This window comes from Halomonas sp. DP4Y7-1 (genome assembly GCF_019800705.1).
GTDB classification, from domain to species: domain Bacteria; phylum Pseudomonadota; class Gammaproteobacteria; order Pseudomonadales; family Halomonadaceae; genus Halomonas; species Halomonas litopenaei_A.
This window is the reverse complement of the sequence record NZ_JAHVKS010000005.1, coordinates 172,271-228,276: the sequence shown is the minus strand read 5'-3', so window position 1 is coordinate 228,276 and position 56,006 is coordinate 172,271. Positions and strand designations below refer to the sequence as shown.

Sequence of the window (56,006 nt, the reverse complement as noted above, 5' to 3'; positions counted from 1 at the left end):
TTGCAGCCGGCCACAATGGCACTGTGGTACGCCTTGTGGCGCTTGTCCCACAGATCCAGCAGCTCATCAGAGGAGCTGACGCTTTCCACCTTGGCCAGGGTATGGGCGGTGGCAATGATATTGGCTTCCCAGCGATCATCGCCACGCTGAATGGCCAGTTCGAGCATCAGTCCCTCAAGCTGGGCACGGGCGTCGTAGAGATCTGCCAGCTCCGCCAGGGACATGGGGGCTACGCGATAGCCGCGCTGGCTGATCGCCACCACCAGGCGATCAGCGACCAATTGGGAGAGCGCTTCCCGCAAGGGACCGACGCCCAGCTCATAACGCTCCTTGAGTCCCGCCATGAGGAGTTTTTCCCCGGGCGCGAAGGTGCCCCGAATAATGTCTTGCTTCAGCCAGCGGTAGGCGCTGATGGCGAGGTTCTGCTTGGGTGAGTCTTCCATCTCGTGGCCCGTCCATGTATCACGCCGCCATCTTACCTGAATGGCGCAGTGCTCGACATTCGCCTAAGGCCTTGGGTGTGCCGACGGGTTAGCCATCGGCGCGGGTGTCGTTCAGGGGGGGCTGGTTAAGAGTGTCTCAGTCTCGCGGGCGCCGCAGTTCGGACCAGGCCGCAAAGGTGCTGAGAAACACTCGCCCGGTCAGGGCATCGAGGAAGTCGGAATGCTTCAGACGGTCCATGACCGGCCCCTTGACCTCGGCCAGATGCAGCGTGACCCGTGAGTCCTTGAGCCTGGCGTTGATGGCGTCAAGGCTCTCCAGCGCGGAAGCGTCGATCAGGTTGACGGCGGAACAGATCAGCACGACATCGCTGAGCTCCGGGCGTTGGGTCACCAGCGAGTAGAGCGTGTCCTCCAGATAACGTGCGTTAGCGAAGTACAGGCTCTCATCGACGCGAAACAGCGCCAGGTGACTGACAGTCTCGACCTCGTGACGGGTGACCGAGCGGAAATGCTCGCTGCCGGGGATGCGCCCCACGATAGCGCTATGGGGCTTGCTGGTGCGATACAGGAACAAGGCGATGGACAGGCTGACCCCCGCGATGATGCCGGCCTCGACACCTTCCACCAGGGTCAGCAGCATGGTCACCGCCAACGCTGAAAAGTCGCTGCGTGAGTAGCGCCAGGTCTGTCGCAGCAGAGGGATATCTACCAAAGTGAGAATCGCCACGGTGATGGTCGCGGCAAGCGTTGCAATCGGCAGGTGCTCGAGCAGGGGGGTCAATGCCAGGGTCACCGTGCCAATGCCAAGCGCCGCAAACAGGCCAGCCATGGGCGTGCGGGCACCGGACTCCTGGTTGATGACCGTGCGTGACAGACCTCCCGTGACCGGCATGCCCGCACTGAAGGCAGCGGCCAGATTGGCTGCCCCCAGGCCGATCAATTCCTGGTTGGGTGCGATACGCTCACGGCGCTTGGCGGCCAGCATCTGGGCCATGGAGATCGATTCGACGAAGCCCACCACGCTGATCAGCATGGCGGGTACCAGCAACGCGTGCCATAGCGGCAGATCAATGTTCGGCATGGCGAGGGAGGGTAGACCAGCGGGGATCTGACCTACGGTGGCGACCCCGTAGCGGGCCAGGTCAAGCTGCCAGCTGAGGAGCGTCGTCACTACCACCGCCACCACCGGACCCGCCTTGACCAGCAACCTGGCCAGGCCTTCAGGTAGCCGCAGCGCGGTCAGGGCGGCCACGCCGTATCCGCGCATCAGCCATAGCGACAGCAGGGTCGAGGCGCCTACCCCCAGGGTCGGCCAGTTGATGTGATCCAACTGCTGTACCTGATGGGTGATCAGCGCCAATGCGGTGTAGCCGCCGGCATCAATGCCGAGCAAGTGCGACAGCTGGCTGATCGCGATCAGCAGGCCTGACGCCGACAGAAACCCTCCGATGACCGGGTGGCTCAGGAAATTGGCGAAGAAGCCAAGACGCAGAAAGCCCATCAGCGTGAGCATGAGGCCGGACAGCAGGGCCAGGACCAAGGCGGCTTCGACATACGCAGATGTCCCCTGGGTTGCCACATTGGACAGCGCCGCCCCCGTCATCAGAGCGATGATGGCGACCGGGCCAACTGCGAGAGAGCGACTGGTGCCGAGCACGGCGTAGGCCACCGCCGGCAGCAGGCTGGCGTAGAGTCCGACGACCGCGGGAAGTCCAGCCAAGATGGCATAGGCGAGTGACTGGGGAATCACCATGACAGTGACGATGATCCCTGCCAGGAGGTCGCTCCCACACAGTCGCGGCGTATAGTGTGGCAGCCAGGCCAGGATAGGAATGTAGCGCTTGAGCATGGGCAGATTGACGTCCTGGTCTTGGTGAAGTGGCGGCGTAGCGACTTGTCTGATCGGCCCTCATCGTCCATGGATGTAGGTTACGCCGGAACCCTGGTCCGCCGCATGAACCCCATGTCCAGATGCCGCTTCCAGCGACTGGCGAGTCGTCCGCCCCACCAGTATGACCCGTAGAGAGCCAAGGCCTCGCCATGGCACAGGTTGATGATCGATAGTGCCCGCTTTGGGGGATGGTAACGCTTGAGTGGCTCCTCGGCGAGGCTGGCCAGCAGGTTGTGCGCGAGAATGGGCCCTTGTCGCACGCCGTGCACCCCAAGACGTGGCAGCGGCTGGTCGATGATGGCGGCGCAGTCGCCCGCGGCGAACTGGGTGGTGCTGCCGTCGATCCTCAGGTCAGCCGCTACCGCGATGCCGCGTCCCGCTAGAGTGGGGAGGCCCAGATGGGCCAGGTTCTGGGGCGGAGCGAGGCCCCTGGCATCGATGATATCGCTGGCCTCGTCATCGACCAGCGGGGGCAGTGAGGTCGTCTCTGCGCGGGGATGGACCCGCAGCGTGATGGCGCGCCGATCGAGACAGTCACGGACATAGCGCTGTGCGCCCGCGGACGCCTGTGCCAGGGGGCCTTTACCGCGATGGTGCAGGTGAATGGGCAGCGCCATGTCGGCTACCCCGTGCCGGCGGGCTAGCGCCCTGGTCGCGCAGGCGACTTCAATGCCGCTGGCGCCAGCGCCGAGCACGTGAAGGCTCAGAGGCAGATGATGAAAGCGCCGCTCCAGGCTGCGCCGACACTGCAACAGGCGCGGTATCGGCTTGACTGGCCAATAGTGAGGTGAACCTTTCGTCGTCGAATGCAGTGGCAGAGGAGCGAGAGGGGCCGAGCCCAGGTTAAGGCTGAGGTAGTCAAAGGATAGCCAGGAGCCATTGCTCAGCATTCCTCGCTGTTGCTCATGGTCAAGTGCCACGAGCCTGGCACGTATGAAGTCCACGCCGTTCTGGCGGCAAAGCAGCGCGGGGTCGATACGGTCTTCCGAAGGCCGATGGTCGCCGGCCAGCACCCCACTGGCGAGACCTGAATACCAAAACCCACCTGGGTCCACCAAGGTGATTCGAAAACGCTTCAGCAGCGCGTTCTGTCTCAGCAGGTAAAGGTGCGCGTGGCCGGCACCGACCAGCAGTAAATGGGGTAGGGGCATGGTAGGCAAGACTCCTGAGTGAGCTCAGATGGTGCGCAGTTGTGGGTACGACGTCAAAGTCTGATGCGAATGACGGCGTTACCCTTGGCCTTTCGGCTGACGGCTATCCCCTTTGATGATCAGCGTTACCTCGGATGAGAGTGCGAGATTGGTGGTCGTGGGCCCTAAGCTCATGACAGGGCACCACGAGCCGTCTTGTATGGATAGGTCTTGTGTGGCTAGCCCCTCTCTCGCTGATCCTGTCGATGGACCGGCTCTAAGCAGGCCGCTCTGCTGCTTGCAGTGGACTAACGGAGTTTGTCTCCATGTCAGTCACCTCAGCAATGACACGACCAGGGCGACGTCGGATCATGCTGCTGGTCGTCCTGTGGGCGGCCGGGTTGCTGCTGGCGGTAAGTCCTGCCCCGTCACGCGCCAATGAGGCCGCGGGTGACGCCTCGCTGCTGCTGTTGACGTCCTATCATCAGGGGTATCGCTGGAACGACGATATCGTGGCCAGCGTGGAAGCACGCTTTGCTCACGAGACGGCGACGGCCGGCCGGTTCCAGGTGGAGTATCTTGATGCGCTGCGTCTGCCCGGGCACCTGGCCGATGAAGCGCTGTTGGCGAGGCTGCAGCAGGCCAGTCTGGATCCCAGGGGGAGTCTGATTCTCACCGACGACCCGGCCATGGCCTTCTATCTTCGCTATAGAGACGCTCTACCATGGCCCGAAAAGGTGGTGGCATTGGGTTTGAACGATGACCTGCTCAGGGTCGAAGCCGAAGCTGCAGGCGTCAAGTCCTTGAAGTCCTATCCCGTCATGGCCCAGTCCCTGAACATGTTGGTGGATACCTTTGGCGCGCCATTGCACCTGATCTTGCTGGGGGAAAATACGGAGCACGGCTACAACGTTATTGATGACATGACCGAGGTGGTCGGCAGTGTGCGCGATGTTCAGCTGTTGGATGTCATCTATGGTTGGACGCCCGAGGTCGTCCTTGAGCGGCTTGCGCGCAGTCCGCCTGGGACACGGCTTTACATGCAGGGTGGGCGTGACTCCGGTTGGAATGAAGGGCCAGGCAGCACGGCGGAGCGGCTTGAGGCGCTGGCCCGACAGAAGGTACCCGTGTTCTGCCATTTTGCCTTTCAGATGGCGGTGGGGTGCGCCGGTGGCGCCATCCTTGATATCGAGTTCCTGGCCCACGCAGCGGTGGAAGTAGCGCTGACGCCAGCGTTTGAGCTGGTGCCTGCCAGCTCCTCGATAATGGCACAGCGCTATCTTATCCACGCACGCTGGTATCAGCTGTTCGATGGTAAGGAACATGTCGCCTTTCAATGGGTCGGTGTCAGGGGGCGTCTGGAACAGCTGACCCGCGGCTATCAGCAGGCGGTCGTGGGAATGGTGGCGGTCACCCTAGTGGGCCTGCTGGTGGCGGTCATGCTGCTGCTGTCTCGCTTTTCATCGCTCAGGCGACGTCGCCGCCTGATGGTGGATGATCGTTTCCAGCTGCCCACGCGTATTGCCCTCGAATCAGACTATCAAGGCCCTCGCTGTGCAGAGATCGAATGGCTATTCCTGCTCGCTGCGCCAGAAGTGATCCGCTATCGGCGGCGCCTGGGCAACATGTGTCTCGAGGCACTGTTACGTTCCAGTCTGGATGCGCTCTCTGCGCACCTGCCCAAGGGCTGGCGCCTGTATATCGGAAAGGATGAGCGCATCATCGGCGCCATACCTGCACACGTTCACGGTCCGGACGTTGAGTCACAGCTGGATAGCTATCTGGCGCTGGTGTGCAAGCGACAGCAGGCGGCGAATGAAAAGGTGCTGCATTGGTATGCCTGTGTGACCCTGGTGCCTGCGCATACCAATAACCTGAACGCCTGCCTGAGCGCCCTCGATGAGGGCATGCAGCGGTTGGAGGGAGAAGGCTGGGTGCGCCCGATACTGCGGGTGGTGGCCGCTGGTCCCTACCAGGAAACCCACCTACGCTGGCTGTGCCGCCAGGTCGGTGTCTTGATCGAAGAACCCGACACCCAGTGGCGGCTGGTGGCGCAACCCAAACTGGCTCCGCCCAACCGCTCCCTGGTGGGGGTCGAGATGCTAATTCGTTGGCGACACCCCGAGGCCGGAGACATACCACCAGCGGACTTCTTGCCGGTCATTTTGATGCTTGGCTTGGCCGAGCGATTCGACCGCTGGGTGATCAAGCAAGCGCTGGACTGGCTCGCTTCATTGGTGGCCCCGACGGAGTGGTTGCACTGCGTCTCCGTCAACGTGCATCTCAGCAGCCTGCTGGCTGAAGACTTCCCGGACTACGTGTCACAGCAGCTGGCGCTGCGCGGGGTTGCACCCGAATGTCTGGAGCTTGAGTTGGTGGAACATGAAAATGTCGACGATGTCGAGCAGGTGCAGCGACAGATGCTGGCGCTGCGGGAACGGGGCATTGGTATCGCCTTGGACGACTTCGGCTCAGGCTACACCGCGTTCAACTTGTTGCAGCGACTTCCGTTGACGTCGATCAAGCTGGACTACTCCTTGCTGCATGCTGCGCGTCGCTTCGATCAAGCCCGTCAGGCCTATGCGGCCCTGGTCGGGCTTTGCCACCGCATGGAATTGTGCGTGGTGGCCGAGGGTGTCGAGACTATTGAAGATGCTAGTTGGCTGGTGATGCTAGGCGTCCAGGAAGGTCAGGGATACTTCTTTGCTCCGCCAATGGAATTGGGGGAAGTGGCAGACGTGTACGGCACCTGCCTGCAGCGTCCTTCGTCGCTGAACAGGCTAGCCTACCTGGTGGATCGACGGGGCTGAAACAGGCTTGAGCACGAGTAGAGCAATAGTGCGATCCAGATTAACGCGAAGGTCGTCAGCTGCGCTGGCACGATGGGTTCATGGAACACCCATAGCGCAATCAGAAACTGAAGGGTTGGGTTCAGGTACATCAAGAAGCCCAGGGTGCTCAGGGTCAGCCGTCTCGCCGCCCCGGCAAACGCCAGCAAGGGTAGGGCGGTCAACACACCGGAGGCGACCAGCAAGGCAGTCGTGTAGGGGGGAGCCGCAATGAGCTCAGGGGTGAAGTGGCTTGGCTGCAGCGGCAGCAGCAGTAGCGCCAGCGGCAGCAGCAGCAGGGTCTCGAGAAACAGCCCTGATAGGCCATCAAAGGCCAGCTGCTTGCGCAGCAAGCCATAGGTGCCAAACGAGGCGGCAAGACTCAGGCTCAGCCAGGGCAACGACCCCAACTGGAACAGCTGGAGTGAGATGGCGGCCACGGCCAGGGCGATGGCGACGCCCTGGACCAGCGTGATCCGCTCTTTCAGGACCAGTACCCCGAGCATCACATTGACCAGCGGCGTCATGAAATAGCCCAGGCTGGCCTGGAGGACCCGATGCGTCTCGACCGAGTAGATGTAAAGCCCCCAGTTAAGCCCGATCAACAGCGCGCAGGCCATCGCTGGCAGCCACTGGCGCGGCGCGTGGCGCAGTCGGGCGATGGCGCCCCAGCGCTTTAGCAGGGTAATGACCAGGGCCAGGAACAGGCACGACCAGATCACGCGATGGGCCAGGATCTCCAGCGCGCTGACCCCATCGAACAAGGCGAAGAACAGGGGGAAGGTGCCCCACATGCCGTAGGCGAGAAGCGCAAAACCGACACCCTGGAGTGATCCGGTCGCGGGGGAGAGTCCTTTCATCGAAAGAGCGTCCATAACACAGGATAGGGATCGATGCAGGGCGTGCATCGGCCAGCCACATTAGCACACTCTTGTCGGCGGCATGGTGGCTTTGGTCTCGGCGGCGATGTCGTTTAGTCTAGGTAGACGAACTTCACTGACGAGATCACCATGTCACAGCTGCGTACCACTCTGGTTCAGTGCGACCTGCGCTGGGAAGACCCCTCCAGCAACTGCCGGATGCTCGAAGACACCTTGGGCGATCTGGGTGGCCGGGAAACCGACATGATTGTGCTTCCCGAGATGTTCGCCACCGGGTTTACCATGAATTCCCGCGACATGGCTCAGCCCATGGCAACCAGCGAGGTGGTCCAGTGGCTGCGTGAACAGGCCAAGCAGCGTGACTGTGTGATGACCGGCAGCGTCGCCGTAGTGGATGAAGGACGCTATCTCAATCGCCTGATATGGGCGCAACCCGATGGTGGCCTGCACTGGTATGACAAGCGGCATCTGTTCCGTATGGCGGGCGAACATGAGCGCTATGATATGGGCCGTGAGCGGGTCATCGTTGAGCTCAACGGATTTCGTATCTTGCTGAGCGTCTGCTACGACCTGCGCTTCCCGGTCTGGTTGCGGCAGCAGGCAACCCAAGGTGCACCTTTCGAATATGATGCCCTGCTGTGTGTGGCCAACTGGCCAGCACCGCGGCGCCACCCATGGCGCGTACTGCTGCAGGCGCGGGCGGTGGAAAACCTGGCCGCGGTGATCGGCGTCAATCGTGTGGGCGAGGACGCCAAGGGGTTAAGCTATGCCGGAGATTCGATGCTGATCGATGCCAAGGGAGATGCGCTGATCGATGAGCCCCGTGATCGAGCCTTCGTGCGGACCGGTGTGCTCGACAGGGAAGCGCTGTCGGCCTTTCGCGAGAAGTTCCCGGCATGGCAAGATGCCGACGATTTTACCCTTGACCATGAGACCTACTGATGCGCCTTGACCGTTTTCTCAGCGAAACCACCGATCTCACTCGCAGCCTTGCCAAGCGTGCGCTGATGCGCGAGGAGGTCACGGTGAACGGGGAAGTAGAGAAGAAGGCCGCGCGCCAGTTAGCGCAGGATGACAGCGTCAGTTGGCAAGGCCAGCCGCTGGCGCTAGTGGGGTTGCGCTACATCATGATGCACAAGCCTGTTGGGGTAGAGTGTACGGGCAGGAGAGGCCTGTACCCGCGAGCGGTGGACGCCATTGATCTACCCAAGGCAGAACGGCTCCAGCCGGTGGGGCGACTGGATGTCGACACCACCGGGCTATTGTTATTGAGCGATGACGGCCAGTGGTCCCACCGCATTACCTCCCCGCGTCACCGCAGTGGCAAGCGCTACCAGGTGACCTTGGCACGAGACTTGGAAGATCCCGAGCAAGCGATCGAGCAGTTTGCCGAAGGGGTGCTGCTGGATGGGGAGGAGCTTCCCACGCGTCCTGCCACTCTGGTGTGCCATGGCCCGCGCCAGGTCGAACTGACCATTGTCGAAGGACGCTACCACCAGGTCCGCCGTATGTTCGCCGCGATCGGCAACCACGTCGAAGCGTTACATCGTCACGCTATTGGAGCACTGACGCTGGATCCTGAGCTCGCTCCGGGTGAATGGCGTGAGTTGACTGACGCGGAACGAGCCCTGTTCTAAGGGCTGTTAGCTGGGAGCGCTCTTACTGAGGGGTGGCCAGAGTGATTCTGGCTCGCCCCGCATTCTTCGCCTGGTACAGCGCCTTGTCGGCGAGTTCCAGTAGCTCATGGGGATCCTGGGTGGTGGCTGGAAAGCTGGCAATGCCACAGGAGACGGACACCGTGCCCAGGCTGCTTCCTTCATGACGGAAGCTGGCGCTGGCCAGTGCCTCACACATTCGGCGCATGCGGTGTTGAGCATCTTCCGCGGCCGCCCCGGGCAGCAGTACCACGAATTCTTCCCCGCCAAACCGGCACACCACGTCAATGTCACGGAAGCTGTTGGCGAGCATCCTGCCGACTCCTTCCAGCACGCTATCGCCCGCGGCATGGCCATGCTGGTCGTTAAACTTCTTGAAGTGGTCGATATCCAGGATGACCACGGCCAGCGGACTTTGCTTACGTAGTGATATGGCGCTCTCGTGGGCGAATAGCTCCTCGAAGTAGCGCCGGTTATTGAGCCCGGTCAGGTCATCCCGGTAGGACAGGGCCGACAGCTCCTCCTGCAAGGCGATGCTCGACAGCACCAGCGCCAGTCGGCTCACCCCAAGCTCGATAAAGTGATAGGTGCGATCCCAGTATTGTGGTCGACGCACGAGAGGGCCCTGGGGTATCACACAGATCACGCCGAGGCGACGGGGCTGTCGTCCCGGACCGGTGACATCCAAGGGAAAGGTCCAGCGTGGCAGCTCATCAGCGGATGTCCCGTTCACGGACACGGTGCGCTCGCTGCGCATTTGCTGAAGCAGGTCCTCGAAGTCCGGCAGATCGTCGTCCCCACGTGCCTCCAGCGGTGGAATATTCGAGCCATCCAGACACGCAGGAGGGCAGTGGCTGGTGGGCCAGAACAGCTCGAGGTGCATGGTGTCGGGTTCGTCCTGGGGCCGATAGAAAGCCCCGCTCATTGGGGCAAGGATGTCCGGCATGGCCCGTTGGGTAAGGTCGAGCGCCTGCTCAAGAGACGCGCAGGCTTGCAGCGAGTCGATCAAGTTGGCGAGGCGATGCGTCTTGCTGTGCTCGTTGGCGAGCAACCTGGCTCGCTGACGCTCACGCTCGGCGTAGGTCTCGAGCTGCTGGGTGCGTGCCGTGACCTCTTGCTCCAGCTGGTTGTTGAGGTGCTCCAGCTTGCGCTGCGAGCGTGCGTAGTGGCGTGCCGCGATGACCACCATGGCGAAGATGAAGGCCAGCGCACCGAGGTGCACAGGAACGCTGACCCAGGAGACAAAACCGTGGGCCACGACCATATCGATAACGGTGACCATGCTGAAGATGGCATAGCTGGCGACGATCAGGCGCTGGTTGCCATCGAAGGTCCTGCGGTACCTGAACAGCCAGCGTGACATGTAGGCGAGGGCGGCCAGCAGGAGGATATCGAAGACCGGAAACGTGGTGGGCAGGGTGACGATGTCCAGCATGGCCAGTGCGGGTGCTCCGGCTGCATAGCCGACGAGACACAGCCACAGTCGGCGAAGGCCCCTGCGCGGGATCTGCGGGAACCAGTGCTCCAGGATCAGCGCCATGGCGATTGGCAACGAGAAGTAGGCCAAGGCGGCCACATAATCCCACGCCAGCGGCGCAAATAGCAGTAGCTGGCTGGCATCACTTTCCGCCAGCACCATGGAGCCCGCCGCTAGCGAGAATAGCCCGATACTGCCAAGGCGCCAGCGCTCGGGTTGCGTCAGGATCAGGATCAGCGCGAGCAGAGCAAGGATCAGACAGCTGAGGGCGATGATGATCTCCCCACGTGTCTCCGACAGGATGGTAGGGAGAACATCGGCCCTCTCCATCACCACCACCTTGCCCCACAGGCCGATATCCTTGTAGGTCGACTTGATTCTGAGATACAGCATCTTGTCAGCGACGGGAGTCGGCAGGTCGATGACGTGCCAGGTCCAGCCGGCGAATTTCCCGGCGGCTCCGCCCTCCAGTGAGCCATGGCGATAGATCTGCAAGCCGTCGACGTAGGCTTCCCCCACCAGGTTCAAGCTGGAGATGAACAGGACCGGCTGATGCCAGGCCCCGTCAGGTAACTGATGGCGAATCCAGAGGCTGTTGTTGTGGCCGCGCCCCGGCGGATTACCGACACCCGACAGCGGTTGCCAGGAGGTGTCGGCTTCATCTAGCCAGACGAGGCGTCCGCTGCTGTCTCGAGGAGAGTCGCCCCAACGGTATTCCCATTGGCTATTGAGCGCCAACGCGTCGCTGAGTGCCTGCCCACTGGCGAGCCACCCGACGGCGAAGAGGAGAACAAGACAAAGGCGGCGCATGGCAGGACCTGTAACGGCTGATCCGGCCAGTATAGAACGAGGTATCCTCTGGTTCACTTGATGAGGCTGACATTCCCATTAACGCTTTTTTACGCTTCTAGCTTTTTATACCGTTATCTTGCTTCGTGGCAGCAAACGTAACGTAGCTTTTTGCCTTCAAATGTCACCAAGTAGACCATTACAGCAAGCGATGATGCTGCGGTCTATCCCAGGATGAAGCAGGGCACTCCGCTATCACCGTTGAACGCCCCCCGAGGGGTGGTACGGCGACATCATGGTAGGCGAGTGCCGGCCGTCACTGTCGATCGTTACTGACGCTCGTAGCTGACGCTCGTTACCGTCGGCCGTTCCTGACGCTCGTTACTTAGGGTCGTCACCCGTTGAGAGTCCGGCGGCGTCCACCAGGGCACGAGTATAGGCACTGCTTGGGCGGGAGAGGATGTCGGCACAAGGGCCTTCTTCGACCACCTTTCCCTCCTTGAGTACCATGACGCGATGCGCCATGGCTCGCACTACTGACAGGTCATGACTGATGAACAGGTAGCTCAAGCCATGTCGCTCCTGAAGTTGTCGCAACAGATCAATCAATTGCTTCTGAACGGTTCGGTCCAGCGCCGACGTGGGTTCATCCAGCACGATGAGACGAGGCTCAAGGATGATGGCTCTGGCCACGGCGATGCGCTGGCGCTGGCCTCCCGAGAATTCATGGGGGTAACGTCGCGCTACGTCTTGTGGCAGTTCGACCTCCCGTAGCGTTCGGCGAACCCGCTCGGCAACTTCTGTCGGGGAAAGCTCGGGGTGATGGTAGCGCAGCCCCTCACTGACGATGTCGGCCACCGGCATGCGGGGTGACAGGGAACCATAGGGGTCCTGAAACACCATCTGCAGCTGGCGACGCTGCTTGCGCAGGGCGTTGCCGCTCAGCTGATCAAGCCGCTGGTCATCGAACTGGATGGACCCGCTACTGCGGGTAAGCCTTAGCAGGGCGCTCGCCAGAGTGGTCTTGCCCGAACCCGACTCGCCAACGATGCCCAGGGTTTCACCCTCGGCAATTTCGAGGTCCATCGGCGCTACCGCCTGAAATCCTGGCCGCGCCCGTTGCAGCAGCCGCCGCGGGCGCTCGAAGGTAACGCTGAGCCCTTCTGCACGCATCAGCAGGCTGGCATCTGCTGCGGTGGGGGCAGGCTGTCCCTCGGGCTCTGCCTCCAGCAGTTCTCTTGCATGTTGGCTACGGGGAGCGCTGAAGACCTCGTCGACATCACCGGTTTCCTGGGCCACGCCTCGGTGCATGACACAGACGCGATCGGCGTGGCGTTTCACCAGATTCAAGTCATGGGTAATGAACAGCATGCCCATGCCATGGCGATCGCGAAGCTCAGCCAACAGTGCAAGGACATCCTGCTGCACGGTGACATCCAGCGCCGTGGTAGGCTCATCGGCAATCAACAGCTGTGGCTCGTTAGCGATGGCCATGGCGATCATCACCCGTTGGCGCTGCCCCCCGGAGAGTTGATGGGGCCAGGCGTCGAGTAGCTCTTCCGCACGGGGAAGCTGTACCTGTTCGAGTAGTTGATGACAGCGAGCACGTGCCGCACGTCCCTTGATGCCCTGGTGCAATCTCAAGGTTTCGGCCAGCTGGCGACCAATCGTGTGCAGCGGATTGAGTGACGTCATCGGCTCCTGAAAGACGAAGCCGACTTTGTTACCTAGCAGGCCTTGCCATTGCGCCCGTGTCAGCCTGCTGAGATCGGTCTGCTCGAGGAAGCGCCCCCCAGAGACGCTGGCATTGTTGGAGAGCAGATTGAAGGCGCCGAGTGCGCTGACCGACTTGCCCGAGCCAGACTCCCCGACCAGCGCCAGGGTTTCCCCGCGCCTGACCTCCAGGGACAGCTCATTGACGACATTATGTCCGTCGAAGTCGATGCTGAGGCGATCTAGGGTCAGTAGCGTATCGCTGCTCATGTCTCGCTTCCTTGGGCTGATCCGCTGCTCGTCGAGGAGGGCACATGGCGGGGATCGAAGGCATCACGGATGCCCTCACCGATAAACACCAGCAATGACAGCATGATGGCGAGCGTCAGAAAGGCGGTAATGCCAAGCCAGGGAGCCTGGAGATTGTTCTTACCTTGGGCGACCAGCTCGCCCAGGGAAGGGGAGCCCGGTGGTAAGCCAAAGCCCAGGAAATCCAGTGCTGTCAGGGTGGTGATGGCACCGGTGAACAGGAACGGGATGAAGGTCAGGGTGGCGACCATGGCATTGGGCAGGACATGCCGCCACATGATCAGATGCGACGGTAGCCCCATGGCCTTTGCCGCCCGGACATATTCGAGATTGCGCGCACGCAGGAATTCCGCTCGCACGATATCCACCAGGCCGAGCCACGAGAACAGCAGCATGATCCCCAGCAGCCACCACAGGTTCGGTTCGACCAGGCTCGCCAGGATGATCAACAGGAACAGCACGGGCAGCCCGGACCAGATTTCGGTCAGGCGCTGGCCTACCAGGTCGACCTTGCCTCCAAAGTAGCCCTGCACCCCGCCTGCCAGCACCCCCAGCACCAGGGAGCCCAGGGTAAGCACCAGGGCAAAGATGACCGACAGGCGGAAGCCATAGATGACGCGAGCCAGCACGTCCCGCCCCTGGTCATCGGTGCCTAGCCAGTGGCGGGCATCGGGCGGCGAGGGGGCAGGGTGGGTCAGCGCCATATCCAGGGTGTCATAGGAGTAGGGGATGGGGGCCCACAGGATCCAGCCGTCTGCCTCGATGGCGTCCCGGGTAAACGCATCGCGATAGTCGGCGGGGGTCGGCAGGAAGCCACCAAAGGCGGTGTCGGGGTAATCCACGGCCAGCGGGAAATACCATTCCTGCTGGTACTTCACCAGCAACGGCTTGTCATTGGCTACCAGCTCCGCGCCAAGGCTCAGGACGAATAGTAGTCCAAAGACCCACAGCGACCACCAGGCGCGGCGCTGGTGACGAAATACGCTGAGTCGGCGTCGGGTGATGGGGGATAGCGTCGGCACGGTCAGGACTCCCGAGTGTCGAAGTCGATGCGAGGGTCCACCCAGACATAGGTCAGGTCGGACACCAGCTTTAACAGGAGGCCTATCAGGGTATACAGATACAAGGTGCCGAAGATGACCGGGTAGTCACGTTGCATCACGGCCTCGAAGCCGAGCAGCCCCAGGCCGTTCAACGAAAAGATCACCTCGATCAGCAGCGAGCCGGTGAAGAAGATGCCAATCAGGGCGGCAGGCATGCCGGCGATGATGATCAGCATGGCGTTACGAAAGACGTGACCGTACAGCACCCTGCGGTCACCGGCGCCCTTGGCTCTGGCCGTCAGCACGTACTGGCGATGAATCTCATCAAGAAAGCTGTTCTTGGTAAGCATGGTCAGGGTGGCAAAGCTGCCGATGGCCGAGGCGCTGACCGGCAGGATAATGTGCCAGAGATAGTCCTTTACTTTGCCCCAGGTTCCCAGCTCCGCGAAATCCGGTGAGGTCAGCCCACGCAGCGGGAAGACATCGAAGTAGCTGCCTCCCGCGAACAGCACGATCAACAGAATGGCGAACAGGAACCCCGGAATGGCATATCCCACGATGACCAGTCCCGATGTCCAGACATCGAAGGCGGAGCCATGTTTTAGCGCCTTGCGTACCCCCAGGGGGATGGAAATGAGATAGACCAGCAGCGTCGTCCACAGGCCGAGCGATATCGACACCGGCAGACGCTCCAGCATCAGTGTGGTGACCGCTTCACCGCGGAAGAAGCTCTCGCCGAAGTCAAAGGTGGCGTAGTCCACCATCATGTCGAAGAAGCGCTCATGGGCGGGCTTGTCGAAGCCGAACTGCTGTTCGAGTTGAGCAATGAACTGCTCGGGCACCCCGCGGCTACCGCGTGACTCACCGCTGGTGAGTGTCTCGCCACCTCCGCCTTGCAGACGTGTGCTGGCCTCACTGGAGAAGCCCTCGAAACGGGCCAGAATTTGATCGATGGGGCCGCCGGGGGCGGCCTGAACGATCATGAAATTGAGCAGCATGATCCCCAGCAGGGTGGGAATCATCAACAACAGTCGGCGCAGTATGTAGGCACCCACGGCACTTCCTTGCAGAACAGGTTCTCGTCATGCTGCCACGGTGATGCGTTGAGCGTCACTCAGCAACTCGCCCGAATCAACGTCGGCGCCCCTTGTATGCCGCCTTCATGCTGGGCTTCCAGCGGACGGTATCTCGCCAGCCCTTCAGCGGCTGCGCTGGCGGGCCTCGACGGCCTCTTCGCGCTCGCCATCGACCCACCAGGCGCTGAGATCGAGCGTGTACTCGGGAAAGGGCTCCTGCCAGGCGAACTTGTCCCACAGCGCGATACGGTGTGCGGCCAGGTGAAACTGCGGAACCACATAGAACCCCCAGCGCAACACGCGGTCGAGGGCATGCGCGGCCGTATCCAGTGCCTCGCGCGATTCCGCGGCGATAAGACGATCCACGAGGGCATCGATGACCGGGTCCTTCAATCCGATGAGGTTGCGGCTCTGGGGGCGATCTGCGTACTCACTTCCCCAGAACTCGCGCTGTTCGTTGCCGGGACTCAGGGATTGTGGATAGCTGCCCACCACCATGTCGAAATCGAAGTTGCGCAGGCGGTTGAGGTACTGATTGACATCCACCGTGCGAATGTTGCCCTGGATGCCCAGCCTCGCAAGATTGCGCAGCAACGGCTGAGCTATGCGCTCGAATTGGGTGCTGTAGAGCAGTATTTCGATGTTGAGCGGTTCCCCGGTCTGCGCATTGACCATCGTGCCATCTCGGGCTTCGAAGCCGGCTTCGGTCAACAGCTGAAGGGCATGAGCGAGACGTGGGCGTAAGGCCTCGGGTTGCTCCATGGGCAATGGCTGGGTGAAGACCCGCTCGGGTAGCTGGTCACGAAAGGGCTCCAGCAAGTCAAGCTCCTGGGCGGAAGGCAGGCCACTGGCTTCCATCTCGGAATTCTCGAAGTAGCTGTCGGTGCGCTCGTATGCCCCATAGAACAGATTCTGATTCAGCCATGGAAAGTCGAAGCCCATGGTGATGGCCTCGCGTACGCGCACGTCCTGAAACTTGTCCTTGCGCAGATTCATCACGTAGGCCTGCATGCCCGCTGGCTGGCCATCGTGCACCTGCAGCTGTTTGACAAACCCTTCCTTGAGCGCAGGAAACTCGTAGGCGGTCGCCCAGTTGCTGGCGGAGTTCTCCAGTCGAAAGTCGAGGTTGCCTGCCTTGAAGGCTTCCAGCGCCACCGTCTGGTCGCGATAGTAGTCAAACACCAGTCGCTGGATATTGTGGCGGCCCACGTTGACCGGAACCTGCCACCCCCAGTAGTCATCGACCCGCTCGTAGACGATTCGGCGGCCAGGATCTACCTCGGCGATACGATAGGGCCCCGATCCCAGCAAGGCGTCGCGGGTGACGGCCTCGAAATCACGGTCTTGCCAGAAGTGCTCAGGCAGGATCGGCATCTGCCCCAGGATCAGCGGCAGCTCTCGGCTCTCGCTGTCTCCAAGTTCAAAGCGGATGGTATCGCGATCAACCGCGGTCACGCTGGTAACGTCGCTGTAGTAGGCGCGATAGAACGGCTGTCCCTGGGTGGTCAGCGTCTGGAAACTGAAGACAACATCGTCGGCATCAACCGGTTCACCGTCATGAAAACGCGCTTCCGGGCGCAAGTCGAATTCGACCCAGCGCCGATCCGGATCGAGCCTGATGCCTTCGGCCAGCAGCCCATACATGGTAAACGGTTCACCCGGATTCGACTCCAGCAGGGTGTCATAGATCTGGGTAAGCCCCGAGGCGGGAGTGCCGCGCACGATAAAGGGATTGGTCGAGTCGAAGCTGCCCTGGGCAGCACGAACGAGGCTGCCTCCATGGGGAGCATCGGGGTTGGCATGGGGCAGGTGGTCAAAGTCAGCCGGCAGCGCCGGCTCACCGAACAGAGGTAGGGCATGCACCGTGGGAACGGTAGACACGTCTGCGGCCGCACAATGTCCGGCCAGCAGCACGCTCGCGAGGCTCACGCCAATCGCCACCTGTCGCATCGCGCTGAAATCCTTGTCCTGAGGGACGCCAGAATGGCGTCCGCTTTATCTTCCGGAAAGTGTCAGTTGCTGGCCCGGTTGTAAAGCCTGCGGATTATCGATGCCATTCCATTGGGCAAGATCACGAGGTGACACAGAGTAGAGCATGGCGATGCGCGTGAGGGTCTCGCCGCTCTCGACCACATGAGTGTCTGCCGGGTCTGCGCTGGCCACCTGAACATCGTTGATGTTGGTGAGGGCGCTGCGCAGGGTCGCTGCGCTCTCGGCAGGGACCAGAATTTGACGGGTGTGGCGAGGATTGACGTTGCGTGACTTCAGCCCAGGGTTCAGCTCGGCCAGCTCGCTGGTGGTCACGCCGGCGAGGGCGGCGGCCTTGCTGAGCGAGATGGGAGCTGTCACCGAGACCTTGGCGAAGGCCGCGGAGCCGCTGATGTCAGGTAACGTCACGCCGTAGCGCTCGGGGTTATCGATGATACGAGAAATCGCAATCAGCTTGGGAACGTAGGCCATCGTTTCGGCGGGAAGATTGAGGTCCCAGTAGTCTCCGGCCAGGCCTCTTGCCTGCGCGGCCCGGCGGGCATTGTTGACCGTACCAGCGCCAGCGTTGTAGGCGGCCAGAGACAGCATCAGATCGCCTTCGTACCACTGATCGGCCTGCATCTCGATGTAGTCCAGGGCGGCGCGAGTCGATGCCACGACGTCGTTGCGGCCATCCCAGGCACCGTTGCGCTTCAGCCCCAGCGCGTCGCCGGTACGCGGCATGATTTGCCACAGTCCAGCGGCGCCAAAGTGGCTGCGTGCCTTGGGATCAAAGGAGCTTTCCACGAACGGGATCAAGGCGATCTCGCCGGGGAGACCGCGGGATTCCACCTGTTGGGTGATCCAGGCTAGCCACGGACGGGCGCGTTCGGTGATCTCAGCAACGTTGTGGGGACTTTTCTGGTAGTAGTCGATCCACTCCTGCACACGCGCATTGACGGCCACATCGTTCCACTGAAAATCTCCGCGCAGGCTGGTCCAGGCATCCTGCGGTTCCAGTTCCAGCGCGTCCCAGAAGTGGGTGGTCAAATGCTGGTGCGCCGCAGCGCCGCCCTGGGCGGCCGCAGTGCTGCCGGGGTCGCTGTTATAGGGCAGTGCTCCACCAGGTGGGAGCGGTGAGGCTTGCGAGGTATAGGCACCGGCCATCAACGAGCCAAGGAGCGCCAGACTACTGGCAGCACCAAGAAGTCGTCTACGGGTCGTGTGAAATGTCATGCGTAAGAGTTCTCCCGGTTCATGAAAGGGTTCACGAACCTGTCATGGGGCGATGTACATGGAACGCCTAGTTGATGGCGACCTTAGAAGTCATCCTTCCAGGCTCTCAACGTGGCAAAGGTGGCGTCCGTGCTGTCGGTCGACCCATGAGCTGATGCAGCGCGCTTGACATCCTCATCATCGCAACGAAGGAAAGGATTGATACGGCGCTCACGTTCCATCGTTGTTGGCAGCGTGGGTCGGTCCAGTTCACGTGCTTTCTGACAGTCGGTCAGGGCACGGGCAACCTCGGGGTTGCCTGGATTGGCCGCCTGCGCAAAGGCAAGGTTGGCCAGGGTATATTCGTGGGCCGAGAATACCAGGGTTTCGGCTGGTAGCGTATTCAGCCGCTCGAGGGAGCGCAGCATCTGTTCGGGGGATCCTTCGAACAATCTGCCACAGCCACCGCTGAACAAGGTGTCTCCACAAAACAGTAGAGAGGGGATGCCAGCGGTGAAGAAAGCGATGTGGTCGAGGGTGTGCCCTGGAACCGCCATCACCTCGAACAGGCGCCCCATCACGCGTAGTTCATCACCATCACCGACGATCTCGGTAATGCCCTCGACCGTGGGAGCGTCTGAGCCCGACGCTCTGGGTCCGACCACGCGCGGTGAGTAGCGCTCGACCAGTTCGGCGATGCCGCCCGTATGGTCGTGGTGGTGATGGGTCACCAGGATGCATCCCAGCGTCAGGTTTTCCCGTTCGAGCAGCTGAATGACGGGCTCGGCGTCGCCTGGATCGACCACGCAGACCTCTTGACTCGAATCCTGGCGCAGTAGCCAGATATAGTTGTCGCTAAAGGCAGGAATCGGTGTCACGCTTAGCATGGTCGTCAGGTTCCTTCAAAAGCCGCAGAGTCGATAGCCACTGGATACAATGCCGCAGGCGCGCACGTCTTGGTTAGCATGCAGGCGCTCTGCTAGTGGCGACAGGCGGCAGCTGATGTCTTCAGTAAACTTCGCTTTTCGCCCTGCAAAATCAGACACTTTGGAGGCACGAGTCCACTATGTCAAATGCGTCGGAGCCGATGGAGCTCGCGCGCCTGATACGGCACGCTCGACGCTACTGGTCCAGTGACAGTGGTCAAGCTGTCCGCCGCTGCGAGAGGGCCTGTCTGGGTCCTCTGGCGGAGCGCTGGTGCGGCCAGCATGGCCTCGAGCTATCTCTGGCCGAACCTTTGGTCGACATGACCGCCGTGCGTCACTGGATACGATGGTCTCCGACCAGGGAGTTGGCGGAAAGTTCCAGCACGCTGGTATGCCTGCCCGAGCGCCTCCCGCTACCCGATGGGGCGGTTGATCTAGTAGTGCTCAATCATCTGCTTGAGGTCGTGGCCCATCCTCATCAATTGTTGCAGGAGGCCGTGCGTGTATTGGCGCCGCAGGGCAGGCTGGTGCTGCTCGGGTGGTCTCCCTTGTCGGTGTCCGGGCTGATGAGGCTCAGCCCACGGCAGCGACGCCATCTGCCAGGTCAGGGCCACTGGCGAACTCCGGGTACGCTCAGGGACTGGCTGGAGTTTGTCGATGTCGAGATCGACCGGTTAGACTACTGCCGCTTTCGTCTGCCGGGGTTGTCCGGGCGCAACACCATGCTGGAAACCCTGGGTCGGCGCTATAACCTGCCGATGGGCGACTGCTACATCATTCAGGCGCGCTGTCGCTCTCAGTTGGCGTGCACACAAGGACGGCGGCCGCTGTTTGGCCTGCAGGTTGGTGGTGCTCACCTGGGTACCACCTGTCTGGAGCCTAGCGTCCGACAACATCAGAAGCAGAAAAAAGGGTGAAATGCGTTGACCACACCGGACTCACTCCCTGTCGTCACTATTTATACGGACGGAGGGTGTCGAGGTAACCCAGGGCCAGGAGGGTGGGGCGCGCTGCTCGAGAGTGGCGACCATCGCAAGGAGCTCAAGGGCGCCGAGCATGACACCACCAATAATCGAATGGAGCTGACCGCCGCGATACGCGCCCTCGGCGTGTTGAAGCGGGAATGCCGAGTCGCACTGTGGACAGACTCAGAATACCTGCGCAAGGGCATTACCGAGTGGATTCACGGGTGGATCAAGCGTGGCTGGAAGACAGCTGCCAAGCAACCGGTCAAGAATGCTGATCTCTGGCGCGAGCTCTACGCCCAGACCCAGCGTCATCAGATCGAGTGGCACTGGGTCAAGGGGCACAGCGGCCACCCAGGCAATGAAGCTGCCGACAGGCTGGTCAACGAAGCCATCGACGACTTGTTGAGCGGCGCCTGACCCCGCAGGCGCTGGCGTTACCACATTCAGGAAATCCCCATGCGACAGATAGTGCTGGATACTGAGACCACCGGTATCGAGACCCGCGATGGTCACCGAATGATTGAGATCGGTGCGGTGGAGATGATCAATCGTCGCCTCACCGGTAACACCTATCATCAGTACATCAATCCAGAACGTGATATCGATGCTGAAGCCATCGGGATTCACGGTATCACCAATGAGCGAGTCGCCAACGAGCCGGTCTTCGCCGACGTGGCAGCCGAGTTCTGGGACTTCATACGGGGGGCTGAACTGGTTATCCATAACGCACCCTTCGACGTGGGCTTCATCGATCATGAATTCTCGCTGCTGAAGGCGACTCGGCCCGATCTCTATCCTGGTCCGGTCAGGCAACATTGCGGCGTGCTGGATACCCTTACGATGGCGCGGGAGCTGCATCCCGGCCAACGCAACAGCCTGGATGCGCTGTGCAAGCGCTATGACATCGACAACGGTCACCGGGTGCTTCACGGCGCCTTGCTCGACGCTGAGATTCTGGCCGACGTCTATCTGGCAATGACGGGCGGCCAGACCGCGCTGACGCTGGATGCCGGAGATGACAAGGATCAGCAGGCGGCAGTTCCGGGTGAGTTGTCAGTGCGCCGCTTGTCACTGGATGCAGGACGGTTGACGGTGATTCGTCCCGATGAGGATGAGCAGCAGGCGCACCTGGCGAAGCTCGACGCCGTGAGGTCCAAGGCGGGTCAGTGCCATTGGGACCACTTGGCACCGGAGTATGCTGGCCTGGGTCAGCCCAAGGAGGAGAGTCACTGATGCTACGTCGGGAGCTGCCGCAGGGAATAGCGCGTGGCCGAGTGATCAGGCTGTCGGAAGGACGAATCGCCCCTGGCGTCGACGATACGCCGCTGGGGCTGATTCAGGACTGGGACGACCAGGTGCAACCCCTTTGCTGGTGGAACGACGATCCGGTTGGTCTGCGTCTGGAATCCGAGCCAGGGGATGACTGGATCGACGGCCGTGGATGGTTGGCTCAGTTACCCGAGTCATGGTTCGCCCTCGTGTCGACCGCGCTTCAGGTGGGGGCCTGGATGGCCAACCACCGCTACTGCGGTCGCTGCGGCCAGGCCGCCACGCGGCTCGAGCACGAATTTGCGATGCACTGCTACCATTGCGGTCATCGCAACTACCCTCGTATTTCACCGTGCATCATTACCCTGGTAACCCATGGCGAGTCGCTGCTGCTGGCTCGCAGTCCCAGGTTTCCCCCTGGGCGGTATTCCACTCTGGCGGGATTCATCGAGCCTGGCGAATCTGCCGAGCAGGCCGTGCATCGTGAAGTGCATGAAGAGGTCGGTATCTCGTTGGGACGGTTACGCTACATTCGCAGTCAGGCGTGGCCATTTCCGCATTCTCTGATGCTTGGCTATCTGGTGGAAGCCTCCACCCGAAGAATCCGGATTGATGGTCATGAAATCCAGGATGCTGCCTGGTTTACACCGCGCACACTACCCCAGCTTCCCCCTCTCTACTCGATTTCCCGCGAACTGATAGAGCTGCACCTGGCTGAGGTGCGCGACGGCCGGGGTGGCTAGGGCCTGAGCCGCTTGGCGGATGAACTCGTTGAGGGGTGAACGGCTTGAGAAATGAGCGGCTTGAGAAATGAACGGCTTTAGGGATGGGCTGTGTAAGCGCCGGTTAGTCGAGGTCGGCGTCGAAGAACGACAGTCGCGCGGAGCGGCCAGCAGCTTGTCTGCTGGCCGCGGGCTATCAGCTCGGGAACAGGTCGGTAAGCCGTGTCGCCAGCATGATGTTGCCGGTTGCCTTTAGTTTACCGGTCATGAAGGCCGTCATGCCGTTGATGTTGCCTTGCATGATTCCCTTGAGCGTCTCACTGCTCATGCTCAGGCTGACAGAAGGGTCGTCATGCTCGCCTTGCTGGATATCCAGCGCGCCATCATCGATGACCACGTAATAGTCTTCGACATCGCTGAAATGGAACTGGAAGACTTCGTTCATGCCCTTGGCAGCATCCGGGTTGAAGCGAGAGCGCAGGGACTCGAGGGTGGTTGACATGTTGCATCCTGGGGTCTGGGAATCTGTACGGAAGCGTATTTCAAACGGATGTTTTAATCAAGGTCGAGATTGTCGTTGCCGAGCATGCTGGTGGTTGTAAAGCATGATTCTGCCTGTTCGGTCTCGTCTCACGTTATAAGTGTCGCAGGAGGAAGTCATGGAAGAGTGGTTGGGTGAATTGGTGACGTTTTTTGTTCAGTTGCTGCTGGTCGCGCTGGTTGTCATAGGAGCGATTGCGCTTGGATCACGCGGCCAGAGGAGCGAAGGGCGAGAGCAGCTGCAGATTGTCGACTTGGGCCAGCGCCAGCGCCGGCTGCGGGCGAGGCTTGTTCAGGCCATGTCGCCCAAGCGTCGCCGGGGCCTCTGGCCCTTCAAGAGGTCATCGGACGAGACGAAAGAGGCAGGCCAAGGTGACGATAGCAGGCCTACTGCCTGGGTCCTGGACTTTCACGGTAATCTCAAGGCCAGTGGGGTCGACCGCCTGGCCAGGGAGGTCTCACTGCTGATCGATACTGCCCGTGAGGGGGATGATGTCATCGTTCGTATCGAGAGCCCAGGCGGAGTGGTCCATGCCTACGGGCAAGCTGCTGCAGAGCTGGACAGGCTCAATGCTGCGGGTCTCAATACCACGGTATGTGTCGACAAGGTGGCTGCCAGCGGCGGGTATCTGATGGCGTGCAACGCCAAGCGCATCATCGTGGCACCCTTCGCCGTCATCGGTTCCATTGGTGTCGTGGCACAGGTTCCTAACGTCCATCGACTGTTGAAGCGCCACGATATTGACGTCGAACTGTTTACCGCCGGTCGCTACAAAAGAACGGTGACGGTGTTAGGCGAAAATACCGATGAGGGACGAGACAAGCTTCAGCAGGATCTCGAGAATATTCACGAGAGGTTCAAGTCCTACGTAGCTGAGCGTCGTACCCATGTGGATATTGAAGCCGTATCCACCGGCGAGGTCTGGTATGGCGAGGAAGCCGTGGCGAAGGGGCTGGCAGATGACGTGGCGACCAGCGAAGCCTATCTCGCTCAGGTGATGTCCGAACGTCGGGTCTTCAGCGTCAAGCTGTCGTCAGTGCCGACGCTAGCTCAGCGGCTAGGCTTTTCCTCTTCTGCTGTGGTGGACAAGGCCCTTGATAGAGTAGAAGAGCGCCTGGACGCATCCCGCTGGGAGCATCGTTAAAGGGTATTGCTGGAAGGGGGGCGAGTAACACCCGCCTGCACAAGGCTTGAGTTTTTCGCCACGCTCTGCGTGACAGCGTTGGTCCTCAAGCCTTGTAGCGATACTCAAGACGGTTGGCATCCTGCCTTTTGTCCGTCTCGATCTGGCGGCCATCAATCGTCATTGGCGGCGTTCATCTTGACGATCGCGGCGATCATGATGCTCGCACTTTCACCATTGAGTGAGTAGTAGATGGTCTGAGAGGAGCGCCGCGTAGTGACCAGTTCCGCGCGCCTTAAAATGGCCAGATGTTGCGATAGGGCGGATTGGCTGAGGCTAAGTCGTTGATTAAGCTCCGTGACGGAGAGTTCGTGTCCTTCCAGCAGGCAGAGAATTCGTAACCGGTTGTCGTTGGCAATCGCCTTGAGCAGGCCACTGGCCCTATCGACCACGGCGTCTCCTCCCTCAAGCAGACGACCGGCAACACGTTGTTGGCTGTTCATCAGCACTCTCCACTGCAATGGTGACTGATCATATCGACACCCGGCGCTGGCTTGCGGTCCAGCAGGTTCTGGACGGGTGGGGCGTTGCAAGAGGTTGCAGTGTTTCGCATAAATGTCTTGTCACCCTGATTAAGTGAGCGCGGATGAACAGCGTTGCCATCCCGCTCCCGCTTGGGGCTGCAACACAAGCCCATAGACGTTTTCGCTGTATGCCTGGGGTGCTCTGAACCTAATTAGCTTCAGGCCTGGGTTGCGTCAGGCTTATGTCGCTCCAGGACGGCTCGCCTTTCAGTGCGTCAGTGATTAAGAAACTCCTCAATTATAGCGCATTGTAGGAGTAAACGCGTCTTAAACGCTTGTTTGTGACTGCTACAGCAGAATTAGCAAATTATTGTCTCGTTAAGTAACCATTGTGTTCATATGGTTACTGATATTGACTAAAGGGAATCGAATCGCAACGGGCAGTAACAGGCGCTGTCTCATCGTCGTGTGGTGGGGGCGCAGGCGGCCTCCAGGCTGGCTGCCGCGTGGCATGCATGGCATGGCTATGGCGATGTGCGTATAATCCTGCACCCGGCATAAGAGCGCGCGGCAGGCACTTTTGGGGTGTTTGCGTCTCGGGTCTACCTCGGTTTCCGTGGGCAGGGCCTGCGTTTGCTGCCTCTCAACACCATCATGCGCGACGTCTGTCGTCATGACTCGATCACCAGGGTTCCCTCACCCCTTACCAAAAAGGTTCGCTATGTTGACGCTTACGACCGATCAGCGCCGTCGATTGCTGGCACTTATGGTGGCTTTTCATATTGCCGTCATTGCCGCCAGCAACTACCTCGTGCAGTTGCCCTTCACGGTATTTGGCTTGCATACCACCTGGGGCGCCTTCAGTTTTCCCTTCATCTTTCTCGCCACGGACCTGACGGTAAGGCTGTTCGGTAAGGAGCCCGCTCGGGCGATCATCTTGCGGGTCATGCTGCCGGCCTTGGTGATCTCCTACCTGGTGTCGGTGATTTTTCCCAAGGGAAGCTACGTGGGCATGGCTGCCTTCGATGAGGTCAACCTCTTTGTCGCGCGTATTGCGCTTGCCAGTTTTATGGCATATCTGCTCGGCCAGCTGCTGGACGTGCAGGTGTTTGATCGCTTACGGCGCTTGGGCGCCTGGTGGGTAGCGCCAGCGGCTTCCACGCTGCTCGGTAATCTTGTCGATACGCTGGCGTTTTTCGCCATTGCCTTCCATGCGGGGCCTGATCCCTTCATGGCTTTGCACTGGCCGGAAATTGCGGCAGTGGACTACGCCATCAAGCTGGCCATCAGTCTGGCGTTCTTCCTGCCTCTTTACGGGGTGTTGCTCAAGACGCTGACCCAGCGCCTGGTCGTCGCCACGGGCAGTGCCGACCGCTGGCCGGAGCGCGCAGCAGATCGGCGTGGCTAGTGGTACGGCCAAGTCCGCCTTGCGGCGCTGGTGCGACGGGGTAAGCTTTGTGCTTACCCCATTTCTTTCCCCCATCGTGGGTGGGGGCTGATCCTAGAATTGCGCAAGAGAAGGAGTTGCAGACATGGCGGTTGCCCTTGAAGTAGCTGACAGCGGTGGGCCGGGAGTGCCCATGGTGATTGTGCATGGCCTGCTAGGTAGCGCCGACAACTGGCGCTCCCACGTCAAGCACTGGTCGCAACAGCGCCGTGTCATCGCGGTCGATCTTCGCAACCATGGGCGCTCTCCCCACGCAGACGGCATGAGTTACGAGGACATGGCAGAGGACCTGGCCGACGTTATTACGGGATCAGGGGCCGACAAGGTCCACCTGTTGGGCCATTCCATGGGTGGCAAGGTGGTCATGTCTCTTGCTCGCCTGTATCCGGATCTTGTCGCGTCCCTGATGGTGGCCGATATTGCGCCGGTAGCCTACGAGCACCGACATGACAGTGTGTTCGCGGCGCTACGTGCGGTGGAGGCGTCTGCCCCCAAGGACCGCCGAGAAGCTGATGAGCTGATGGCTGCGCATGTGGAGGACAAGCCAACCCGCATGTTCCTGGCGACCAACCTCGTTCGGGGGGAAGGCAATGTACTTTGCCTAAGGGTCAATCTGGATGCCATCGAGGGAAGTTACGAAGACATCATGGCCGAACCCGCCGGTCAGGGTCCCATTCGAGTGCCTTCCATCGTCATTCGCGGTAGTCGCTCGGACTATGTGGCTGACGCCAGGTTGGCGGCGGTTCGTGAAGTGCTGCCGGAGGCTTCGCTGGAAACCCTTGACGCCGGACATTGGCTGCATACCGAGAAGGCCAAGGAATTCCAGCAGTGCATCGATCGCTTTCTTGAACCATTAGCCTAGTCAGTCTAACAGCGACAGGTGCCGCGATAACGGCCAGCGCCAGGCGGATAAAAGGCACTCGGTCATTTCGTGGCGCTTGCAACCGGGCTTGGGGCTCGTGGGTTTAGGCCCTGGGCTCTGGGCTCTGGGCTCTGGGCTCTGGGCTTAGACCCAAGGTCAGCCTGGGTCGCGGCCAAGGCGAGACACTGGGGTTATCTCCTTCACTATGCCTTGGTCGTGCAGGTAGCGTTCCACGCGCCGATAGCGACCGTGATCCATGGCCGCCGGACGGAGGCTGAGTCGGCGCCTGATGTCGGGCCACGCGGCGGCATTTGCTGCGCTGTCCATGGTCGGTTGCTGTTGCACCATGATGTCCCACGCCTCGGTGGGATGCTCGATGATCCAGCGAGTGGCTTCCTCAATCGAGTCAATGAATCTACGAATGGCATCCTGCTGTGACTGATAGTGTTCCTGGTTGGCCACCAGGATGAGCCCATCGTGAATCGGTATGCCCAAGGAGGCTGCCGACATGACTCGCGTCGCCACTCCCAGGTCACCCAATTCGCGTGGTAGCGAGATGCCGTGGCCGCCAACGACCGCATCAACCCAGTTTTCGCTCATGGCGCGAATGATGCTGAAATGCACGTCCTTCGCTTCCACATGTGACAGGTTCAATCCCTCCTGCTGCAGAATGGCTCTAAGCAGGACATCCTTGTCGGATTGCTGGGCGTAGCCGACCCGATGATCGATCAATGACAGCGCTGAGGCGGCGTTGATGTCGTCACGCACGACGAGCGCCGCGAGGGGAAGCTCCACCAGCGTAGCGACCCTCATGATCGGACGGCCGTCATCGACGGCGGCATGCAGGCTGAGTTGATCTGTCAGGGCAAGATCTGCCTGTGAGGCAGCGACCAGCTTGGCCGCCACGTCCGGATCTGCCGGCGTCTTGAGATGAACGTCAAGTCCGCGGCGCCGGAACAGTCCCTTGTGTTGCGCCACGAGCAGTGCGGCGTGCTGCGGACCTGGGGTCCATTCGAGAATGACGTTGAGAGTGGTCACGGGCGGGGGAGCGATGGGGTCTGCCGGCGCCGCGGTGATCGATGGCGCGATGGCCCGTGACGGCGTATCCACGCTCGGTCCTGTGGGTAGGCCTTCATAGGCTGCCGCGGGATCATGTTGCTCGGCACCGGACGCACTGTTGTTGGCGTGTTCGGCAGCGAGCGGGGTATCCGTGGGGTCGTCCTGAGCGCTGGCGGTGCTGTCGTCGGGCTGTTCTTGCTGCTGCGCTTGCTGCTCCCCAGCATCGTTTTCAGCCTGCGGCTGGGTCGCCGTGGCGGCCTCGCTGCTGTCGACTGCGACGGCAGCATCGGTTGAGCCCTGCTCGTCAGCCGGACAGGAAGCGCTAATAAAGCCCAGTGTCAAAGCAGTGGCCATGAGCCAGCCTAGACGATGGCGCCAGGGCATTGACTTCGCCATCAAGTGTCTCCCGTGGATCAGGCGTTCGTACCAGCGGGCTAGTGTATACAACGGTAATTTCACCTACCAGCGGCATCCATCAACATCTTGATGGATCAGCGTTTGACCCGCATGAGATACTGTGGTCGAACTTTGCAAGGGACTCGCATGGACTCCATCAATAGCCTTTTTCTGTTATGTGGCACCTTGATCGCGTTGAGCGTGCTGGCGAGCCGACTCTCCGCGTTGGCGGGGGTGCCTCTACTGGTGCTCTTTCTTGGGCTGGGTATGCTGGCGGGCGAGGATGGCCTGCTTGGCATCGACTTTGACAACTATTCCCTAGCCTTCGTCATTGGTCACCTGGCGCTGGCGATGATTCTTCTCGATGGCGGTCTTCGCACCCGGCTGAAGACCTTTCGAGTGGGCTTCCGGCCGGCCTTGGGATTGGCCACCGCAGGCGTGTTCATCACCAGCGGTCTGGTGGGGCTGTTGGCGATGTGGGTGTTTGACCTGTCGCTGCTGCAGGGGCTTCTTGTCGGAGCCATCGTCGGGTCGACGGACGCTGCTGCGGTGTTTTCCATGCTCAGCGGGCGTGGCCTGAATCTCAATGAGCGTGTTGGTGCGACCCTTGAGATCGAGTCCGGCACCAACGATCCCATGGCGATCTTTCTGACGCTGGTGTTGATCGAAGCGCTGGTGGGGGACCTGGGTGGCCCGCTGGACATGCTGCTGTTCTTTATCCAGCAGTTCGCCGTCGCCATTGCACTGGGTCTCGGCGCTGGCTGGGCGATTGGCAAGTTGCTGCGCTACCTTGACCTGGCTCCTGGCCTCTACTCGCTGCTGGCCCTGGCCCTGGGGTTCTGTGTCTTCGGCCTGACCAGTGCTCTTGGAGGAAGCGGCTTCCTGGCAATCTATCTGGCGGGCCTGATGATCGGTAATCAACCCGGTCGTCATCTCAACTTCATCTTGCCGGTACACGACGGGCTGGCATGGTTGAGTCAGATAGGCCTGTTTTTGGTGCTGGGGCTTCTGGTTACGCCGTCGGCGCTGTTCGACGTCCTGTTACCCGCATCGGTAGTGGCGCTGGCGTTGATCTTCGTGGCGCGGCCACTGGCGGTGATTCTCACGCTCAAGCCGTTCTTTCATTTTCGCTGGCGTGAGGTCGGCTTTATCTCCTGGGTGGGGTTGCGCGGCGCGGTACCTATCGTGCTGGCCATCTTTCCCGTCATTGGCGGCGTCGAGCGGGCGGACCTTTACTTCAATGTGGCCTTTGCGGTGGTGTTGCTATCGCTGTTGATTCAGGGCGGGACCTTGCCGTGGATGGCCAAGCGGATGAAGGTCATGGTGCCTGACAGTGCAACGCCCAATCATCGCGGCCCGCTTGGCATCTTGCCGGAAAACGACTTCGAGATGTTTGTCTACAAGGTCGAGAACTCTGATCTTGAAGACATCCCGATTCGCTTGCTGCGCTTTCCCTCGGGCTCATTGATTTCGGCGCTGTTTCGTCAGCATGTGATGTTGCATCCCAAAGGCAGTACCCAGCTGCGCATGGACGACATCATCTGTGTCATCGGCAAGAGCGATGACCTGCCTGCGCTGAATCGTCTGTTCAATGGCGACGCGAAGCATCGCCAGCAGCGAGCCTTCTTCGGGACCTTTACGCTGGATGCTGAGGCGCGCATGGGTGACGTGGCCGATGCTTACGGATTGACCCTGAGTCCTGGCGAAGCGTCGTTGACGCTAGGGGAGTTTCTGGGGCTGCGGTTGGGCGGTCATCCTGTCGTGGGCGATGACGTCGACTGGCACGGTATCCAGTGGGTGGTCAGTGACATGGAGGGAAACCATATCACCAAGGTGGGGCTGCGCCTGTACTAGGGCTTGTACGGAAAGTGCCTGCGCTTGGTGATACGGCGTTAAAACATCGGTCTAAATGCTCATTTACACCTCGTAAACTGCGCTTTTTCACCGATGTTTGCCTTGTTTCACCTTCGCTCGTCGACTTGTCGGACAAAACCTGGCGAATAGCCTGCCGCTGGATGGTGAGCGGGCGTCCGAATCATGTTGTAAGAGCCTTGAAGCAATGGGGCGTCGTCCCTGGGAGGCGTGTGGAGAGATGGTCATGCTCAGACGACTATTGCCGTTGTTGCTGCTGGTGGTGCTGAGCGGCTGCGACGAAACGCCGGCTGGTCGCAGCCAGCTGGCTCTTGTACCGGGTTTCGTCATGAGCGATATGGGCAGGCAGGCCTTTGATCAGCTTCGCCATGAGCTTCCTCTGGATCAGGACGTGTCGCGCAAGGCGCTGGTCCAGTGCATCAGCGCAGCCCTCATCAAGTCAGCTCGCCTGGAATATCCAGAGGTGGAGACACCCGAGGACTGGCAGGTGGTGATCTTCGACTCCCCTTCACCCAATGCGTTTGCCTTGCCGGGTGGGCGTATTGGGGTTAACACGGGTTTGTTTGATGTCGCGCAGTCCCCGGACCAGCTGGCCGCCGTCATTGCACATGAAATCGCCCACGTGCTGGCTAAGCATGGTAACGAGCGGTTGACTCAGCAGCTAGGCATCAAGGCGGTGCTGTTGGTGGTGGGTCTGATCAGCGAGGGCGATGTCGGCCAGGAGCCGCTGATGGAAGCGCTGGGGATCGGCAGTCAGCTAGGCATTGCGCTGCCTTTCAGCCGGGTGCATGAGTCAGAAGCAGACCTGATGGGGCTTGCGATCATGGCGCGCGCTGGGTTTGATCCTGGCGCCAGCATCACCTTGTGGCGCAATATGGCGGCGCTTGGCGGCAGTCAACCGCCTGAGATCCTGTCCACGCATCCCGGCCATCAGTCCCGCATCAGTGGGCTAAGAGAGCATATGGCCGCTGCCAAGAGACAGTATCAAGAGGCGGTGCCATCTCGGTGTTCTGCTCGGCCGCTATAGTGCCACCTCAATATCCTTTCTCTTTGCCTGGCAGCTTTGGCATGGGCCCCACGTGGTCTGGCGGGTCTCGTTGCGTGCAGCGACCCTAGGCTGGTCGGCGGTGGCCATGCCGTGCCAAGTAGGGCGCTCTTTACGCTTTATCGTCAGGGCGGGTGGGTAGCCTGTCCTCGAAGGCAAGGGCGGCCGCTGCCGACCGCGCCGCGTCCTGGCTGTCATGACGTGAGATAACCTGGCGTGTCGCTCCTGGTGATGAGTCAGAGAAGGCGACGACGGCCCATCGGGTACGTTTGAGCGCCTTGGTCTGGTAGCTCTCGACGCGAAAGTGCTTCATGGGTAATTCTGCTCTTTTTGCGAAGGCGCGCAGTCTACGTGCTGTAAGCCATCAGCATGGTCAAAAGTTTACTGAGCCTTCAACGATGATGTCACGCGCCCTATGCTGAATAATGATTAGGGTGTTCATTAAGCGATATCTTATTGAGCAATAAGAGTATGGCGGAACGAAAAGGTTCAGTCCGTCCGCATCATTTGCCCTCAGGGGGCGTGGCGCTTTAGCAGTGGGACCGCTCATTCCCTGGCATCTGTTAATTCCTAGTCTGCTAATGATGTCACGTCAGTGCGATCGCCAGGCGCAGCGGTTGGGAGCGCTATAGGCAGCTGCTGCTCCAGCGGCGGGCGTCAACCTGGGTGCCGGCGCAATGGTCGAAGGTGAGGGCAGAGACACCGACAAGAAAGAACAACAAGCTAGGTGGGAAGAGAGAAGAGAGTAGCGGCTAGAGACAGAAGACAAGCGCGGGGCACCGCTGAATGCTAGGCGGGTTGGTTCGAGCTTCATCGGTATGGTGAGAGAGGGGCTGATCGTGCTGACGATCCCGGTGGATTTACCATCACGAAAACGCCGAATCTGCAGGACAGATTCGGCGTTTGGCAATTCGAGGTGGCGGAGGGACAGGGATTCGAACCCTGGAAGGGCGTTAACCCTTGCCGGTTTTCAAGACCGGTGCATTCAACCGCTCTGCCATCCCTCCGGCTCACGGCGATGTACTTTACCAGCTTTTCTTCTCACGTCAACAGTTGTGTGCGATCAATGTGTTACGGCTTACCCGAGGAGCCCTCGTCAGCCAGGTCATTAATCTTTAGCCCAGGCGATTGGCAAGGGGGAAACTGCGCAAGAAATGTGCAGCTAAGCAATTTTTTGTCGCCAATAGGAAACGCTGTTCGAGCCAAGTGTGGCGGGGATGCGGCGCCAGTCAGGTGAATTCCCTTCGTTGAAACCGCGCAGGTGGACGTCTTGCGCCGGGAACCTCCCATGGGCATGCTGTGTCGAATGCATGTCCACAAACAGGGAGCTACGGATACATGGCTTATCAAGAGTCACAGGTGAGTCGTCAGACCCAGACGCAGGTAGCTGCGACCAATAAGGTCTTGCGCAATACCTACGGCTTGCTGGCGATGACACTGCTGTTCTCTGCGGTGACAGCGGGGGCGGCAGTCGCCCTCGGCGTTCAGCAGATGAACATTCTGGTGTTCTTCATTGGCGCATACGGCCTGATGTTCCTGGTTCACAAGACCGCCAACTCCGCCATGGGGCTGTTGGCGACGTTCGCCTTCACCGGCTTCATGGGCTTCACCCTTGGTCCTATTCTCAGCGCCTACTTGACGCTGTCGAATGGCCCTGAACTGATCATGACCGCACTGGGCATGACCGGTTTGACCTTCTTCGGTCTGTCGGCGGTCGCGCTGATCACCCGCAAGGACTTCAGCTTCCTGGCCAACTTCATGATGGCGGGAGCCATCGTGCTGATCCTGGCCATGGTTGCCGCGCTGATCTTCAACATTCCTTCGCTGTCCCTGATGGTCTCTGCGGGCTTTGTCCTGTTCTCCTCGGCAGCGATCCTGTATCAAACCAGCGAGATCGTTCATCGGGCCGGCGAAACCAACTATATCCTCGCTACCATCACCCTGTACGTCTCGATCTACAACCTGTTCATCAGCCTGCTGTCACTGCTGGGCGTTGTCAGCCAGGATTGATCCAGACGGGACGGAATGGCACAAGTATCGTAGAATGGTGGCCCCGCTCATGCGGGGCCATTTTTTTGTGCTGGCTGCGTGTCGCCATAGACCCGATGCCAGTGATTGATGACGCTGTCCAGGGGTAGAGACATATGCGCTACGCCATCCTGTTGCTGGGTGCGCCTTACAGCTCTCAGGCGGCCCATAGTGCACTGCGTTTCGCCCAGGCGGTGATAGCGCGTGGTCACCGCCTGGAAGCCGTGTTCTTCTACGCTGATGGCGTTCACAATGCGGCGAGCCTGGCGACCCCGCCCCAGGACGAGCCGCATATTGTCGATGGCTGGGTAGATCTTCAGCGTGACCATGAGGTCAGGCTCGAGGTGTGCATTGCGGCGGCTCTTCGACGCGGCATTATCGATGCCGCTGAGGCGGCGCGACATGGCAAGGACGGGCACAGCCTTGCGCCACCTTTCACGCTCACCGGACTGGGGCAGCTGATCGACCTTGGTGTTGACTGTGACCGTCTGATCACCTTCGGCGCATGACGCGACCGGAGTCACGGCCAGGGACAAACCCGGAGGAGTGGGTATGACGGTAACGACGTCAGTCGACGAGGGGGCAGCGGGAGAACTGCTGGTGATTCTTCGCCATGGTCCTCATTCAGGTATCGCGCTGAAGGAAGGGCTTGATGCTGCTCTGGTGGCTGCCGCCTTTGGGCGCCGTGTATCGCTTCTGTTCATGGGCAGTGGCGTGGCCGCCTTGATGCCAGGTCAGGGCAAAGGCCCGCTGGACCAGAAGGGAACTCTGCCGACGCTGGACATGCTCGAGATGTATGACATCGATCGGTGCTATGCCGACAGTGCCAGTCTGGAAGCCCTCGACATGTCGGCAGACGCGCTGGTCATCGACGTCACCGCTGTCGACAGTGGCGGTGTCGCTCAGTTGATGGCATGCCATTCGCTGGTAATGACGTTCTGAGGCCTGCGAGGCGTTCACTGTCTATGGACGACGGAAGCGATCCTGCTGGTTGAGTCACGGCTCATCTATTGCACCCATCGACTTCACCCATCTATTGCACCATTGCCATTTGTCGCCCGTGTGGAGCAAGAATGATTCTGCATACCCTCAATCGCTCGCCGCTAGATTCGTCAGTCTACCTTCAGGCGTTGGCCGCCATGACCGAGGCAGATTGCCTGTTGCTCATAGAGGATGGTGTCCTGGGGAGCCTGCCAGCCCAGGCTGGGCGCTGGCCTCAGCTCACTGGCAGAGTGTTCGCGCTACGAGAGGATCTGGCCTCGCGAGGTCTCGTCGATGCCTGTTCCGATAGCATCACCGTCATTGATATCCAGGAGTTTGTCGCCTTGACGGAGCAGGCCACCAAGGTGGTGAGCTGGTACTGAGTCAGGAAGCCTGGTGATAGCCAGCTGCCATCCCTGGCGATTCGCGGGGTTTATGCTCGCTGTCAGTGCCCCCATCTATTGTTATCTAGCGCCATACAGGCATGGCGTTCAGTATTCGCCGTCATCAGCGTCGTCCAGCAGGAGAGCGTCATCATGGCAACGACACAGACCGCTGAGGAACTCAACCTTGGCACGGGCACCATCGGACTCGATCCCGAGGGCTACCTTGTCGATCTTAACGACTGGACCCCTGAAGTCGCCGAGGCGCTGGCAGGGCGGGAGGGCCTGGTGCTTACCGAGGAGCATTGGGAGATCCTCCACGTGCTGCGCGAGTTCTACGGGCGCTACGAACAGTCGCCAGCCATGCGCCCGCTGGTAAAGGCGGTGGGCAAGGCCCTTGGCCAGGATAAGGCTAGCTCGATCTATCTCATGCGGTTATTTCCGGGCAGTCCGCCGAAGCTAGGTGCCCGCCTTGCTGGATTGCCTAAACCGACCAATTGCCTCTAGGCTCGGCTGTGAATTTCCTGGCTCATGGCTGGCTGGCCCGCGAGGGCAGTGACGGTTTTCTCCTCGGCAACTTGATTGCCGACGGCGTCAAGGGGACCGACCTGTCTGCGTGGCCAGCGCCAGTCGCGGAAGGCGTGCTCCATCATCGCCAGGTTGATGCCTTTGTCGATCATCACCCCCGAGTCGCTGCCGCAAGGGCTCGTGCGCCAGCAGGTGGGCGTCGCGTTGCCGGTATTGCGCTGGACATGATGTGGGACCACTTTCTCGCTGATGAGCTGAGCGGCGATCAGTGGCGCGAGCGGGACGAGCTGATTGATCGCTGCTACAGACTGTTCGAGCGGCATGGTGCGCCGCAGCGGCTGGCCCAGATGGTGCCCGTGATGGTGCGTGAGGACTGGTTGCGGCGCTATTCCAGCCTGGCGTTCACCACCCGCGCGATTGCCGGCATCGGTACGCGTTTATCGGGTCCCAATCGGCTGGCGGAACTGGTGCCGCACCTGGAGCAGGATTACGACGTCCTGCGGGAAGACTTCGCCATCCTGTGGCGGGATACCCGTCGCCACTGGGAAGTCTCCCCACGTCTCTCATGACGTTCGTAGCCACAGGCATTCGACAGCATCTCCAGGGCTTATCTCGGTGTGCGGTGGAATGACGGCCAAGGCGTCGGCATTGATGCAGGAAGATAGAACGCCTGAGTTCTGGTCGTCGAAGGCTTTCGCCGCAATGCCAGTCTGACGGAAGTCGAGGGAAACCCTCATGTAGTGCTGGCGTGGCCCCGTGCCGGTGCTGAAATCGCTTTGTGCCCAAAGGCGCGGTAGCTCAGCCATTTGCTGGCACCCCTGCATGCCGCCGAGCAGTGGGCGCAAGAATAGCCAGGCACCGACGTAGCTGGAGACTGGATTGCCAGGCAGACCTACAAAGCGTGTCGCATGTCCTGTTGCATTCGGCAACTGGCCCAACGCCAGGGGTTTGCCAGGGCGAATGGCGAGGCGCCATAGATCCAGGTGACCCAGCTGTTCCAGGGCTGCCTTGACATGGTCTTCCTCGCCTACGCTGACCCCACCCGTAGACACCACCAGATCGGCCATCGCGGCAGCTTCAGACAGACAAGCGCGAGTACCCTCGGCAGTGTCTGGCACGCTGCGGGTCAGTACCACCTCGGCACCGAACCGCTGCAGCAAACTGAGTAGCATGGCACGATTGGAGTTGTAGATCTGACCGGGGGCTAGCGTCTTGCCCGGGTCAATGATCTCGTCACCGGTCGACAGCAGGGCGACACGGGGTCGGCGGTGGACAGCCACCTCGACGATGCCTTGGCCTGCCAGGTGCCCCAGGGCAGCGGCATCCAGGCGCGTGCCCGCCGCCAGCAGGGTGTCGCCACTGGTGACATCACGCCCTTGCCTGCGCACGTTGTCGCCGGCAGGAATCGTCGCTGGCATGATCGCGATATTGCCGTCACGCTCCACCTTTTCCTGCATCACGATGCAGTCCGCGCCCTGTGGCAGCACGCCACCGGTAAAGATGCGTGCACAGGTGCCTCGCTCAAGCTTCGCCGTGGGCGATCCTGCCGCCATCCTCAGCGCCACGGGTAGACGCCGGCCGGCATCCTCATGATGCAGGGCATAGCCGTCCATGGCGCTGTTGTCGAAAGGCGGTACGTCCAGCACGGCCTTGACGTCCCTGGCCAGCACTCGGCCGTCGGCGACGTCGCAGCTGACGGTCTCCTCGGGGAGGGCCTTTACGCCCTCCAGCAGGGTGTCCAGGGCGTCCTGCATCGGTGCCAGCCTGCTCGACGGCTCAATGGTCATGCTGTCCGCGCTCCGCAATCACGAGATTGGCAAAATTGCAGGGCTTGTGGCGACTGTCCAGCTGTTCGGCAAGGATGCCATCCCAGGCGGTGCGGCAAGCCCCTGTAGAACCAGGGAGGCAGAAAATGACCGTGCGATTGGCCATGCCGCCCAGGCAGCGGCTCTGGACGGTAGAACTTCCAATCTCCTGCCACGACAGCTGGCGGAAGAGTTCGCCGAAGCCTTCAATTCGCTTGTCGAGCAGCACACTGACGGCTTCTGGCGTCGAATCACGGCCGGTAAACCCGGTGCCGCCCGTGGTCAGAACCACTTGAACCTCCGGGTCCGCGATCCACTGGGACAGCACCGCACGAATACGATAGATGTCGTCGATGACGATCTGCTTGTCGGCCAGCTGGTGACCGGCATCTTCCAGGCGCTGGACCAATGCCTGTCCACTGCGGTCGGTTGCTTCATCTCGGCTATCGGAGACGGTGAGGACGGCGATCTTCAATCCGATCATGGCATCGTGGCTCATGAGCTCGGGCTCTCCTTGCTCTGCTGCTTGTCACGTTTGGTCTGCTGGCGTGCCTCGAAGGCGGCCATCTGCTCTGGCGTGGCCTTTGCCTGGTAGAGTTCCTTCCATTCGCTGTAGGGCATCCCGTAGACGTACTCGCGGGCGCTTTCATAGTCGATGGTTTCACCGCGCTCATCGGCGGCTGCTACCAGCCACTTGGAAAGGCAGTTGCGGCAGAAGTCTGCCAGGATCATCAGATCGATGTTCTGGACGTCCTTGTTGTCATCAAGGTGCTTCAGGAGACGACGGAAGGCTGCCGCTTCCACTTCAGTTCGCGTGTGTTCATCGAGATGTTGCATGAGGTTCTCCAGAAAATATGTCGAGCACAAAGCCGGATGCCATGATGGTAACGCCAAGCCCGCCCGCAAGAAACACGTCGCCCCGAACATGAGTCGGGGCGACGTGTGAAGCGATGTGCAGCGTTGACCGTCAGTGCGATGGACAATAGCCCGTGATGATCACGAGGGTGAGGACGAGGAGGGGGCGCTGTCTGCCTGATCGTCGTGGGGCTGTGCCGCTGGTGCCTCACCGGCCTGATCCTTGACCTCCTCGTACCACAAGTTGTGGTGCTGCTTGGCCCATGTCTCGTCGACGTACCCCGTTGTCATGCCTTCCAACGCACCTTCTGTGCCGAGGGTGCCAATGTAGATATGGCCGAAGGAAACGGCGGTCAGAATCAGTGCACCTACGGCGTGAATGATGTTGGCCCACTGCATCGTGTCGCGGCTCTGATCGAAGTTCGGGAAATCCAGCACCAGTCCGCTGGCAAAGACCACCATGCCCGCCGTCGCCAGCATCCAGAACCACGCCTTCTCCCCGCCATTGGCGAAGCCCGCATCCGGATGCTTGTCCCCGATCATGCCGCCCCCCTGCTTGAACCACTCGATATCATGGCGCTTGATCCAGTTGTGCTTCAGGAATTTCGCCAGCACGAAGATCAGCAGGATGCCGAAGAAGGGGCCGATATAGTTGTGCAGGAACTTGGTGCCACTGATCATGGCCGCCCATACCGCATCCCCGAACAAGGGCTTGAACACAAACTTGCCATACAGAATGTTGAGCCCGGTCAGCGCCAGAATCAGGAACAGGGTGGCCAAGGTCCAATGCAGTGCTCGGCTTAAGACCGACCAGCGCAACAGCTTGCGACCGGTGCGCGGTTCATCGAGCTGGCTGCGCCCCACGATCAGATAGAAGATCGTGATCATGACCAGCATACCGCCCACCGCCACCAGCCCGAATGGCGATACCCATTTGTTGCGCCATTGACGCCAGGTCTCACCACTCTGGTTGATCAGGCTGTAGGTGGAATCATGGCGAGTATCGATGAAGGACTCACCATCCTTCACCTGTCGCCAGGTATCTGCGTCAGCGGCGGGCACGGCGACCGCAATCTCCGCATTGGGGTCGGCAGCCAGTGCAGCGCTACCAAAGGCCAGGGCGACCAGCAGGAGTAAACCGGGCAGGGCTATTCCTGGAAGGGCTATCGCCAGCCGTGGCAAGCGAAACCCCTGGCCCAGCCGGCTCAAGACATCACGCATGTTCATGGGGCCTCCTCACTGGTCTTGAGTCGCATCGTAGGCCATTGCGTCGATCGCCGAGGGCGACCCGTTGCCGATAGCGGACCAGGCGCCGTCCTTGTGGCCGCGACGGACGACCCGCTCGCGGAAGATATCCGCCACGGTCTGGGCATCACCGGCCAGCAGAGCCTTGGTGGAGCACATTTCAGCGCACAGCGGCAGCTTGCCTTCCGCAATACGGTTGGCGCCGTACTTCTCGTACTCTTCTTCCGGGCTGTCCGCGGGACCACCAGCACAGAACGTGCATTTGTCCATCTTGCCGCGTTCGCCGAAGGCATCCTGCTGAGGGAACTGGGGGGCGCCGAAAGGACAGGCGTAAAGGCAATAGCCGCAGCCGATGCACAGGTCCTTGTCGTGCAGGACGATGCCGTCATCCGTCTTGTAGAAGCAGTCGGTGGGGCAGACGGCCATGCAGGGGGCGTCATCGCAGTGCATGCAGGCCACCGAGATGGAGACTTCGGAGGGTTCACCATCATTCAGGGTGACCACGCGCCGGCGCTGGATTCCCCACTCGACCTCGTTGGCATTCTTGCAGGCGGTAACGCAGCCGTTGCACTCGATGCAGCGCTCTGCGTCACACATGAATTTCATTTGGGCCATCTTGCAACTCCTGGTTTCCCGGAGGTCGGGACGGGGTGTTCACCGGTCCCGATCTCTTGTTCGATTCGACGGTTCAGCTCGCGAGCTCGATACGACACAGCGTGCACTTGGTTTCCTGCATCTGGGTCACCGAGTCATAGCCGTATGTCGTTGCCGTATTCACCGCCTCGCCGATCACGTAGGGGACCGTGCCTTCCGGGTAGCGGTCAGCAAGACTTTCTCCCTGGAACACGCCACCGAAGTGGAACGGCATGAAGACCACTTCCCTGGCCACCCGCGGCGTGACCATGGCCTTGACCTTGATGCGTCCACCTTCTGCACCTTCGACCCAGACCATGTTGCCGTCCTGGATGCCCAGGTCATTGGCCAGGGCAGGGTTGATCTCGACGAACATCTCCTGTTGCAACTCGGCCAGCCACGACATCGAGCGGGTTTCCTCGCCGCCACCTTCGTATTCGACCAGACGTCCAGACGTCATGATGATGGGGTACTTCTGACTGGCGTCGTTTTCCTGAATGCTCTGGTAGAGCGTCGGCAGGCGATAGTGGGAGGCCACGTCCTCCCAGGTGGGATAGTCCTTGACCAGGTCGCGTCGCGAGGTATAGAGCGGTTCACGATGCTTGGGAATCGGGTCGGGGAAGGTCCACACATTGCAGCGCGCCTTGGCATTGCCGAAGGGGGCGCACTCGTGGGCGATAGCGACACGCTGGATGCCGCCGGACAGATCCGTCTTCCAGTTCCTGCCCTCTGCAGCCTGTTTTTCCTCCGGGGTCAGCTCGTCCCACCAGCCCAGGTCCTTGAGCATGTCGGCACTGAATTCAGGATAGCCATCCTCGAGATCAGACTCGGCGCTGAAGGAGTTGTCCGCCAGAATAGGGGTGCCTTCATGCTCGATACCGAAGCGAGCACGGAAGGTCAGCCCCCCCTGGGATACCGGCTTGCTGGTGTCATACAGAATCGGAGTGCCTGGATGGCCAAGTTCTGGCGTGCCCCAGCACGGCCAGGGCAGGCCGTAGTAATCGCCGTCAGCCGGCCCACCTTCGGCACGCAAGTCACGGAAACTGAAGGTGTGCCAGTTCTGCTGGTGGGCCTTCAGCCGCTCAGGGCTTTGGCCGGTATAGCCGACGGTCCACATCCCGCGGTTGAATTCTCGGGTGATGTCCTCGATCAGTGGCTCATCGCCATTGACCTGGATGTTCTTGAACAGCTCGTCGGCAAAGCCAAGACGTTGGCTAAGCAGATACATGATGGCGTGGTCGGGCTTGGCTTCGAACGCGGGTTCCACCACACGGTCACGCCACTGCACAGAGCGGTTGGTGGCCGTCACGCTACCGTAGCTTTCGAACTGGGTGGCGGCCGGCAGCAGATAGACACCGTCGGTGCGGTCATGCATGACGCCAGCCACAGTGGGATAAGGGTCCACGATGACCATCATCTCCAGCTTCTGCATGGCCTTCTGCATCTCGGTGCCACGCGTCTGGGAGTTGACGGCATGTCCCCAGTAGAACATCGCCTTGAGGCTGGTGCGCTGCGAAATATCAGCATCGTCCTCAAGCACGCCGTCAATCCAGCGAGACACCGTGATACCGCTGGAATTCATCGGGTAGCCGTCGGCGTACTCGGTCTGGTCGAAACGGCTCTTGAGCCACTCGTAGTCCAGCCCCCAGATCTGGGCCCAGTGTTGCCACGCGCCCTCGGCGAGACCGTAGTAGCCGGGCAGCGAGTGGGACATCAGTCCCAAGTCGGTAGCGCCCTGAACATTGTCATGGCCACGGAAAATGTTTGCACCACCACCTGACTTGCCGATATTGCCCAGGGCGAGCTCGAGAATGCAGTAGGCGCGAGTATTGTTGTTGCCGGTGGTGTGCTGGGTGCCTCCCATGCACCAGACGATGCAACCCGGGCGGTTGTCAGCCAATGTCCTTGCGGTATCCCGCATGACATTTTCGGGCACGCCGGTGATTCGCTCTACCTCGCTGGGCGGGAAGTTGGCCACTTCATTGCGCACCTCGTCCATGGCATAGACGCGCTGCTCAATGTACTGACGGTCTTCCCAGCCGTTTTCGAAGATATGCCACAGCAGTCCCCAGATAAAGGCGACGTCAGAGCCGGGACGAATCCGCACGTAGTGATCGGCCTTCGCTGCGGTGCGGGTGAAGCGAGGATCCACCACAATGATTTCGGCCTGGCTGCGCTCCTTGGCGAGCAGCACGTGCTGCATGGCCACGGGATGCGCTTCACTGGGATTGGAGCCGATGAAGAGGATCGAACGACTGTTCTGGAGGTCATTGAGCGAGTTGGTCATCGCCCCGTAGCCCCAGGTATTGGCAACGCCCGCCACCGTCGTGGAGTGGCAGATACGGGCCTGGTGATCGGTGTTGTTGGTGCCCGCCAGCGCCGCAAACTTGCGCATCAAGTAGGCTTGTTCATTGCTGAACTTTGCAGACCCCAGCCAGTAGATGCTATCTGGCCCATGCTGATCCGTCAGTTCCAGCACCTTGGCGCCGATCTCGTCGATGGCCTCATCCCAGGACAGCCGCTGCCACTCACCGGCGACCAGCTTCATGGGGTATTTCAGGCGCCGCGTCGAGTGGCCATGCTGACGCAACGAGGCGCCCTTGGCGCAGTGGGCGCCGCGATTGATTGGATGGTCGAAGGCCGGTTCCTGGTGGGTCCAGACGCCTTCCTGAACCTCTGCATAGACGCCGCAGCCGACGGAGCAGTGTGAACATATCGTCCGGCGTGTCTCTACCGGTGCGTCGCTGTACGGGGTTTTCTCGGCGGCTTCGGAGCGACGCATCATCGGGCTGCCAAGTAGACCGAGGCCGGCAACACCGCCGGTGGCGGCTCCACTGCGCTTGAGGAACTGTCGCCGCGAGATACCCAGCCCGGATGCCTTGGGAGTGTGAGAGGTGCGTGTCAGACGCATAGCAGGATCTCCTGGGTATCAGTCGCGTAGAGAGTCATAGAAAGCACGCACGTGCTCTGTCTCCCGGTAATTGCCGGAAGACGCTGGGTCACGCTTGGCCGATGAGGCGTCGGCGTTGTCCTCTGCTGTCGCCTGAGCCGTCTGGCTGACCACGACCGCTGCCCCGGCAGCGGCAATCGTGCCCCCGCCAAGCACCTTCAGGAAGCGACGTCGTTGTGTATCGGGGGTAGCACTCATGCTTGATCTCCTGCTCCGTGGGGCTGGCGACGAACGTCTGGTGTTGCCATGCCGAGGGTCTGGGATGAGGGGTGGGGCGTAGCCTGCAACTGACTGCGTTCGCGTTCGAAGAAGAGTGACGCCAGCGCGCCGATGGCGGCATAGAAGGGCGATGCCACGGCGGCGAGATCCCGTGCACAGTCAGTGGCCCATGGCGCCAGGTGGCGATGGAAGAAACCGGCCTCGTGGGGATGGCTTTCCGCCACCAGCATGGCCATGACTTCGCACAGGGCGGCCAGGTGGTCCTCGGGCTCACTCACGTCGGGAGAGCGTTCCAGGTTGAGTGTGCGCAGCTCCTGGCGCAGGGCGACCAATGGCGCTTCCATCAAGCCGCCTTCACGATAGTAGGAGGCGTAAGGCAGCACATCGCCCTGGATGACGCCGACCAGGTGAACGAAGTGAGCGCGTTTCAGCCCTTCGCTGGTACTGTCCGCGGCGGCATTCGCCAGGCGCTGCCAGGCCTGGGCGAAACGTATGTCGTCTGTCGACGTCTCGAGAGAAGCCAGCCATTCACGCAGTGCGTTGTCGGGTGGCGTTCTCAGCAAGGCGGCGAGCAGGGCGTAGATGTCCGCTCTGAGGGCCCGGGCCTCATCGTCCTGCCCGGGCGAGATGTCGGTGGGCGAGTGTTGAGCCGTCATACCTTGAGCTGAGCCTCCGGGTTGGTCGCCATCTCCTGCCATACATCCTTGACGCGGCAGTCCTGACACATCTCCAGTCGGCGTGCCTGATCACCGCTGAAGTACGGATGCTGGGCGAGCTTTTGCTGAATGGCCTCGATGGTGCCGCGATTGGCGAACGCGGTGCCGCAGGAGATGCAGTGAAAGGGGCTGTCTTCGTGGCACACGCGCCAGTCCGCTCGCGCTGGGCTGGCGAAGAATCCGGGCTGCAGCGTGATGGCAGACTCAGGACAGCTCTTTGCGCATAGACCGCACTGCACACAGTCGGCCTCACGAAAGTCGAGCCTAGGTGTGTCCCCGCCCGCGCCCAGCGCATCCGTGGGACAGCTGGCGACACAGCCCATGCACAGGGTGCAGGCATCGCTATTGACGTCGATGCCCCCGAAAGGGCTGCCGCCTGGCATGCTGTGTCGCTGACCATCCTGCTCGCCATGAAGCGCCAGATGCTCCAGCACTCGGTTGAGGCGTCGGCGCTTGCCCTGCTCATCAGCGCCGTCACTGTCGGCGCAGTCGTCAAGGTGGCTCAGGCGGGTGGGCAATCCCGCATGGCGGGGCAAAGCATCGCTGCTGAGCGGGTCGTTGGCGGCAAAACGCTGGAGTCGCTGTTCAGAATGTCCAAGTGCCGCGAGCAGTCCGCGAGCCTGAGCCAGCTGATCCTCCAGATGAGCGGCGAGGCGCGGCGGCATGGAGGGGTAGTCGACAATGCGGACTTCACACGCTCCCGCGGCGATCAGCGATAGCCAGTGGTCAGCACCGGCGGCGCCAAGATCTTCCAGGGCCACGTCGATCACGTGAGGCGCGTCGGGTTGTTGATGATCGGTGTAGTCGGCTTGGACGAAGCGCACGACCGGCGACGTGCCGCCAGCGGTGTGATACCCATCGAGCCACGCCAGCAAGGTGTCCTGCTGACGTAGGCTGTGAGGCTGGCGAAACTCGATGGCACCGGTGGGGCATGCGCTGGAACAGCTACCTACGCCCTGGCACAGCTGAGGGTCAATCTCGATGTGCGCGCCAATCCTTCCAGGAACACTGTGTATAGCGTCGGCTGGGCAAACCTCCAGGCAGCGAGTACAGCCTTCAAAGCCACGCGTGGAGTGGGCGCAGCGATCGTTATGAATCTGGAAGTAGCGAGGCTTCTCGAAGTCGCCTACCCAGTCAGCCAGACCATCAATGAGGGTGTCGCGCTGCTCCCCCGCAACAGGGGCGTGAAAGTAGCCGGGAGGAGGAAGCTCACGAGGCAGGCTGGGCTCTGCGCATAGGTCGATGACCAGGTCATGGCCGTCACGTTCCAGCAGCGCCTTGGCCAGGTTGATAGGCCCATCGGGTGTCGGCAGCCACAACCTGAAGTTGCCCAGGTAGCCCTCGAGGTGCAGGTCCGCAGGGTGTTTGCCCAGCAGTGGTTGCACGAAGACACGCAGATCGGCATGGGCACGCAGATCAGCATGGGTCGTGAGCGCTTGATATCCGGCGTCGGTGACGACCAGCGTCAGGCTGGCCAGGGATGATGAGTCTCCCTGGCGATCCAGCAGGGCGATCAGGGCCTGGCTGTCACCGATGGCCAGCGCATGGCCATGACTCTGATAGCCGACGGAGGAGGCTGCCAGGTTGACTGGCCATGAGCTGGCGGCAAGTGCGCGCTCACGGGCTTTCCGGTTGACCTCCTGGTCTACCGGTATCGTCGCAATTCTTTGGTTCATGCTGTTCCACGGTCGAGAACGTATTGGTCGTTATCATTTTTTTCTTATGTGTCTAGGACTCAGTGTGAGCGGTCAATCTCAAATTCGCCAACCGCCCTTGGTCGAAGACGTGGGCCAAACGTTGATAAGGTCAGGGTTGAGGTGTATCTCCCGAGAGGTCCTGGTCGTCGCCCCTCGCGGTGTCTTCGCTGAGCGTCTGGCAGTGAGACTTACTGCATGCTGAGGTAGACGCCTCCCGGCCTGTGCGTGGGCGAGAAGGGGGGCCACCATCCTCGGTGGTAGCTTGGTCCTGCGCATGCCCAGCGGCGTCTTTCTCGGCGATGCCGTGGTCAAAAGCCTGCTGGTCGCCCGCCTCTTGATCAGCTCTGTCTTGATCAGTTCTGTTCTGACTAGCTCTGTCTTGACCAACGCTGTCGGCATCTGCATCTGCATCGGCATCGGCATCGAGAGTCCGATCGTCAGTCGCGTCGTCGACGTTATCCCACCAGCGGCGCAAGCGCTGGGCGGTTTCCTTGGCCAGCGGTGTCAGGCGCTGTCGGAAGTCATCGTCGTAGTCGTCCAGACCGTCGCGAATGCCGTAGCGCTCGGCACTGAAAAGCTGCCGCAGGGCACGCTGCTTCAAGGCTTTGTGGATGCCAGGCTCAAGATAGGCGCGTATATCACTGCCTGGAACCAACGTCTCTGGATCGGGCAGGGCGGTGGCGTCAGCGCCAGCAGCAGACTCGCTGGCGTCGCCCTCTGCAGCTTTCGTCGGTTGCGCTTGCGTCGGGCTTTGCGCTGGGCTTGGCACAGCGGCGTGCCCGGGAGCGTACATACGATCACTGGGGACATCTTCCGGCTCGTTGCCGGCCCCAATGGTTCGCTGCGTTTCATCCGCGGACGCTAAGTGGTCAGGCGCTTCGTGATCATCCAGCTTGCGCTGAGACCAGCGCGACAGGCGGCTCATGCAGTGTTCTCCCGGGCACGGCCTGCGCCCTTGCGCTTCTTCTTGCGCCCCTCTGCCGGCGCTTCGCCATGGGCGGCCAGATAGGCCTCGACCCAGGCTTGCAGGGCCAAGGGCATGGGTGTGGCGAGCACTCGGTGTTCACCGTCCATCCAGTTGGCAGCGACATCCTGGCTCGCGGTGACCGCGTCGGGCTTGGGAGGCAGGTCGCTGTGGCCAGCGCGAACGAACAGGCGTGGGGTCTGGGACTCGAGGTTGAAGCGGTAGGCGGCACGCTCGGTCATGCTCAGCACCAGCGTCAGCACCCAGGGACCGCTGTTTCCGGGTTCAAGGCCGGTGATTTCCCAGTTGCGCTGGCGAAAGCCTTTGACCATACGGTCGTGGTGACCAAGGTCAAGGCTGAGTTGTCGCCTGTTGGACATCTCAGTCATGGTGTATTGTCTCCGTGCGGCATCCTTGCCTCTGGGGAACGACAGTATCAGCGAACGCTCATTCAATGATACCCAACATGCATTATGCCGTTAACAGGCATTTGATTCACGCCCTTACGATGGCTGCCACCGACCTCCAGGAGTCTGCATGTCATTCAGCAAGCCCAGCAGCCAGCATCAGGTCCAGCATAAGGTCCAGAGAAGCTACGCGCAGTTGCCAGCGACGCTCGAGATCGAGGTTGTCGATGAATTTGGCCATCCCCGTCGCCAGGCGATCGCCGCAGAGCGGGCCTTGACGGTGTACCTCAATCGACGGGAGATCGTCACCTTGATGTCCCTTGGTGCCGACCCTGAGGCCTTGGTGGTGGGGTATCTACGCAATCAGGGCTTGATACAGCGGCGTGAGGACCTGGACGCTGTCATGGTGGACTGGGAGGTAGAGGCTGCGGCCGTGGTGACGCGAGAGGAGCCTGACGATCTCGAGCAGCGCCTTGGCCAGCGCACCGTAACCACTGGCTGTGGCCAGGGCACGGTGTTCGGCCGCCTGCTGGATCAGACCTCGATGGCAGCACTGTCGCGTGAGCCGGTACGTCAATCGGTGATCTACGCCTTGCTGGAGGCACTAGGGGCCTATAACGACACCTACCGCAGTGCGGGCGCGGTACATGGCTGTGCGGTGTGCCGCCAGCAGGAGGTGCTGGACTTCGTCGAGGATGTGGGGCGCCACAACGCCGTGGATACTCTGGCCGGGCGTGAGTGGTTAACGCCGGGGGATGGGCAGGTACCCGACATCTTCTACACCACCGGGCGACTGACCTCCGAGATGGTGCTCAAAGTGGCGCAGATGGGCATTTCGATACTGGTATCCCGCTCAGGCGTTACCCAGAAAGGTGTCGAGCTTGCCGAGAGGTTTGGGGTGCTGCTGATTGCCCGCGCCAAGGGGCGCAGACTGCAGATCATCCATGGGCGAGATCGGTTTATCCATGATGCCAAGCCTGATCCCCGGCCGGGGGATCTTCAGCGCCGGCAGTAGGTCGATGTAGGCGGTAGTGAGTAAGAAGCGCTCCTTGACGAGACCTTGGCTCTTTTCACGCATGCCACGATGCTCAAGTCACCACACGGACCAGCAACTAGCGCCTTGGCGCCGACAGAATTTAACCGCTTACCGCTTCCCGTCGCGTACAGACGGACAGGATCGTGGCGTCTTCCTTGCTGGTAGAGACCAGTGCATGGCCCATGTCGCTGTCAAAGTAGATGCTGTCCCCCTCGGCCAACGCCAGCGGCTCATAGAACTCCGAGTAGAGCAGGACTTCTCCGTCCAGCACCATCAAGAACTCTTCGCCGTCATGACGTACCCACTCGGAAAACTCGTCGAACCGACGCGCCCGCACGATCGTCTTGAACGGGATCATTCGCTTTTGAGCCAGTTCGCAGCTGAGCAGCTCGTGCTCGTAGGTCGGCGTCGGGTGGCGCTGACCATCGCCGCGACGGGTCATATCGCGTCGGCCCATGGTGCGCGACTGCTGGCGTGGGGGTGACAGCAGTTGTGGCAAGTCGATGCCAAGCCCACCGATCAGTTTCTGGACGGCGGTGAAGGTCGGGGATATCTGATCATTTTCGATCTTGGAAAGCGTCGAGCGGGCCAGCCCCGTGCGCTGGCTGACATCTTCCAACGTCCATTGGTTGGCAAGGCGTATTTCCTTGAGCCGCTCACCAAGACGGAGGGGTTCAACGAAGGCCTTGCGGCCGGAGGCAATCTCGAGCGCTGCCTCCTGATCGGTATGTTGCGCCATGGCGGTGTTCACGATAGGAAATCTGATTTCCTTTAGGCTAACACAGCCCCTCCCTGTTTCGCTTCTGCCTGTTTTACCCGTAAGACGCCGCTCTTAAGCCACAGCCTGTAAGTCATAGCCCGTAAGTCATGGCCCCGTGAGAGGGAGGGAGGCGCGCCGTCAGGTGGCGGCGGAAGGTGAGTAGGCCAGTCCCAGCAGGGCGCGCATATGGGCTTCAGCGCATCTGCCGAGAGCGGTCAGGTCGTAGCCTCCTTCAAGCACTGAGACGACGCGCCCTTCACAATGTTGGCGCGCTATGGCGAGTATGCCCTGGGTAATCCAGTGGTAATCCTGATCGTCCAGGCATAGCTCGGCCATGGGATCGTCGCGATGGGCGTCAAAGCCCGCCGAGATGATCACCAGTTCGGGCTTGAAACGGTCCAGCGCAGGCCACCAGTCACGCTCTATGGCAGCTCGAAACTCAAGACTCTGTGTGCCGGCAGGCAGTGGCGTGTGCACCACATTGGGGTAGGGAGTGTCGAGATACCGCCAGGGATAGAAGGGTGACTGGAAGCTGGTGCAGATCAGGGTATCGGGATCATTCTTGAAGATATCGATAGTGCCATTGCACTGGTGCACGTCGAAATCGAGGATGGCGATGCGCTGCACGCCATGGGCCGCTCGGGCGTGGGCCGCACCGACGGCGACGTTGTTGTAGAAGCAGAAACCCATGGCTTCATCGGCTTCGGCGTGGTGTCCTGGCGGACGCACCGCGCAGAACACGTTGTCAGCCTTGCCCTTGAGGACCTGGTCCACGCCCTTGACGACCGCCCCAGCCGCAAAGCTTGCTGCCTGCAGGCTATCGGGGTTCATCAAGGTGTCGGCGTCCAGGTGGGCGTGGCCGGCGTCAGGCAGAGCGGCGTCGAGGCGCGTCAGGTAGGCATTGCCATGCACGCGCTCAAGCTGTTCCCGGGTGACCTCGCGAGCATCGGCCTGCATGGCATGCTGCAGCACACCTGCACGCATCAGCTGAGCTCTGATGGCATCCAGTCGCAGCGGGCTCTCCGGGTGCTCTGGTCCCATGTCGTGGCGCTGGCACTGCGGATGGGTCAAGTAGGCTGTAATCATGCGAGGCTCCGGAGGTCATGGCGCCACCTTAAGGGTGAGACGGCCTGGGAAGACAGTCACCAATGGTCGAACGCGCCCACTATGGCGACACCCTTGACGTGACACCCAAGGGTGGACGCGCGGAGGGCACCGCGCCACACTCCACCACTATTGGCTTGGGTGGCACGCCAGGTGCCACCCATCGGGGTACGATTCGCCCAGGAGGTCTTGCCGTGAGCACCCAGTTTTTGCGCCGTTTTTTCGATCCCGCGTCGATAGCCGTCGTGGGCGCCTCCGAGAAGACGCACTCCACGGGAGGCCAGGTCATTCGCAACCTTCTCGATGGGGGATACACCGGTAAACTCTGGGCGGTCAATGCCAAGGGCTACGCCAGCGTGCATGGGGTCACCTGTGTCGCGCGGACATCGCAGTTACCCGAGATCGTCGATCTGGCCATTCTGTGCACTCCGGTCAATAGCTTGCCGAAGCTGCTTTCCCGCCTTGGCGAAAGTGGCGTTCGGGCTGCGCTGGTGCTGTCCGGAGGCAGCCAACTGGATGATGAGCATAGCGGCAAGTCCTCGCTTCGCCAGCGCATGCTCGATGCCGCCAGGGCCTCCGGTATTCGCGTGCTGGGACCCGAATGCATGGGGCTGATCGTGCCCGGAAGGCACCTCAATGCCTCCTATTCGAGCCACACGGTTCCCAGGGGCAAGGTCGCCTATCTCGGGCAGTCCGGCATGCTGGCCAACGCCATGATCGACTGGGCGGCGGGGCGAGGTATTGGCTTTTCACACTTGCTGACGCTGGGTGAAAGCATCGATGTGATGCTTCCTGACCTGATTGACTACATCAATCAGAATTCGCCGACCCAGGCGATATTGCTGCACCTGGAGCGAGTGCATGATGCCCAGCACTTCATGACTGCCGTGCGAGATGCGTCGCGCAGTCGCCTGGTCCTGGCCATCAAGAGTGGTCGCACGGCGCAAAGTGACATGAGTGGACTGCCACCGACACCGGGTATCACCCATCGCGATCAGGTCTTCGATGCGGCCTTTGCCCGGGCCGGGGTGGTCAGGGTCAACGATTCCGATGAGCTTTATGATGCGCTGGAAACCCTGTCGCGGATGCGCCCACTCAAAGGGGATCGGCTGGCGATCGTTTCCAATGGGTTAGGCCCGGCCATGCTCGCCATCGACAAGCTGATCAGCTCCGGCGGTCGCCTGGCCGAGTTCGAGGATGATACCCAAAGCGCGCTGCGCGAACAGGACCTGGATATCAGCAAGCCAGGTGAAAATCCGGTGGACCTGGGAGGCAATGCCACCCCAGAGCGGTTTGTGGCAGCGTTGGAGGCGGTGGCAGCGGATCCCAACGTCGATGCGGTGCTGGTGGTTCATGCCCCCACGCGCCTGGCGCCCTCCCGGGCCACCGCCGAAGCGCTGATTGGTGGAAGGCGGCGTTTCCCGCGCAATCTGCTGACCAGTTGGATGGGCTTCGAACAGGCTGTCGACGCCCGTCATCTCTGTCATGAAGCCGGTATCCCCACTTACCTGTCTCCTGAGAAGGCGGTCAAGGCATTCATGCACATGGTGGACTATCAGAGAGTCCAATCGCTATTGCAGCAGACGCCGCCAAGTCTTCCCATTTCTACTGCGGCAGAGGTGCGCCAGCGCTGTCATCAGCTGATCGATCGGGTGCTGGCCGAGGGCAGGGAAAGTCTTGCCCATAGTGAGACGGCCGAGGTGCTCAAGGCCTATGGCCTGCCGGTGGCCAAGAGCCTCTATCCCGACAGCACCGATAACGCGGCGCAATTGTCCCGAGCCATGGAGGGGCCCTTTGCCCTGAAGGTGGTACACGATGGCAACAGTCGGCCATTCCGCTACCGCCAGCATCCTCACAAACTGTCGGCTGGCTTGATTCAGGACATCGCCACACCTGTGGATGTCGCAGCTGCCATGGATCGCCTCAGCGAGAAAGTGTCCGAGAAGTTCCCAGGTTTTCAGGTGCGCGAGTTCTGTCTCCAGCCCATGCAGCGGGGCAAGCATTCCATGCAGCTGTGTGCCGGGATCACTCGCGATCCGGTGTTCGGCCCGCTCATCGTCTTTGGCATCGGCGGTTACAAGGTGAATATCCTGGCCGACCGACAGGTATCGCTGCCGCCGCTCAACATGACCTTGGCGGCCGACATGGTAGGCCGCACCCATGCCTACCGGCTGATTCGTGAGCACTCAAGCGATCCCGAACGTGACACGCAGCGTCTTTGCCAGGTGCTGGTGACGCTGTCGCAGATGGCAACCGACCTGCCCAGGTTGCGGGGGCTAGAGATCAACCCTTTGCTGCTCAACCGTGATGGCATGGTGGCGGTGGATTTCGCCATGGACCTGGGGCAGCCCGCGAGATTTGCCATCATGCCCTATCCGGAGGAGTTGCGAGAATCGGTTACACTACGCAATGGATGGGAAGTGGAGTTTCGCCCCATCCGTGCCGAGGACGCGCCGCTGATCACCGAGTTCCACCGTCAGCTGTCGGAAGAGAGTATTCGCTTTCGCTACTTCCATAACAAGACCGACCTGAGCCAAGGCGACCTGTCACGCCTGGCCCATATCAACTACGACCGCCAGATGGCCTTTATCGCAGAGCGTCTGTGCGAGGATGGCAGCAAGGAAATGTTGGGGGTGGTGCGCGTGTGGAATGACCCCGACAACATTCGCACCGAATTTTCTATCATCATTCGTGATGATCTTCAGGGGCTGGGTATTGGCAGTCGGCTGATGGAGAAGATGATCCGCTACTGCAAGGGTGTCGGTACCCTGGAAATGTTCGGCAAGATCATGATCGACAATCATCCCATGCGGGCACTGATGAAACATCTGGGGTTCCGTCAGCGCTTCAACATGGAGGAGCAGGTGGTGGATGCCGTTCTGCGACTCAACGAGCCCACCAGTGACTGGCAGCGGCACCGCCTGGAACGGCCGGTGGAATGATCACGCCGCCACCGGCGCAGCATCCTTCCATGCGCCGGTGGGCCTGAGTTCTCAAGAAGGGTTGCTCTACAGGTTCTTGTCGACAGACTCTCTTCGACAGATGCTTCCTAGAGCAGCCTGCTTTCTTTCTACGGAGCCAGGCGAGCCACCTCCCAGCTATCATCGCGGCGGTGATAGCGCACGCGATCATGCAGGCGACTGGGTTGCCCTTGCCAGAATTCGATCATCTCCGGTACGACGCGATAGCCGCCCCAATGTACGGGTCGAGGAATGTCCTGACCTTCGTAGGCTTTTTCGAAGCGTTGCTGGCGCTGTTCGATCCAGCCGCGGTCAGGAATCACCACGCTTTGTGTCGCGATCCAGGCACCCAGCTGGCTGCCCCGGGGCCGACTGGAGAAGTAGACGTCTGATTCTTCTTCCGCCACGCGCTCGACGTGTCCTTCCACCCGCACCTGACGTGCCAGAGAGGGCCACCAGAAGGTCAGTGCGGCATGGGGAACATTGGCCAGCTCGCTGCCCTTATGGCTGTGGTAATTGGTGTAGAACACCATGCCGTTGGCATCGATGCCCTTGAGCAGCACAATCCGCGCATGGGGCAGTCCCTGACTATCTACAGTAGATAGTGTCATGGCATTGGCGTCCTGGGGTTCGCTATCCAGCGCGAGGGCAAACCACTCGTCGAACAAGGTGAAGGGGTCGTTCGGTACGCTGCCTTCGTCGAGAATACCGCCTTCATAGTCGCGTCGGATGTCCGCAATATCACGGGTCATGAGTGTCTCCAGTGGTATCCAATTAAGCAGTGAGCGTGAGTTGTGTTCGGCTGGCCGCTACCAGAATCATCGCATCCACGTAAGTCGCTGTCGCCTTGCCAAGTCATCGTTTAGGCAACGCACACCCAGGCCGTCGGGTTGCACCACGTCAACGGCCAACCAGGACGCATGGGGAGACGCCAACTGGTTCAGGCTTGGCGTAGCTGGCGCGAACGAAAGCGGGCGTAGGCGGTACAGCCGGCAAACAATACCAGCGCCACCACAGCCTCCAGGATGCCGCGACCACCCAGCCCTGGCAGGCTTGCGACCATGACTCCTTGAGCAAAGTACAGCAGGCTGACAAAGGCAAGCCAGGCGTGTCCACGCGGTCGCCGCGTAAGGATGGAAGGCAGAAAGAGGATCAACGGCAGGACGAAGGCGATCATCGGCCCGAATCGATTGCCGTCGGCCTCTACCGAGAACCCTCGATAGATCATCATGGCCAGCAGTGCGATAAACCCGACCAGCACTACCTGGCGTGCTCTCGTGGTGAGCTGATCCAGGCCCTTGCGCCGTTCCAGTTCCTCGAGCCAGGCCCTCATGATGCCGCCTTGCGAGCAGCCGAGAGCGCCAGCGTCAACCTGGCGATTCGTTCGCCTTGGGCAAAGGCGAGTTCGCGCTCGTGTTCATCCAGCGGACGATCGCTGCGGACCCCAGCGAGATGGCTGACACCGTAGGGAGTGCCGCCGCCTTGAGTGCGGGTGAGAGCCGTCTCACTGTAGGGCAGGCCTGCGTAAACCATGCCATGGTGCAGCAGCGGCACGAGCATGGTCATCAGCGTGGTTTCTTGCCCACCGTGGAGGCTGGAGGTGGAGGTGAAGGCGGTGGCCGGCTTGTCGATCAGTGCACCGGACAGCCATAACTCGCTGGTGCTGTCGAGAAAGTGCTTGAGCGGCGCAGCCATGTTGCCAAACCGCGTAGGACTGCCGATAGCAAGGCCGCTGGCATGGCGCAGATCATCGAGTTCGGCGTAGATAGCACCTTCCTCGGGAATCTCCGGATCTACCGCCTCACAGGTGGGCGACACCGGAGGAACCGTGCGGATCCTTGCATCCACTCCCGCGACCGACTCCACGCCGGCGGCAATCCGCTCTGCCAGAGCGCGTGTGGCGCCCTGGCGTGAATAGTAGAGGACCAGTACGTAGGGCAAATCCGACATGCGGTTTCCTATTGAGTTGACCAGTAAACGGCGTTGAGGGCAGGGCGTTCACCCCATGAAAAAGGCGGAGATCAATGGCCGCGGAGTGCTAGAACAGGCGTTTGATGTCTTCGGGTGGTCGTCCGATCACGGCACGCTGTCCGTCATCGAGAATCGGCCGTTGGAGGATACGCGGATGAGCCTGAATCGCCGCAATAACCTGTTCCGGGTCGTCACGATCGGCGCCCAGCGTTTTCCACTCGGTCTCGTTGGTGCGGACCAGGTCCCTAGGCGAGCCATCCAGACGCGCGATCAGCTCGCGCAGCTCCTGGCCGTTCAGGGGATCGTCCAGATAACGCCGGACCTGCGCCTCTATCCCGGCCTCCTCGAGCAGGGCAAGGGCTTCACGCGACTTGGAACAGCGCGGGTTATGCAGCAGGACGAGAGTGGCCATGACAGCTCCGACGGCAGGAGAAAGGGCTCACATTGTAATGCCCCGGCACCGGGCCCCACAACGCTGTGCGTATCCCGCACCGAAGGACCTGGGCGGCGAGATGGGTGAGCGCATCGTCTCGACGAACTTGCGCGTCAGTGAGGATCCAGACGCAGGTAGACCCAGGCCGGCGTACCATTGGCCAGCGCCACCCTGACCCGCTCGTAGCGCTGGCCCAGCCGCTCGTAGCGATCGAGGGCGCGTAATTCGTCGCCGTCGACCTGTAACAGCTGACCAGGCACGTAGGCCTGTGGCGCGGGCTCAAGGTCCAGGCCAACCCGCTCAAACCCACGCAATAGTGCAGGACTTGTCTCTAGGTCGTCACCGGTAATCAGCCAGCGTACCCACGGCCAGCGTAGGGTGCCGTAAACAAAGACCCGATGTTCATCCGCCAAGTCGAGCTCTGAACGAGCCGAACTGACGGTTGTCGCTTGCGCTGGTGGCGTGTAGCCAAGTGGGCTCTTGTAGGTGTACCACAGCCAGCCAAGGCCGAGGATGCCGGCCATGACCAGAGCAAGGCACAGACGAGGGATCCAGCGTGACAGCAACGACATAAGCAGTGACCGCAAAGGGATGAGCGTTGGCACTGTAGCGTGGCCAGGAAGCCGTGCACAACGTTCTGCACGGGAAGAAGACGCCTGGCGCCGACGATGGCAGGGCGTTTGCACGACAGTCTATCGATGATCGTCTTCGGCTTGCTAGGATAAAGACCCGATGACGAGGAGGTGCCCCATGACCGATTCCTTCCATGCCAGCGGAACTGACCATGGCCATGACGATATCGACTTCAAGACCATGATGGGGGATGTCCAGCCACTGCGCCGCAGCCAGAATCGTGCCGATGCAGGTCATCGGCCAGCAGCACCCACCGAGTCACAGATCGCCAGGCGGCGCCATGCCCTGAGTGGCAACGATGGCGCGGACGGTTTGAGTGACGACTTCGTTGACCTGGTGCCTCCCTATGATCCGCTTGAGTTTCGGCGAGATGGCATTCAGATTGGCGTGATGGAGCGCTTGCGCCAGGGGGGCTACCCGGTACAGGCCAGCCTGCACCTGTTGCGCAGACCGTTGTACGAGTGCCGTGCCAGCCTGCCGCAGTTTATTCGCGATGCTTACGCTGCTGATCTTCGCTCCGTGCTCA

General features: G+C 60.9%; 54 protein-coding genes and 1 tRNA gene (2 of these 55 running past the window's edge). 21 read left to right on the top strand and 34 right to left on the bottom strand.

The features are described from left to right. From csiR to KUV72_RS11835, 3 genes are all read right to left on the bottom strand, one after another. A protein-coding gene (gene csiR / locus KUV72_RS11845) for a DNA-binding transcriptional regulator CsiR (protein ID WP_206939004.1) crosses the window boundary here: on the bottom strand, positions 1-443 show its 5' portion. Its footprint begins 244 nt before the window's first position; the window shows 443 of its 687 coding nt (coding positions 1-443); it begins with the start codon at positions 441-443; its stop codon lies off the left edge, out of view. A gap of 136 nt (positions 444-579) precedes the next feature. After that, positions 580-2,292: a SulP family inorganic anion transporter gene (locus tag KUV72_RS11840; protein ID WP_222238536.1), complete on the bottom strand. Its 1,713-nt coding sequence runs from the start codon at positions 2,290-2,292 to the stop codon at positions 580-582. Between the two features lie 80 nt (positions 2,293-2,372). Beyond that, positions 2,373-3,485 carry an NAD(P)/FAD-dependent oxidoreductase gene (locus KUV72_RS11835; RefSeq protein ID WP_222238534.1) on the bottom strand — a complete coding sequence of 371 codons (1,113 nt, stop codon included), beginning with the start codon at positions 3,483-3,485 and terminating at the stop codon, positions 2,373-2,375. A 305-nt stretch (positions 3,486-3,790) separates the two neighbouring features. On the opposite strand from KUV72_RS11835, the gene KUV72_RS11830 reads away from it, so the two are divergent. Further along, a complete protein-coding gene (locus tag KUV72_RS11830; RefSeq protein WP_222238532.1) occupies positions 3,791-6,274 on the top strand; it encodes an EAL domain-containing protein in 2,484 nt (827 codons plus the stop codon). Here the strand turns inward: KUV72_RS11830 and rarD are convergent. Then, the gene (gene rarD, locus KUV72_RS11825; RefSeq protein WP_222238530.1) at positions 6,250-7,152 is read right to left on the bottom strand and encodes an EamA family transporter RarD; all 903 of its coding nucleotides are present in this window, start codon (positions 7,150-7,152) and stop codon (positions 6,250-6,252) included. The genes KUV72_RS11830 and rarD overlap by 25 nt on opposite strands. A gap of 150 nt (positions 7,153-7,302) precedes the next feature. Between rarD and KUV72_RS11820 the strand changes: the two genes are divergently transcribed. Both KUV72_RS11820 and KUV72_RS11815 read left to right on the top strand, forming a co-directional pair. Next, a complete protein-coding gene (locus KUV72_RS11820) occupies positions 7,303-8,115 on the top strand; it encodes an amidohydrolase (RefSeq protein ID WP_222238528.1) in 813 nt (270 codons plus the stop codon). Continuing rightward, positions 8,115-8,810 carry a pseudouridine synthase gene (locus tag KUV72_RS11815; RefSeq protein WP_222238526.1) on the top strand — a complete coding sequence of 232 codons (696 nt, stop codon included), beginning with the start codon at positions 8,115-8,117 and terminating at the stop codon, positions 8,808-8,810. Before KUV72_RS11820 ends, KUV72_RS11815 begins: the two co-directional genes overlap by 1 nt. Positions 8,811-8,832: 22 nt before the next feature. Here KUV72_RS11815 and KUV72_RS11810 read toward each other — a convergent pair whose 3' ends face one another. From KUV72_RS11810 to gloB, 7 genes are all read right to left on the bottom strand, one after another. Further along, positions 8,833-11,115, bottom strand: a complete 2,283-nt coding sequence (locus KUV72_RS11810) for a GGDEF domain-containing protein (RefSeq protein WP_222238524.1) — start codon at positions 11,113-11,115, stop codon at positions 8,833-8,835. A gap of 360 nt (positions 11,116-11,475) precedes the next feature. Then, entirely contained in the window at positions 11,476-13,077 is a 1,602-nt protein-coding gene (locus KUV72_RS11805) for an ABC transporter ATP-binding protein (RefSeq protein ID WP_222238523.1), read from the bottom strand. Continuing rightward, a complete protein-coding gene (locus KUV72_RS11800; protein ID WP_409995887.1) occupies positions 13,074-14,138 on the bottom strand; it encodes an ABC transporter permease in 1,065 nt (354 codons plus the stop codon). Before KUV72_RS11800 ends, KUV72_RS11805 begins: the two co-directional genes overlap by 4 nt. A 2-nt stretch (positions 14,139-14,140) precedes the next feature. Further along, on the bottom strand, positions 14,141-15,214 hold the full coding sequence (locus KUV72_RS11795; protein ID WP_206938974.1) for a microcin C ABC transporter permease YejB: 1,074 nt from the start codon (positions 15,212-15,214) through the stop codon (positions 14,141-14,143). Between the two features lie 144 nt (positions 15,215-15,358). Next, positions 15,359-17,185 (bottom strand): extracellular solute-binding protein, encoded by a 1,827-nt coding sequence (locus KUV72_RS11790; RefSeq protein ID WP_222238522.1) that lies wholly within the window; start codon positions 17,183-17,185, stop codon positions 15,359-15,361. Between the two features lie 45 nt (positions 17,186-17,230). Then, a complete protein-coding gene (locus KUV72_RS11785) occupies positions 17,231-18,439 on the bottom strand; it encodes a transglycosylase SLT domain-containing protein (protein ID WP_222238521.1) in 1,209 nt (402 codons plus the stop codon). Between the two features lie 83 nt (positions 18,440-18,522). Beyond that, positions 18,523-19,305, bottom strand: coding sequence for a hydroxyacylglutathione hydrolase (gloB, locus tag KUV72_RS11780; protein ID WP_222238520.1), 783 nt, complete (start codon positions 19,303-19,305; stop codon positions 18,523-18,525). Between the two features lie 179 nt (positions 19,306-19,484). On the opposite strand from gloB, the gene KUV72_RS11775 reads away from it, so the two are divergent. The 4 genes from KUV72_RS11775 to nudC are packed head-to-tail and all read left to right on the top strand — an operon-like array spanning position 19,485 to position 22,324. After that, on the top strand, positions 19,485-20,261 hold the full coding sequence (locus KUV72_RS11775) for a class I SAM-dependent methyltransferase (RefSeq protein WP_224852104.1): 777 nt from the start codon (positions 19,485-19,487) through the stop codon (positions 20,259-20,261). Positions 20,262-20,267: 6 nt separating this feature from the next. Then, a complete protein-coding gene (gene rnhA / locus KUV72_RS11770; RefSeq protein WP_206938954.1) occupies positions 20,268-20,729 on the top strand; it encodes a ribonuclease HI in 462 nt (153 codons plus the stop codon). 39 nt (positions 20,730-20,768) lie between these two features. After that, entirely contained in the window at positions 20,769-21,545 is a 777-nt protein-coding gene (gene dnaQ, locus KUV72_RS11765; protein ID WP_206938950.1) for a DNA polymerase III subunit epsilon, read from the top strand. Continuing rightward, positions 21,545-22,324 carry an NAD(+) diphosphatase gene (gene nudC, locus KUV72_RS11760; RefSeq protein WP_222238519.1) on the top strand — a complete coding sequence of 260 codons (780 nt, stop codon included), beginning with the start codon at positions 21,545-21,547 and terminating at the stop codon, positions 22,322-22,324. Before dnaQ ends, nudC begins: the two co-directional genes overlap by 1 nt. 175 nt (positions 22,325-22,499) lie before the next feature. On the opposite strand, the gene KUV72_RS11755 is transcribed toward nudC, so the two are convergent. Further along, positions 22,500-22,805, bottom strand: coding sequence for an SCP2 sterol-binding domain-containing protein (locus tag KUV72_RS11755; RefSeq protein ID WP_222163780.1), 306 nt, complete (start codon positions 22,803-22,805; stop codon positions 22,500-22,502). Positions 22,806-22,962: 157 nt separating this feature from the next. On the opposite strand from KUV72_RS11755, the gene sohB reads away from it, so the two are divergent. Further along, positions 22,963-23,988 carry a protease SohB gene (gene sohB / locus KUV72_RS11750; RefSeq protein ID WP_222238518.1) on the top strand — a complete coding sequence of 342 codons (1,026 nt, stop codon included), beginning with the start codon at positions 22,963-22,965 and terminating at the stop codon, positions 23,986-23,988. 152 nt (positions 23,989-24,140) lie between these two features. Here sohB and KUV72_RS11745 read toward each other — a convergent pair whose 3' ends face one another. Continuing rightward, the gene (locus KUV72_RS11745) at positions 24,141-24,470 is read right to left on the bottom strand and encodes an ArsR/SmtB family transcription factor (RefSeq protein WP_206938942.1); all 330 of its coding nucleotides are present in this window, start codon (positions 24,468-24,470) and stop codon (positions 24,141-24,143) included. A 742-nt stretch (positions 24,471-25,212) separates the two neighbouring features. Here KUV72_RS11745 and KUV72_RS11740 point away from each other — a divergent pair. Together KUV72_RS11740 and KUV72_RS11735 are read left to right on the top strand one after the other, a co-directional pair. Further along, positions 25,213-25,899: a 7-cyano-7-deazaguanine/7-aminomethyl-7-deazaguanine transporter gene (locus tag KUV72_RS11740; RefSeq protein ID WP_206938933.1), complete on the top strand. Its 687-nt coding sequence runs from the start codon at positions 25,213-25,215 to the stop codon at positions 25,897-25,899. A gap of 124 nt (positions 25,900-26,023) precedes the next feature. After that, entirely contained in the window at positions 26,024-26,800 is a 777-nt protein-coding gene (locus tag KUV72_RS11735) for an alpha/beta fold hydrolase (RefSeq protein ID WP_222238517.1), read from the top strand. Between the two features lie 156 nt (positions 26,801-26,956). Here KUV72_RS11735 and KUV72_RS11730 read toward each other — a convergent pair whose 3' ends face one another. After that, the gene (locus KUV72_RS11730; protein ID WP_222238516.1) at positions 26,957-28,255 is read right to left on the bottom strand and encodes an ABC transporter substrate-binding protein; all 1,299 of its coding nucleotides are present in this window, start codon (positions 28,253-28,255) and stop codon (positions 26,957-26,959) included. Between the two features lie 147 nt (positions 28,256-28,402). Between KUV72_RS11730 and KUV72_RS11725 the strand changes: the two genes are divergently transcribed. Then, the gene (locus tag KUV72_RS11725) at positions 28,403-30,109 is read left to right on the top strand and encodes a potassium/proton antiporter (protein ID WP_222238514.1); all 1,707 of its coding nucleotides are present in this window, start codon (positions 28,403-28,405) and stop codon (positions 30,107-30,109) included. Between the two features lie 244 nt (positions 30,110-30,353). Continuing rightward, on the top strand, positions 30,354-31,154 hold the full coding sequence (locus KUV72_RS11720; protein WP_222238512.1) for a M48 family metallopeptidase: 801 nt from the start codon (positions 30,354-30,356) through the stop codon (positions 31,152-31,154). A gap of 130 nt (positions 31,155-31,284) precedes the next feature. Here the strand turns inward: KUV72_RS11720 and KUV72_RS11715 are convergent, their stop codons facing one another. Both KUV72_RS11715 and KUV72_RS11710 read right to left on the bottom strand, forming a co-directional pair. Next, positions 31,285-31,485: a hypothetical protein gene (locus KUV72_RS11715; protein WP_206938923.1), complete on the bottom strand. Its 201-nt coding sequence runs from the start codon at positions 31,483-31,485 to the stop codon at positions 31,285-31,287. 604 nt (positions 31,486-32,089) lie between these two features. Continuing rightward, positions 32,090-32,179 (bottom strand) — tRNA-Ser (locus KUV72_RS11710). Between the two features lie 331 nt (positions 32,180-32,510). On the opposite strand from KUV72_RS11710, the gene KUV72_RS11705 reads away from it, so the two are divergent. The 6 genes from KUV72_RS11705 (at position 32,511) to KUV72_RS11680 (ending at position 35,661) form a co-directional block, all read left to right on the top strand. Further along, positions 32,511-33,182: a Bax inhibitor-1/YccA family protein gene (locus KUV72_RS11705; RefSeq protein ID WP_206938901.1), complete on the top strand. Its 672-nt coding sequence runs from the start codon at positions 32,511-32,513 to the stop codon at positions 33,180-33,182. A 134-nt stretch (positions 33,183-33,316) separates the two neighbouring features. Then, the gene (gene tusD, locus KUV72_RS11700; protein WP_222238510.1) at positions 33,317-33,709 is read left to right on the top strand and encodes a sulfurtransferase complex subunit TusD; all 393 of its coding nucleotides are present in this window, start codon (positions 33,317-33,319) and stop codon (positions 33,707-33,709) included. A 43-nt stretch (positions 33,710-33,752) separates the two neighbouring features. Further along, positions 33,753-34,142: a DsrE family protein gene (locus tag KUV72_RS11695; RefSeq protein WP_206938897.1), complete on the top strand. Its 390-nt coding sequence runs from the start codon at positions 33,753-33,755 to the stop codon at positions 34,140-34,142. A 131-nt stretch (positions 34,143-34,273) separates the two neighbouring features. Further along, positions 34,274-34,564 carry a sulfurtransferase complex subunit TusB gene (gene tusB / locus KUV72_RS11690; RefSeq protein ID WP_222238508.1) on the top strand — a complete coding sequence of 97 codons (291 nt, stop codon included), beginning with the start codon at positions 34,274-34,276 and terminating at the stop codon, positions 34,562-34,564. Positions 34,565-34,717: 153 nt separating this feature from the next. Beyond that, complete coding sequence (locus KUV72_RS11685; protein ID WP_206938885.1) at positions 34,718-35,071, top strand: TusE/DsrC/DsvC family sulfur relay protein; 354 nt, start codon at positions 34,718-34,720, stop codon at positions 35,069-35,071. 8 nt (positions 35,072-35,079) lie between these two features. Further along, the gene (locus KUV72_RS11680) at positions 35,080-35,661 is read left to right on the top strand and encodes an ACP phosphodiesterase (protein WP_222163789.1); all 582 of its coding nucleotides are present in this window, start codon (positions 35,080-35,082) and stop codon (positions 35,659-35,661) included. Here the strand turns inward: KUV72_RS11680 and glp are convergent. The 11 genes from glp to KUV72_RS11625 form a co-directional block, all read right to left on the bottom strand. Next, entirely contained in the window at positions 35,656-36,879 is a 1,224-nt protein-coding gene (gene glp / locus KUV72_RS11675) for a gephyrin-like molybdotransferase Glp (RefSeq protein WP_222238506.1), read from the bottom strand. The two genes, KUV72_RS11680 and glp, sit on opposite strands and share 6 nt — an antisense overlap. Beyond that, positions 36,869-37,396 (bottom strand): molybdenum cofactor biosynthesis protein B, encoded by a 528-nt coding sequence (gene moaB, locus KUV72_RS11670; RefSeq protein WP_206938882.1) that lies wholly within the window; start codon positions 37,394-37,396, stop codon positions 36,869-36,871. The genes glp and moaB overlap by 11 nt, the downstream gene beginning before the upstream one ends. Beyond that, the gene (locus KUV72_RS11665; RefSeq protein ID WP_206938875.1) at positions 37,393-37,734 is read right to left on the bottom strand and encodes a DUF1244 domain-containing protein; all 342 of its coding nucleotides are present in this window, start codon (positions 37,732-37,734) and stop codon (positions 37,393-37,395) included. The genes moaB and KUV72_RS11665 overlap by 4 nt, the downstream gene beginning before the upstream one ends. 159 nt (positions 37,735-37,893) lie before the next feature. Continuing rightward, positions 37,894-38,979 carry a formate dehydrogenase subunit gamma gene (locus tag KUV72_RS11660; protein ID WP_222163790.1) on the bottom strand — a complete coding sequence of 362 codons (1,086 nt, stop codon included), beginning with the start codon at positions 38,977-38,979 and terminating at the stop codon, positions 37,894-37,896. 9 nt (positions 38,980-38,988) lie between these two features. After that, on the bottom strand, positions 38,989-39,612 hold the full coding sequence (gene fdh3B / locus KUV72_RS11655; protein WP_206938871.1) for a formate dehydrogenase FDH3 subunit beta: 624 nt from the start codon (positions 39,610-39,612) through the stop codon (positions 38,989-38,991). A 73-nt stretch (positions 39,613-39,685) separates the two neighbouring features. After that, complete coding sequence (locus tag KUV72_RS11650) at positions 39,686-42,541, bottom strand: formate dehydrogenase subunit alpha (protein ID WP_222238504.1); 2,856 nt, start codon at positions 42,539-42,541, stop codon at positions 39,686-39,688. An 18-nt stretch (positions 42,542-42,559) separates the two neighbouring features. Next, on the bottom strand, positions 42,560-42,778 hold the full coding sequence (locus tag KUV72_RS11645) for a twin-arginine translocation signal domain-containing protein (RefSeq protein WP_206938867.1): 219 nt from the start codon (positions 42,776-42,778) through the stop codon (positions 42,560-42,562). Beyond that, positions 42,775-43,455: a molecular chaperone gene (locus tag KUV72_RS11640; protein WP_222238502.1), complete on the bottom strand. Its 681-nt coding sequence runs from the start codon at positions 43,453-43,455 to the stop codon at positions 42,775-42,777. The genes KUV72_RS11645 and KUV72_RS11640 overlap by 4 nt, the downstream gene beginning before the upstream one ends. Further along, complete coding sequence (locus KUV72_RS11635) at positions 43,452-45,191, bottom strand: 4Fe-4S binding protein (protein ID WP_222238500.1); 1,740 nt, start codon at positions 45,189-45,191, stop codon at positions 43,452-43,454. Before KUV72_RS11635 ends, KUV72_RS11640 begins: the two co-directional genes overlap by 4 nt. A gap of 130 nt (positions 45,192-45,321) precedes the next feature. Beyond that, positions 45,322-46,137, bottom strand: a complete 816-nt coding sequence (locus tag KUV72_RS20070; RefSeq protein ID WP_222238498.1) for a DUF3306 domain-containing protein — start codon at positions 46,135-46,137, stop codon at positions 45,322-45,324. Further along, positions 46,134-46,565, bottom strand: a complete 432-nt coding sequence (locus tag KUV72_RS11625) for a DUF3305 domain-containing protein (RefSeq protein WP_242520581.1) — start codon at positions 46,563-46,565, stop codon at positions 46,134-46,136. The genes KUV72_RS20070 and KUV72_RS11625 overlap by 4 nt, the downstream gene beginning before the upstream one ends. A 148-nt stretch (positions 46,566-46,713) precedes the next feature. Between KUV72_RS11625 and KUV72_RS11620 the strand changes: the two genes are divergently transcribed. Further along, a complete protein-coding gene (locus KUV72_RS11620) occupies positions 46,714-47,598 on the top strand; it encodes a formate dehydrogenase accessory sulfurtransferase FdhD (protein WP_222238496.1) in 885 nt (294 codons plus the stop codon). 121 nt (positions 47,599-47,719) lie between these two features. On the opposite strand, the gene KUV72_RS11615 is transcribed toward KUV72_RS11620, so the two are convergent. Further along, positions 47,720-48,358 (bottom strand): helix-turn-helix domain-containing protein, encoded by a 639-nt coding sequence (locus KUV72_RS11615; protein ID WP_206938834.1) that lies wholly within the window; start codon positions 48,356-48,358, stop codon positions 47,720-47,722. 159 nt (positions 48,359-48,517) lie between these two features. Next, a complete protein-coding gene (locus KUV72_RS11610; protein ID WP_222238494.1) occupies positions 48,518-49,465 on the bottom strand; it encodes a histone deacetylase family protein in 948 nt (315 codons plus the stop codon). A 212-nt stretch (positions 49,466-49,677) separates the two neighbouring features. On the opposite strand from KUV72_RS11610, the gene KUV72_RS11605 reads away from it, so the two are divergent. Then, complete coding sequence (locus KUV72_RS11605) at positions 49,678-52,425, top strand: bifunctional acetate--CoA ligase family protein/GNAT family N-acetyltransferase (RefSeq protein ID WP_222238492.1); 2,748 nt, start codon at positions 49,678-49,680, stop codon at positions 52,423-52,425. A 128-nt stretch (positions 52,426-52,553) separates the two neighbouring features. Here the strand turns inward: KUV72_RS11605 and pdxH are convergent, their stop codons facing one another. The 5 genes from pdxH to KUV72_RS11580 form a co-directional block, all read right to left on the bottom strand. Next, a complete protein-coding gene (pdxH, locus tag KUV72_RS11600; RefSeq protein ID WP_222238490.1) occupies positions 52,554-53,195 on the bottom strand; it encodes a pyridoxamine 5'-phosphate oxidase in 642 nt (213 codons plus the stop codon). A gap of 188 nt (positions 53,196-53,383) precedes the next feature. Beyond that, on the bottom strand, positions 53,384-53,776 hold the full coding sequence (locus tag KUV72_RS11595; RefSeq protein ID WP_206938826.1) for a DUF2069 domain-containing protein: 393 nt from the start codon (positions 53,774-53,776) through the stop codon (positions 53,384-53,386). Then, positions 53,773-54,393 carry an NAD(P)H:quinone oxidoreductase gene (wrbA, locus tag KUV72_RS11590; protein ID WP_206938824.1) on the bottom strand — a complete coding sequence of 207 codons (621 nt, stop codon included), beginning with the start codon at positions 54,391-54,393 and terminating at the stop codon, positions 53,773-53,775. The genes KUV72_RS11595 and wrbA overlap by 4 nt, the downstream gene beginning before the upstream one ends. Before the next feature lie 88 nt (positions 54,394-54,481). Beyond that, a complete protein-coding gene (arsC, locus tag KUV72_RS11585; RefSeq protein ID WP_206938822.1) occupies positions 54,482-54,826 on the bottom strand; it encodes an arsenate reductase (glutaredoxin) in 345 nt (114 codons plus the stop codon). A gap of 134 nt (positions 54,827-54,960) precedes the next feature. Then, positions 54,961-55,419 (bottom strand): gamma-glutamylcyclotransferase family protein, encoded by a 459-nt coding sequence (locus tag KUV72_RS11580; protein ID WP_206938820.1) that lies wholly within the window; start codon positions 55,417-55,419, stop codon positions 54,961-54,963. A 178-nt stretch (positions 55,420-55,597) separates the two neighbouring features. Here KUV72_RS11580 and smrA point away from each other — a divergent pair, with 178 nt between their 5' ends. Then, positions 55,598-56,006, top strand: partial view of a DNA endonuclease SmrA gene (gene smrA / locus KUV72_RS11575; protein WP_206938818.1) — the 5' portion only. The gene runs 209 nt beyond the window's last position; 409 of the gene's 618 nt are visible here — the first part of the coding sequence; the start codon lies at positions 55,598-55,600; the stop codon falls past the right edge of the window.

Excerpts from the sequence above, each read along its gene's own strand:
- KUV72_RS11705 (WP_206938901.1), top strand. The coding sequence starts at position 32,511 with ATGGCTTATCAAGAGTCACAGGTGAGTCGTCAGACCCAGACGCAGGTA.
- nudC (WP_222238519.1), top strand. The coding sequence starts at position 21,545 with ATGCTACGTCGGGAGCTGCCGCAGGGAATAGCGCGTGGCCGAGTGATC.
- KUV72_RS11805 (WP_222238523.1), bottom strand. The coding sequence starts at position 13,077 with ATGAGCAGCGATACGCTACTGACCCTAGATCGCCTCAGCATCGACTTC.
- KUV72_RS11820 (WP_222238528.1), top strand. The coding sequence starts at position 7,303 with ATGTCACAGCTGCGTACCACTCTGGTTCAGTGCGACCTGCGCTGGGAA.
- KUV72_RS11645 (WP_206938867.1), bottom strand. The coding sequence starts at position 42,778 with ATGAGTGCTACCCCCGATACACAACGACGTCGCTTCCTGAAGGTGCTT.
- KUV72_RS20070 (WP_222238498.1), bottom strand. The coding sequence starts at position 46,137 with ATGAGCCGCCTGTCGCGCTGGTCTCAGCGCAAGCTGGATGATCACGAA.
- KUV72_RS11785 (WP_222238521.1), bottom strand. The coding sequence starts at position 18,439 with ATGACATTTCACACGACCCGTAGACGACTTCTTGGTGCTGCCAGTAGT.
- KUV72_RS11580 (WP_206938820.1), bottom strand. The coding sequence starts at position 55,419 with ATGTCGTTGCTGTCACGCTGGATCCCTCGTCTGTGCCTTGCTCTGGTC.
- KUV72_RS11835 (WP_222238534.1), bottom strand. The coding sequence starts at position 3,485 with ATGCCCCTACCCCATTTACTGCTGGTCGGTGCCGGCCACGCGCACCTT.
- KUV72_RS11775 (WP_224852104.1), top strand. The coding sequence starts at position 19,485 with ATGTCAAATGCGTCGGAGCCGATGGAGCTCGCGCGCCTGATACGGCAC.
- KUV72_RS11815 (WP_222238526.1), top strand. The coding sequence starts at position 8,115 with ATGCGCCTTGACCGTTTTCTCAGCGAAACCACCGATCTCACTCGCAGC.
- KUV72_RS11740 (WP_206938933.1), top strand. The coding sequence starts at position 25,213 with ATGTTGACGCTTACGACCGATCAGCGCCGTCGATTGCTGGCACTTATG.
- KUV72_RS11665 (WP_206938875.1), bottom strand. The coding sequence starts at position 37,734 with ATGCAACATCTCGATGAACACACGCGAACTGAAGTGGAAGCGGCAGCC.
- dnaQ (WP_206938950.1), top strand. The coding sequence starts at position 20,769 with ATGCGACAGATAGTGCTGGATACTGAGACCACCGGTATCGAGACCCGC.
- KUV72_RS11730 (WP_222238516.1), bottom strand. The coding sequence starts at position 28,255 with ATGGCGAAGTCAATGCCCTGGCGCCATCGTCTAGGCTGGCTCATGGCC.
- pdxH (WP_222238490.1), bottom strand. The coding sequence starts at position 53,195 with ATGACCCGTGATATTGCGGACATCCGACGCGACTATGAAGGCGGTATT.
- wrbA (WP_206938824.1), bottom strand. The coding sequence starts at position 54,393 with ATGTCGGATTTGCCCTACGTACTGGTCCTCTACTATTCACGCCAGGGC.
- KUV72_RS11685 (WP_206938885.1), top strand. The coding sequence starts at position 34,718 with ATGGCAACGACACAGACCGCTGAGGAACTCAACCTTGGCACGGGCACC.
- KUV72_RS11650 (WP_222238504.1), bottom strand. The coding sequence starts at position 42,541 with ATGCGTCTGACACGCACCTCTCACACTCCCAAGGCATCCGGGCTGGGT.
- tusB (WP_222238508.1), top strand. The coding sequence starts at position 34,274 with ATGATTCTGCATACCCTCAATCGCTCGCCGCTAGATTCGTCAGTCTAC.
- KUV72_RS11635 (WP_222238500.1), bottom strand. The coding sequence starts at position 45,191 with ATGAACCAAAGAATTGCGACGATACCGGTAGACCAGGAGGTCAACCGG.
- KUV72_RS11725 (WP_222238514.1), top strand. The coding sequence starts at position 28,403 with ATGGACTCCATCAATAGCCTTTTTCTGTTATGTGGCACCTTGATCGCG.
- KUV72_RS11660 (WP_222163790.1), bottom strand. The coding sequence starts at position 38,979 with ATGAACATGCGTGATGTCTTGAGCCGGCTGGGCCAGGGGTTTCGCTTG.
- gloB (WP_222238520.1), bottom strand. The coding sequence starts at position 19,305 with ATGCTAAGCGTGACACCGATTCCTGCCTTTAGCGACAACTATATCTGG.
- KUV72_RS11755 (WP_222163780.1), bottom strand. The coding sequence starts at position 22,805 with ATGTCAACCACCCTCGAGTCCCTGCGCTCTCGCTTCAACCCGGATGCT.
- KUV72_RS11840 (WP_222238536.1), bottom strand. The coding sequence starts at position 2,292 with ATGCTCAAGCGCTACATTCCTATCCTGGCCTGGCTGCCACACTATACG.
- KUV72_RS11810 (WP_222238524.1), bottom strand. The coding sequence starts at position 11,115 with ATGCGCCGCCTTTGTCTTGTTCTCCTCTTCGCCGTCGGGTGGCTCGCC.
- KUV72_RS11615 (WP_206938834.1), bottom strand. The coding sequence starts at position 48,358 with ATGGCGCAACATACCGATCAGGAGGCAGCGCTCGAGATTGCCTCCGGC.
- KUV72_RS11745 (WP_206938942.1), bottom strand. The coding sequence starts at position 24,470 with ATGAACAGCCAACAACGTGTTGCCGGTCGTCTGCTTGAGGGAGGAGAC.
- arsC (WP_206938822.1), bottom strand. The coding sequence starts at position 54,826 with ATGGCCACTCTCGTCCTGCTGCATAACCCGCGCTGTTCCAAGTCGCGT.
- KUV72_RS11720 (WP_222238512.1), top strand. The coding sequence starts at position 30,354 with ATGCTCAGACGACTATTGCCGTTGTTGCTGCTGGTGGTGCTGAGCGGC.
- fdh3B (WP_206938871.1), bottom strand. The coding sequence starts at position 39,612 with ATGGCCCAAATGAAATTCATGTGTGACGCAGAGCGCTGCATCGAGTGC.
- KUV72_RS11640 (WP_222238502.1), bottom strand. The coding sequence starts at position 43,455 with ATGACGGCTCAACACTCGCCCACCGACATCTCGCCCGGGCAGGACGAT.
- moaB (WP_206938882.1), bottom strand. The coding sequence starts at position 37,396 with ATGAGCCACGATGCCATGATCGGATTGAAGATCGCCGTCCTCACCGTC.
- KUV72_RS11625 (WP_242520581.1), bottom strand. The coding sequence starts at position 46,565 with ATGACTGAGATGTCCAACAGGCGACAACTCAGCCTTGACCTTGGTCAC.
- KUV72_RS11595 (WP_206938826.1), bottom strand. The coding sequence starts at position 53,776 with ATGAGGGCCTGGCTCGAGGAACTGGAACGGCGCAAGGGCCTGGATCAG.
- KUV72_RS11620 (WP_222238496.1), top strand. The coding sequence starts at position 46,714 with ATGTCATTCAGCAAGCCCAGCAGCCAGCATCAGGTCCAGCATAAGGTC.
- glp (WP_222238506.1), bottom strand. The coding sequence starts at position 36,879 with ATGACCATTGAGCCGTCGAGCAGGCTGGCACCGATGCAGGACGCCCTG.
- KUV72_RS11830 (WP_222238532.1), top strand. The coding sequence starts at position 3,791 with ATGTCAGTCACCTCAGCAATGACACGACCAGGGCGACGTCGGATCATG.
- sohB (WP_222238518.1), top strand. The coding sequence starts at position 22,963 with ATGGAAGAGTGGTTGGGTGAATTGGTGACGTTTTTTGTTCAGTTGCTG.
- KUV72_RS11610 (WP_222238494.1), bottom strand. The coding sequence starts at position 49,465 with ATGATTACAGCCTACTTGACCCATCCGCAGTGCCAGCGCCACGACATG.
- KUV72_RS11715 (WP_206938923.1), bottom strand. The coding sequence starts at position 31,485 with ATGAAGCACTTTCGCGTCGAGAGCTACCAGACCAAGGCGCTCAAACGT.
- KUV72_RS11790 (WP_222238522.1), bottom strand. The coding sequence starts at position 17,185 with ATGCGACAGGTGGCGATTGGCGTGAGCCTCGCGAGCGTGCTGCTGGCC.
- tusD (WP_222238510.1), top strand. The coding sequence starts at position 33,317 with ATGCGCTACGCCATCCTGTTGCTGGGTGCGCCTTACAGCTCTCAGGCG.
- KUV72_RS11735 (WP_222238517.1), top strand. The coding sequence starts at position 26,024 with ATGGCGGTTGCCCTTGAAGTAGCTGACAGCGGTGGGCCGGGAGTGCCC.
- rarD (WP_222238530.1), bottom strand. The coding sequence starts at position 7,152 with ATGAAAGGACTCTCCCCCGCGACCGGATCACTCCAGGGTGTCGGTTTT.
- KUV72_RS11695 (WP_206938897.1), top strand. The coding sequence starts at position 33,753 with ATGACGGTAACGACGTCAGTCGACGAGGGGGCAGCGGGAGAACTGCTG.